The sequence below is a fragment of the Caballeronia sp. LZ028 genome (assembly GCF_031451415.1).
In the GTDB taxonomy this organism is placed as follows: Bacteria; Pseudomonadota; Gammaproteobacteria; order Burkholderiales; family Burkholderiaceae; genus Caballeronia; species Caballeronia zhejiangensis.
Window position 1 is genome coordinate 1,112,504 of sequence record NZ_JARUXN010000003.1, and the last position, 55,744, is coordinate 1,168,247.

58 protein-coding genes (2 of these 58 cut by a window edge) are annotated in these 55,744 nt (G+C 63.3%); 32 read left to right on the forward strand and 26 right to left on the reverse strand.

All coding sequences use genetic code 11. The annotated features are described in order from the left end of the window. From QCE58_RS22295 to QCE58_RS22305, 3 genes are all read right to left on the reverse strand, one after another. On the reverse strand, positions 1-601 hold the 5' portion of the coding sequence (locus tag QCE58_RS22295) for an alpha/beta fold hydrolase (RefSeq protein WP_033536494.1). Its footprint begins 485 nt before the window's first position; only the first 601 of its 1,086 coding nucleotides appear in the window; its start codon is at positions 599-601; its stop codon lies beyond the left edge, outside the window. Between the two features lie 108 nt (positions 602-709). After that, complete coding sequence (locus QCE58_RS22300) at positions 710-2,047, reverse strand: hypothetical protein (protein ID WP_250522076.1); 1,338 nt, start codon at positions 2,045-2,047, stop codon at positions 710-712. A gap of 112 nt (positions 2,048-2,159) precedes the next feature. Beyond that, a complete protein-coding gene (locus tag QCE58_RS22305) occupies positions 2,160-2,792 on the reverse strand; it encodes a TetR/AcrR family transcriptional regulator (protein ID WP_008349029.1) in 633 nt (210 codons plus the stop codon). 156 nt (positions 2,793-2,948) lie between these two features. Between QCE58_RS22305 and QCE58_RS22310 the strand changes: the two genes are divergently transcribed. Next, positions 2,949-3,221: a hypothetical protein gene (locus QCE58_RS22310; protein ID WP_175982636.1), complete on the forward strand. Its 273-nt coding sequence runs from the start codon at positions 2,949-2,951 to the stop codon at positions 3,219-3,221. Here the strand turns inward: QCE58_RS22310 and QCE58_RS22315 are convergent. The 3 genes from QCE58_RS22315 to QCE58_RS22325 are packed head-to-tail and all read right to left on the reverse strand — an operon-like array spanning position 3,214 to position 6,202. Continuing rightward, entirely contained in the window at positions 3,214-3,540 is a 327-nt protein-coding gene (locus tag QCE58_RS22315) for a hypothetical protein (RefSeq protein WP_008349032.1), read from the reverse strand. The genes QCE58_RS22310 and QCE58_RS22315 overlap by 8 nt on opposite strands. Then, the gene (locus tag QCE58_RS22320) at positions 3,527-4,885 is read right to left on the reverse strand and encodes an acyclic terpene utilization AtuA family protein (protein WP_250522077.1); all 1,359 of its coding nucleotides are present in this window, start codon (positions 4,883-4,885) and stop codon (positions 3,527-3,529) included. The genes QCE58_RS22315 and QCE58_RS22320 overlap by 14 nt, the downstream gene beginning before the upstream one ends. Before the next feature lie 12 nt (positions 4,886-4,897). Then, on the reverse strand, positions 4,898-6,202 hold the full coding sequence (locus QCE58_RS22325) for a CitMHS family transporter (protein ID WP_250529875.1): 1,305 nt from the start codon (positions 6,200-6,202) through the stop codon (positions 4,898-4,900). Between the two features lie 100 nt (positions 6,203-6,302). Here QCE58_RS22325 and QCE58_RS22330 point away from each other — a divergent pair, with 100 nt between their 5' ends. Continuing rightward, positions 6,303-7,199 carry a LysR family transcriptional regulator gene (locus QCE58_RS22330; RefSeq protein WP_250522079.1) on the forward strand — a complete coding sequence of 299 codons (897 nt, stop codon included), beginning with the start codon at positions 6,303-6,305 and terminating at the stop codon, positions 7,197-7,199. A gap of 9 nt (positions 7,200-7,208) precedes the next feature. On the opposite strand, the gene QCE58_RS22335 is transcribed toward QCE58_RS22330, so the two are convergent. Further along, a complete protein-coding gene (locus tag QCE58_RS22335) occupies positions 7,209-8,267 on the reverse strand; it encodes an NAD(P)-dependent alcohol dehydrogenase (RefSeq protein ID WP_008349042.1) in 1,059 nt (352 codons plus the stop codon). A gap of 317 nt (positions 8,268-8,584) precedes the next feature. Here QCE58_RS22335 and QCE58_RS22340 point away from each other — a divergent pair, with 317 nt between their 5' ends. Next, a complete protein-coding gene (locus tag QCE58_RS22340; RefSeq protein WP_008349044.1) occupies positions 8,585-8,905 on the forward strand; it encodes a hypothetical protein in 321 nt (106 codons plus the stop codon). Here the strand turns inward: QCE58_RS22340 and QCE58_RS22345 are convergent. After that, the gene (locus QCE58_RS22345; RefSeq protein WP_250522080.1) at positions 8,896-9,381 is read right to left on the reverse strand and encodes a hypothetical protein; all 486 of its coding nucleotides are present in this window, start codon (positions 9,379-9,381) and stop codon (positions 8,896-8,898) included. The two genes, QCE58_RS22340 and QCE58_RS22345, sit on opposite strands and share 10 nt — an antisense overlap. Positions 9,382-9,651: 270 nt before the next feature. On the opposite strand from QCE58_RS22345, the gene napE reads away from it, so the two are divergent. The 14 genes from napE to QCE58_RS22415 are packed head-to-tail and all read left to right on the forward strand — an operon-like array spanning position 9,652 to position 20,311. Then, positions 9,652-9,810: a periplasmic nitrate reductase, NapE protein gene (gene napE, locus QCE58_RS22350; protein ID WP_008349047.1), complete on the forward strand. Its 159-nt coding sequence runs from the start codon at positions 9,652-9,654 to the stop codon at positions 9,808-9,810. 25 nt (positions 9,811-9,835) lie between these two features. Continuing rightward, positions 9,836-10,183, forward strand: coding sequence for a chaperone NapD (locus tag QCE58_RS22355; RefSeq protein WP_250441245.1), 348 nt, complete (start codon positions 9,836-9,838; stop codon positions 10,181-10,183). Next, on the forward strand, positions 10,155-12,638 hold the full coding sequence (napA, locus tag QCE58_RS22360) for a periplasmic nitrate reductase subunit alpha (RefSeq protein WP_008349051.1): 2,484 nt from the start codon (positions 10,155-10,157) through the stop codon (positions 12,636-12,638). The genes QCE58_RS22355 and napA overlap by 29 nt, the downstream gene beginning before the upstream one ends. 18 nt (positions 12,639-12,656) lie before the next feature. Then, the gene (locus QCE58_RS22365) at positions 12,657-13,139 is read left to right on the forward strand and encodes a nitrate reductase cytochrome c-type subunit (RefSeq protein ID WP_008349053.1); all 483 of its coding nucleotides are present in this window, start codon (positions 12,657-12,659) and stop codon (positions 13,137-13,139) included. 20 nt (positions 13,140-13,159) lie between these two features. Beyond that, entirely contained in the window at positions 13,160-13,765 is a 606-nt protein-coding gene (locus QCE58_RS22370; protein WP_008349056.1) for a NapC/NirT family cytochrome c, read from the forward strand. A 24-nt stretch (positions 13,766-13,789) separates the two neighbouring features. After that, the gene (gene ccmA, locus QCE58_RS22375; RefSeq protein ID WP_008349058.1) at positions 13,790-14,413 is read left to right on the forward strand and encodes a cytochrome c biogenesis heme-transporting ATPase CcmA; all 624 of its coding nucleotides are present in this window, start codon (positions 13,790-13,792) and stop codon (positions 14,411-14,413) included. Then, a complete protein-coding gene (gene ccmB, locus QCE58_RS22380; RefSeq protein ID WP_008349060.1) occupies positions 14,410-15,078 on the forward strand; it encodes a heme exporter protein CcmB in 669 nt (222 codons plus the stop codon). The genes ccmA and ccmB overlap by 4 nt, the downstream gene beginning before the upstream one ends. A 5-nt stretch (positions 15,079-15,083) precedes the next feature. After that, positions 15,084-15,827 (forward strand): heme ABC transporter permease CcmC, encoded by a 744-nt coding sequence (gene ccmC, locus QCE58_RS22385; RefSeq protein ID WP_250522081.1) that lies wholly within the window; start codon positions 15,084-15,086, stop codon positions 15,825-15,827. After that, entirely contained in the window at positions 15,824-15,949 is a 126-nt protein-coding gene (locus QCE58_RS22390; protein ID WP_268811663.1) for a hypothetical protein, read from the forward strand. The genes ccmC and QCE58_RS22390 overlap by 4 nt, the downstream gene beginning before the upstream one ends. Then, positions 15,946-16,401: a cytochrome c maturation protein CcmE gene (ccmE, locus tag QCE58_RS22395; RefSeq protein WP_175982644.1), complete on the forward strand. Its 456-nt coding sequence runs from the start codon at positions 15,946-15,948 to the stop codon at positions 16,399-16,401. Before QCE58_RS22390 ends, ccmE begins: the two co-directional genes overlap by 4 nt. Beyond that, positions 16,398-18,365, forward strand: a complete 1,968-nt coding sequence (locus tag QCE58_RS22400) for a heme lyase CcmF/NrfE family subunit (RefSeq protein ID WP_250522082.1) — start codon at positions 16,398-16,400, stop codon at positions 18,363-18,365. The genes ccmE and QCE58_RS22400 overlap by 4 nt, the downstream gene beginning before the upstream one ends. Continuing rightward, on the forward strand, positions 18,362-18,901 hold the full coding sequence (locus tag QCE58_RS22405) for a DsbE family thiol:disulfide interchange protein (protein ID WP_250436892.1): 540 nt from the start codon (positions 18,362-18,364) through the stop codon (positions 18,899-18,901). The genes QCE58_RS22400 and QCE58_RS22405 overlap by 4 nt, the downstream gene beginning before the upstream one ends. After that, positions 18,894-19,286 carry a cytochrome c-type biogenesis protein gene (locus QCE58_RS22410; RefSeq protein ID WP_250522083.1) on the forward strand — a complete coding sequence of 131 codons (393 nt, stop codon included), beginning with the start codon at positions 18,894-18,896 and terminating at the stop codon, positions 19,284-19,286. The genes QCE58_RS22405 and QCE58_RS22410 overlap by 8 nt, the downstream gene beginning before the upstream one ends. After that, a complete protein-coding gene (locus QCE58_RS22415; protein WP_250458173.1) occupies positions 19,283-20,311 on the forward strand; it encodes a hypothetical protein in 1,029 nt (342 codons plus the stop codon). The genes QCE58_RS22410 and QCE58_RS22415 overlap by 4 nt, the downstream gene beginning before the upstream one ends. 9 nt (positions 20,312-20,320) lie before the next feature. On the opposite strand, the gene QCE58_RS22420 is transcribed toward QCE58_RS22415, so the two are convergent. The 11 genes from QCE58_RS22420 to QCE58_RS34135 all read right to left on the reverse strand — a co-directional run bounded on the left by QCE58_RS22420 (position 20,321) and on the right by QCE58_RS34135 (position 34,433). Next, positions 20,321-20,542, reverse strand: a complete 222-nt coding sequence (locus tag QCE58_RS22420) for a DUF3079 domain-containing protein (RefSeq protein WP_008349074.1) — start codon at positions 20,540-20,542, stop codon at positions 20,321-20,323. A gap of 127 nt (positions 20,543-20,669) precedes the next feature. After that, complete coding sequence (locus QCE58_RS22425) at positions 20,670-21,845, reverse strand: nitronate monooxygenase family protein (RefSeq protein ID WP_008349076.1); 1,176 nt, start codon at positions 21,843-21,845, stop codon at positions 20,670-20,672. Positions 21,846-21,920: 75 nt separating this feature from the next. Next, positions 21,921-22,589 carry a response regulator transcription factor gene (locus tag QCE58_RS22430; RefSeq protein WP_175982649.1) on the reverse strand — a complete coding sequence of 223 codons (669 nt, stop codon included), beginning with the start codon at positions 22,587-22,589 and terminating at the stop codon, positions 21,921-21,923. Between the two features lie 45 nt (positions 22,590-22,634). Next, positions 22,635-24,485, reverse strand: coding sequence for a type IV pili methyl-accepting chemotaxis transducer N-terminal domain-containing protein (locus tag QCE58_RS22435; protein WP_250522084.1), 1,851 nt, complete (start codon positions 24,483-24,485; stop codon positions 22,635-22,637). Between the two features lie 18 nt (positions 24,486-24,503). Beyond that, positions 24,504-25,187 (reverse strand): respiratory nitrate reductase subunit gamma, encoded by a 684-nt coding sequence (gene narI, locus QCE58_RS22440; protein WP_250522085.1) that lies wholly within the window; start codon positions 25,185-25,187, stop codon positions 24,504-24,506. After that, on the reverse strand, positions 25,184-25,861 hold the full coding sequence (gene narJ / locus QCE58_RS22445) for a nitrate reductase molybdenum cofactor assembly chaperone (RefSeq protein ID WP_250522086.1): 678 nt from the start codon (positions 25,859-25,861) through the stop codon (positions 25,184-25,186). Before narJ ends, narI begins: the two co-directional genes overlap by 4 nt. A 13-nt stretch (positions 25,862-25,874) precedes the next feature. Then, positions 25,875-27,428 (reverse strand): nitrate reductase subunit beta, encoded by a 1,554-nt coding sequence (gene narH, locus QCE58_RS22450; protein WP_250522087.1) that lies wholly within the window; start codon positions 27,426-27,428, stop codon positions 25,875-25,877. After that, the gene (locus QCE58_RS22455) at positions 27,425-31,132 is read right to left on the reverse strand and encodes a nitrate reductase subunit alpha (RefSeq protein WP_309780349.1); all 3,708 of its coding nucleotides are present in this window, start codon (positions 31,130-31,132) and stop codon (positions 27,425-27,427) included. The genes narH and QCE58_RS22455 overlap by 4 nt, the downstream gene beginning before the upstream one ends. Before the next feature lie 204 nt (positions 31,133-31,336). Then, positions 31,337-32,725, reverse strand: coding sequence for a NarK family nitrate/nitrite MFS transporter (locus QCE58_RS22460; RefSeq protein ID WP_250441233.1), 1,389 nt, complete (start codon positions 32,723-32,725; stop codon positions 31,337-31,339). 2 nt (positions 32,726-32,727) lie between these two features. After that, positions 32,728-33,978 carry a nitrate/nitrite transporter gene (locus QCE58_RS22465; protein ID WP_250522089.1) on the reverse strand — a complete coding sequence of 417 codons (1,251 nt, stop codon included), beginning with the start codon at positions 33,976-33,978 and terminating at the stop codon, positions 32,728-32,730. A 98-nt stretch (positions 33,979-34,076) separates the two neighbouring features. After that, a complete protein-coding gene (locus tag QCE58_RS34135; RefSeq protein WP_409014142.1) occupies positions 34,077-34,433 on the reverse strand; it encodes a hypothetical protein in 357 nt (118 codons plus the stop codon). Here QCE58_RS34135 and QCE58_RS34140 point away from each other — a divergent pair. The 10 genes from QCE58_RS34140 (at position 34,315) to QCE58_RS22520 (ending at position 44,258) form a co-directional block, all read left to right on the forward strand. Continuing rightward, a complete protein-coding gene (locus tag QCE58_RS34140) occupies positions 34,315-35,550 on the forward strand; it encodes a peptidoglycan DD-metalloendopeptidase family protein (RefSeq protein ID WP_409014139.1) in 1,236 nt (411 codons plus the stop codon). The genes QCE58_RS34135 and QCE58_RS34140 overlap by 119 nt on opposite strands. 54 nt (positions 35,551-35,604) lie before the next feature. After that, the gene (locus tag QCE58_RS22480; protein WP_409014140.1) at positions 35,605-36,129 is read left to right on the forward strand and encodes a septal ring lytic transglycosylase RlpA family protein; all 525 of its coding nucleotides are present in this window, start codon (positions 35,605-35,607) and stop codon (positions 36,127-36,129) included. A gap of 695 nt (positions 36,130-36,824) precedes the next feature. Continuing rightward, positions 36,825-37,709, forward strand: a complete 885-nt coding sequence (cyoA, locus tag QCE58_RS22485) for a ubiquinol oxidase subunit II (protein ID WP_250522091.1) — start codon at positions 36,825-36,827, stop codon at positions 37,707-37,709. Positions 37,710-37,712: 3 nt separating this feature from the next. Beyond that, positions 37,713-39,722, forward strand: a complete 2,010-nt coding sequence (cyoB, locus tag QCE58_RS22490) for a cytochrome o ubiquinol oxidase subunit I (protein ID WP_175982659.1) — start codon at positions 37,713-37,715, stop codon at positions 39,720-39,722. Beyond that, positions 39,722-40,330 (forward strand): cytochrome o ubiquinol oxidase subunit III, encoded by a 609-nt coding sequence (gene cyoC / locus QCE58_RS22495; protein ID WP_008349103.1) that lies wholly within the window; start codon positions 39,722-39,724, stop codon positions 40,328-40,330. Before cyoB ends, cyoC begins: the two co-directional genes overlap by 1 nt. Then, complete coding sequence (gene cyoD / locus QCE58_RS22500; protein ID WP_008349105.1) at positions 40,330-40,662, forward strand: cytochrome o ubiquinol oxidase subunit IV; 333 nt, start codon at positions 40,330-40,332, stop codon at positions 40,660-40,662. Before cyoC ends, cyoD begins: the two co-directional genes overlap by 1 nt. 181 nt (positions 40,663-40,843) lie before the next feature. Then, positions 40,844-41,371, forward strand: a complete 528-nt coding sequence (locus QCE58_RS22505) for a 2,4'-dihydroxyacetophenone dioxygenase family protein (RefSeq protein WP_008349107.1) — start codon at positions 40,844-40,846, stop codon at positions 41,369-41,371. Between the two features lie 55 nt (positions 41,372-41,426). Beyond that, complete coding sequence (locus QCE58_RS22510) at positions 41,427-42,728, forward strand: MFS transporter (RefSeq protein WP_008349109.1); 1,302 nt, start codon at positions 41,427-41,429, stop codon at positions 42,726-42,728. A gap of 11 nt (positions 42,729-42,739) precedes the next feature. Next, positions 42,740-43,450, forward strand: a complete 711-nt coding sequence (locus tag QCE58_RS22515) for an SDR family NAD(P)-dependent oxidoreductase (RefSeq protein ID WP_250522092.1) — start codon at positions 42,740-42,742, stop codon at positions 43,448-43,450. A 10-nt stretch (positions 43,451-43,460) separates the two neighbouring features. Next, on the forward strand, positions 43,461-44,258 hold the full coding sequence (locus QCE58_RS22520; RefSeq protein WP_175982662.1) for an IclR family transcriptional regulator: 798 nt from the start codon (positions 43,461-43,463) through the stop codon (positions 44,256-44,258). A 39-nt stretch (positions 44,259-44,297) separates the two neighbouring features. Here QCE58_RS22520 and QCE58_RS22525 read toward each other — a convergent pair whose 3' ends face one another. Next, the gene (locus QCE58_RS22525) at positions 44,298-45,734 is read right to left on the reverse strand and encodes an AarF/UbiB family protein (RefSeq protein ID WP_250458182.1); all 1,437 of its coding nucleotides are present in this window, start codon (positions 45,732-45,734) and stop codon (positions 44,298-44,300) included. Positions 45,735-45,885: 151 nt separating this feature from the next. On the opposite strand from QCE58_RS22525, the gene QCE58_RS22530 reads away from it, so the two are divergent. Together QCE58_RS22530 and QCE58_RS22535 are read left to right on the forward strand one after the other, a co-directional pair. Further along, a complete protein-coding gene (locus QCE58_RS22530) occupies positions 45,886-46,800 on the forward strand; it encodes a serine hydrolase (protein ID WP_250522093.1) in 915 nt (304 codons plus the stop codon). Between the two features lie 156 nt (positions 46,801-46,956). Beyond that, on the forward strand, positions 46,957-47,367 hold the full coding sequence (locus QCE58_RS22535; protein WP_008349118.1) for a hypothetical protein: 411 nt from the start codon (positions 46,957-46,959) through the stop codon (positions 47,365-47,367). Here the strand turns inward: QCE58_RS22535 and QCE58_RS22540 are convergent. Continuing rightward, positions 47,343-47,810 (reverse strand): response regulator, encoded by a 468-nt coding sequence (locus QCE58_RS22540; RefSeq protein WP_175982666.1) that lies wholly within the window; start codon positions 47,808-47,810, stop codon positions 47,343-47,345. The two genes, QCE58_RS22535 and QCE58_RS22540, sit on opposite strands and share 25 nt — an antisense overlap. 219 nt (positions 47,811-48,029) lie before the next feature. Between QCE58_RS22540 and QCE58_RS22545 the strand changes: the two genes are divergently transcribed. Beyond that, positions 48,030-48,269 (forward strand): hypothetical protein, encoded by a 240-nt coding sequence (locus QCE58_RS22545; protein WP_175982667.1) that lies wholly within the window; start codon positions 48,030-48,032, stop codon positions 48,267-48,269. Here QCE58_RS22545 and QCE58_RS22550 read toward each other — a convergent pair. The 3 genes from QCE58_RS22550 to QCE58_RS22560 are packed head-to-tail and all read right to left on the reverse strand — an operon-like array spanning position 48,266 to position 52,545. Further along, on the reverse strand, positions 48,266-49,813 hold the full coding sequence (locus QCE58_RS22550) for an efflux transporter outer membrane subunit (protein WP_250522094.1): 1,548 nt from the start codon (positions 49,811-49,813) through the stop codon (positions 48,266-48,268). The two genes, QCE58_RS22545 and QCE58_RS22550, sit on opposite strands and share 4 nt — an antisense overlap. Position 49,814: 1 nt before the next feature. Then, complete coding sequence (locus QCE58_RS22555) at positions 49,815-51,401, reverse strand: DHA2 family efflux MFS transporter permease subunit (protein ID WP_250522095.1); 1,587 nt, start codon at positions 51,399-51,401, stop codon at positions 49,815-49,817. A 4-nt stretch (positions 51,402-51,405) separates the two neighbouring features. Further along, entirely contained in the window at positions 51,406-52,545 is a 1,140-nt protein-coding gene (locus QCE58_RS22560; RefSeq protein ID WP_008349127.1) for an HlyD family secretion protein, read from the reverse strand. Between the two features lie 272 nt (positions 52,546-52,817). Here QCE58_RS22560 and QCE58_RS22565 point away from each other — a divergent pair, with 272 nt between their 5' ends. Then, positions 52,818-53,360, forward strand: coding sequence for a universal stress protein (locus QCE58_RS22565; RefSeq protein WP_250522096.1), 543 nt, complete (start codon positions 52,818-52,820; stop codon positions 53,358-53,360). On the opposite strand, the gene QCE58_RS22570 is transcribed toward QCE58_RS22565, so the two are convergent. Next, positions 53,339-54,085: an IclR family transcriptional regulator gene (locus tag QCE58_RS22570; RefSeq protein WP_008349131.1), complete on the reverse strand. Its 747-nt coding sequence runs from the start codon at positions 54,083-54,085 to the stop codon at positions 53,339-53,341. The two genes, QCE58_RS22565 and QCE58_RS22570, sit on opposite strands and share 22 nt — an antisense overlap. Before the next feature lie 101 nt (positions 54,086-54,186). Between QCE58_RS22570 and QCE58_RS22575 the strand changes: the two genes are divergently transcribed. Next, positions 54,187-55,359 (forward strand): fumarylacetoacetate hydrolase family protein, encoded by a 1,173-nt coding sequence (locus tag QCE58_RS22575; RefSeq protein WP_008349133.1) that lies wholly within the window; start codon positions 54,187-54,189, stop codon positions 55,357-55,359. 6 nt (positions 55,360-55,365) lie between these two features. Here the strand turns inward: QCE58_RS22575 and QCE58_RS22580 are convergent, their stop codons facing one another. Beyond that, positions 55,366-55,744, reverse strand: the end of a protein-coding gene (locus tag QCE58_RS22580) for a substrate-binding domain-containing protein (protein ID WP_175982671.1). It continues 605 nt past the right edge of the window; the window shows 379 of its 984 coding nt (coding positions 606-984); its start codon lies beyond the right edge, outside the window; the stop codon is at positions 55,366-55,368.

The window sequence follows — 55,744 nt, forward strand, 5'->3', positions numbered from 1 at the left end:
TGGTCGTCAGACGTTCCAGTTCGTTGAACCAGTGATGCTGCTCCGGCGTGCCGCCGGGAATGAACTGCGTCGTGAAGAACTGGCGAAACGCCGGATTCTGCTTGCCCCAACCGAGTTCGGCGAGCTTCACGAGCATTTCGGCTTCCTCGTGCAACGCCGGATCGCACGAGCGTTTCAAACGGCCGCGCGCGTAGCCGCCATGCAGCACGAGATGCGTGACGCGCTCCGGATGCGCGACCGCATACGCGATGGCAATCGACGCGCCCTGCGAAATTCCCAGCAGCGGAAAGCGTTCGAGGCCGCTCGCATCGGCGACGGTTTCGAGATCGCGCAGCCAGGCGTCGAAGGAAATTTCGCCGACGTCGCGATCGGAGAGACCGCAGCCGCGCTGATCGTAGCGAATCAGCGTGTGACGGCCGCACAGTTCGAGCATCAGATGGTTCCAGACCGGGCTCGTGAAATCGAGCTCCAGATGACTGAGCCAGTTCGCCGCCTTGATGAGCGGCGGGCCAGAGCCGCACGTCGCGTACGCGATGCGCACGCCGTCGCTCGCCGTGCAAAGGCGGATATGCTGCCGAGGCGTGGACGGGCGCGGCATCATCGGAACGATGTGTAAGTAGGGACTACCTAAAAAATCGATGCACGCGCGGCGGCTCGCGCGATCGCTCATGCTTGCGCGTAAAGCTTTGGAAAGTCAAGGAATAGACAGTCAGGGACGGCGCGCGCCGCGCATCTGGCTCGTCAGGTCGCCGTGATGCATGATGAGCGCGCGCAGCGACGGCCACATATGCATGTAATGCACCATGAAGCTGTCGCGCGACTGAAGCTGATACGGCGTGTTGATGGTCGCGCAATCGAGCAGATGGCGCGAGTCGGCAAGGCCATGCCGTGCGAGCACCTTGATGAACACGTCCTGGTCGCCGCCGCTTGCATAGGTCGACGATTTATCCGCGATCGCGCCGATGCTCTGCTCGATTTCCGTCAGCACGTCGAGATTTTGCGGCGTGTTGCGAAAACCCATGATGCCCGAGTTGAACTGCCAGCTTACGTCCGTCGCGAGCACGCGATCCCGCTTCTCGCATAGCGGTTCGAGCCGCCGGCTCTGATCGGCGACGAGCACGTCGGCATCGATCCAGAAGACCCATTCGTGTTCCGGCAAATGGCGCAGCAACACCCAGGGCTTGATCCAGTTGCCGCTCGCGCCCGCGCCCGCTTCGGCCGGCACGTCGCGATAGAGATGCAGCGCGTAGCCGTGACGCTCGCAATAGCGGCGCACGTTGCGCTCGGCGATCGCGCCGTATTCGCGGATATTCGGCGTATGAAGCATCGCGAGCGCGATGGACGCGCTTCGGTTCGACGCTTCGTAGCGTGTTTCATCGGCTTCCGGCTGCGGCAAGGCGAGATACGGCAGGCCGCGCGCCTGACACTGGTTGATGTGCTCCGCGAACAGATCGCGCAAGTCGGCGAAGACCGGCTGATTCTTCGGCGCATCGGGCATATCGGCGAGCGCAAGAGAGAACGCGGGCCATTCCGCCCATATCGGCGACACGTTCAGCGCCGCGAGCACAACGGGATGATGGCCTTCGATCGCCTCAGTGAACGGCCGAGGTCCTAGCGCACTCAGCAACTGCGCTTCGCTCGCGAGCGCCCTGCCGAACCTGGCGCCCTCGCAGATGCGTTGAACCTGCTCGCGCGCGGCCGCCGTGTTGCGCCAAAGCTGAAACGCCGCCATGACGTCGCCGGGGTCATCGTCACGATACGAGACGATCCAATCGCGGTTTTCCCCGCGCATGAGGGTCTCGCACGGAATGTCGCGTAACAGCAGGCAATCCTGCGTGATCAGCAACACGAGATCGCCCTCGGCACACGCGCGCAGCTTGCGCAACAACACCTGATACTTCAACAGCATTCGCAGATGTGCCCAGCCGATCGCGGCCGTATCGACATACTCGTGCGGATAAGCAAGACGCGCGCAATAGCGGCGATGATTTTCGAACGACGCGCGCGCGGTGTCGTCGGCAAAAAAACTGATGACGTGAGTCGTCATGGCGATGCTCCAAAATGCCGGGTGACGGGGATTTTGGTCCCGTCATCGGCGCGCGGGCAAGCGCAAGGACACTTTGTTTCGTCGTCGATTGTGACGGCTGCGAACGTTTCGCTCAGCGCTTCGCGCGCAGCGGCAGCGTCGCGATGAACTGATCGACCGCCGCGAAAAGCGCCGCACGCCGCACGCCGTCCTGCGCCTGAATCGACAGACCCGCGAACAATGTCATGCACAGCGCGGCGAGCGCCTGAACATCGGTGCGAGCGTCGAGCTCGCCATTTTCGACGCCCTGCGCGAGCCGCGCCGCGACGATCGACGCGACCTTGCGCCGGCGCTTCTGCATCTCGGCGCGCAATTGCGCGTGCTCGCCGCCGACGGACATCGCGCCCAGAAAGATCATGCAGCCACGCGGAGTCTTCCTGCCGGTGAACAATTCGACGCTCGCGCGGAACATCGCGCGCAGGCCGTCGCGCACGGATTCGTGCGCCTGCAACTGCCTGAGCGCCGCGCCGCCTTCGGCTTCCGTGTACAACTCGACCGCCTCCCGATACAGATCCTCCTTGCTGCCGAACGCGGCATAAAGGCTCGGCGAATTGATGCCCATGGCTTCGACGAGATCGGCCATCGAACAGGTGTCGTAGCCTTTCGCCCAGAACACTTCCATCGCGTTTCGCAACGCCGCTTCGCGGTCGAATGCGCGCGGCCGGCCGCGCGCCCTGTGCTGCGTCTCGTGCATTTCCGACGACATGTCTCACTCCTTTTCGATGCCGGCGATTAGTGCGTCCATCGAAATTCTGAATTATGTGTCGATCGTAACAAAATAACTGGACGCTGTCGCGCGCCGATGCTTAAATATCTGTATCGATCGTCACATAAACATCGGAACCATCTCAGGAGTGTCGCCATGAAATCGACTTTGTCCGCGCTCGCAGCCGCTTTGCTGCTGGCAAGCCCGCTGGTGTCGTTTGCGCAAGCCACGGAAACGGCTGCATCGCCTGCGCCGTATTCGGTGTTCGTCGATCAACCCACCGGCTTCACGTTCGTGAAAATGCCGTCGGGCTGGAAGTTCGTCGGCGCGGTCTCGCAGGAAGAGGCGCAGCATGTGCCGGCGAACGTGTTGACGTCGGTGTTGCCCGCGGATTCCGCGCGCAAGATCGACACGGCGTCAGTCAGATAGGCGTTGGGCTGGAAACCGCATCGATTTCGATATCGAGCAAAGCCGAGCTCATCGACTTGCCGTGCGCGTCGAGCGCGAGCGAACGCGTGACGCCGCCGCCGAGCGCATCGCGCAAAACGAAATTGAACGCGTGCAAGAGCGGCAGTTCGTAACGCACGACATCGCCCTTCACGACATCGGCGAGATGCGCTTTCACGCGCTCGGGCGTCAGTTGCGCGCGCAGATGCGCGTAGTGCTTCGCGTCGAAGCAGATCACCGACACGTTCAACGTGTTGCCTTTGTCGCCGGTGCGGCCATGCGCGAGTTCACGCAGTTTCATCGCTTGCCTCCACGAATTCGAAAACGGGCTTCACGTGTTCGCGCGCGAGCAGCACGGACTGCACCGCGATGACTTCCCGCGTCGCCTTCGTCACGCCGCCGCCGCCCGCCGGGCCGTTGGTATAGAGCGTTTCGATCTCGTTGCCGATGCGCGCCGCCGCCTTCGCGCTCGACGTGCGTCCCGCGACGCGCACGCGCACTTCATACGGCTCTTCGGCGTTCGCTGCAAGCGCGTCGCCGTAAAGCGAATTGACGCCGATGAGGTCGAAGCGCAGTTCGCTCGTATCGATGCACATGATCGACAGCCGTTCGCGCGCGATATCGAGCGCGAGCCGCGCGCGTGCGACCGCGCCCGGACCGCCGTAGGAAATCTGACCTTCGCCGATATAGCCATCGACATAAGCGACCGATGTCTTCAGCGTATCCGTGCGCGCGTGGCCGCGTCCGCCGGTCACGCGCACGCGGTCGTGCGCTTCCTGCGCGACGCGAACTTGCGTGAAATCCGCGACGACGTCCGGCTGAAAATAACGCGCCGGATCGTGAATCTCGTAGAGCAGTTGTTCCTTGCACGTCGCTTCGGTCACGCAGCCGCCTGCGTGCGGCACCTTCGTCACGATGACAGAACCATCCGCGCTCACTTCGCCGATCGGGAAGCCGAGACGCGCGAGATCGTTCACGTCCTTGTAACCGGGATCGGCGAAATAGCCGCCCGTCACCTGACCCGCGCATTCGAGCAGATGGCCGACGACGGTCGCCTGTCCGAGCGTCGTCCAGTCGTCCATCTTCCAGCCGAATTCGTGGATGAGCGGCGCGGTGAATAGCGACGGATCCGCAACGCGGCCGGTCAGCACGATGTCCGCGCCCGCCGCGAGCGCAGCGACGATCGGCGCCGCGCCGAGATACGCATTCGCCGACACGATGCGGTCCGCGTACGCGCTCACATCGTCGCCGGATTCCTCGAAGCGCAGACGCGAACGCAAAACGACATCGAGCACGTCGTCGCCGGTGACGGCTGCGATTTTCAATCCGTCAAGGCCGAGCTCGCGCGCGATCCTCGCGGTCTTCTTCGCCGCCGCACGCGGATTCGCGGCGCCCATGTTCGAGATGATCCGCACGCCATTTTTCGCCGCGACGGGCAGCACGGCGCGCATGCGCGTTTCGAGCAACGGGTCGTAACCGAGTTCGGGATCGTTGCGGCGCGACTGCTGCGCGATCGCGATCGTGCGTTCGGCAAGGCATTCGAACACGAGATAGTCGAGCGCGCCGTGCTCCGCGAGTTCGACGGCAGGCTCGATGCGATCGCCCGAATAACCCGCGCCCGCGCCGATTCTGATGATGTCTTTCATGGTGCTTTTCCTTTACAGCGGGAACACGCCCAGCACGACGCACGCGATCGTCATGACGACCGACGCGCCGAACAGCAGCGGGAACGTGAACTTCTGATGATCCGCGAGATCGATGCCGCACAAGCCGACGACGAGAAACGTCGCGGGCGTGAGCGGGCTCACGGGAAAGCCGGTCGTCATCTGCCCGAGGAGCGCCGCCTGGCCGACATGCACCGCCGGCACGCCGAGTTGCGACGCCACTTCGGCGATCACCGGCAACACGCCGAAATAGAACGAATCGGGATCGAAGAGCATCGAGAGCGGCATCGACAGCAGGCCGAGCACGACCGGAATGTGGCCGGCAAAAGCGGGCGGCACGAAACCGACCGCCGCCTGCGCCATCGCCTTCAACATGCCGCTGCCCTGCATGATGCCGGTGAACACGCCCGCCGCGAGCAGAATGCCGGCCATCATCAACGCGGCGCGAGCGTGCGCGTCGATGCGCTTTCGCTGCATGTCGACGTTCGGATAATTCACCATCAGCGCAATGCACAGCCCGACCATGAACATGATGGCGGGCGGAATCTTTTCGCCCATCGCGACCATCGTGCCGAGCACGACGACCGTCAGCACGATGTTGAACCAGAAATTCTTCGGGCGGCGCAGCGACTGTTCTTCGGGCGTCAGTTCGCGCTTCGGAAGCGGAATCGCGCCGTTCGCGCTCGAATAGCCGAGACGCTTTTCCTCGCGGCGGCCGAGCCACCACGCCATGCCGAACACGAACACGAGCCCGACGGCCTGCACCGGAATCAGCGGATTGAACAGCGATGAAATCGGCAGATGCAGCGACGCCGATGCGCGGATCATCGGCCCGGTCCACGGCAGAAAGTTGATGCCCGCCGCCATCGAAACGGCCGCGGCGAGCACGCGCTTGTCCATGTTCAGGCGATCGTAGAGCGGCAGCATCGCGGGAATCGTGACGAGAAAGCAGACGGCGCCCGAGCCGTCCAGATGAATCAGCAGCGCGAGCAGCGTCGTGCCCATCACGATGCGCGTCGGTTTCGTGCCGACCGCGCGCAGGATGCGATCGATGATCGGATCGAGCGTTCCCGCGTCCGTGATCGTGCCGAAGTAAAGGATCGCGAACACGAACATACCGACGACCGGCGCGAGGCTCTTCAATCCGTCGATGACGAACTTGCTGGTCGAAAGCCCGAAGCCGCCGATCAGCGACGCCACGATCGGCACGATGATGAGCGCGACGAGCGGCGACATCCGTTTGGAAAGGATCGCCCCGAGCAGGACGACGATGGTGGCGAGGCCGAGCATCGGCAGCATGAACGTGTCTCCGAATATTGTCTTTTGGTGCGGTCCAGAGTAAGTTCGGAGCGGCGATTACACAATTGAAATGATTTGATCGCAGCTATCACGGACCATAATGGATCTGAATCTTCGCGATATCCGCGCGCTCGTCGCCGTGGCCGAGGCGGGCAGTTTCACGCGCGCCGCCGAACGCCTGCATTTGTCGCAACCCGCGCTGACCGTGCAGATACGCCGCCTGGAGGAAGCCGTCGGCGCGCGGCTTTTCGACCGCAACAGCCGCAACGTCGCGCTGACGCCGACCGGACGCGAACTGCTGCCGCTCCTGCGCAAGTCGTTGCGCGACATGGAGAACGTGCTGCGCGATGCCCGCGCGATGGGCATCGGCGAAAGCGGCACGATCCGCATCGCGTGCCTGCCGACGTTCGCGGCGAGCGTGTTGCCTGAGTTGATCATCGGCATCAAGCGCGAGGTGCCGCGCGTCGCATTTCAGATTCGCGACGTCGTGGCGAGCACCGTGAATGCGCTCGTGCGCAGCGAGGAAGCCGATATCGGGCTGACCGGGGGCGATGTGGCCGATCCGTTGCTTGAAGTGCTGCATGCGGGCGTGGACCGGCTCGTCGCGGTGTGTCCGAAGGCGCATGCGCTCGCGAAGAAACGCCGCATCTCGCTCGACGAGCTCGCGCATTCGCCGCTCGTGCTCACCGCGCCAGGCACGAGCGTGCGCGCGGTCGTCGACGCCGCGCTCAGCGAGACGCGCGAAACGCTCGAGATAGCGTGCGAGCCGACTTACATGATGACCGCCGTCGCGATGGTGCGCGGCGGCCTCGGCGTGACGATCCTGCCGGAAACCGCGCGCGAGGTGCGCGCGGAACCGGGGCTCGTCGCGAAACCGATTGACCATCCGGCGTTCGTGCGGCCGATCGCCATCGTGAAGAAGCGCGGCAGGACGCTGCCGGCAGTGACGGAACGCTTCGTCGAAAGCATGCGCGAGGCGATGACATCGCCCCGCTGATACACAGGCTTACTTTTCCATCGTCGCCATGTCGATCACGAAGCGATACTTCACGTCGCTCTTCAACATGCGCTCGTAAGCCTTGTTGACTTCGTCCATGCGAATCATCTCGATGTCGGACGTGATGCCGTGCTTGCCGCAGAAATCGAGCATTTCCTGCGTTTCCGCGATGCCGCCGATCAGCGAGCCCGCGAGCGAGCGGCGCTTGAAGATCATGTTCATCACCGAAGGCGACGGATGCGGATGCTCCGGCGCGCCGACGAGCGTCATGGTGCCGTCACGCTTGAGCAGCGACATGAACTGATCGAGATCGTGCGACGCGGCGACCGTGTTCAAGATGAAATCGAAGCTGTTCGCGTGCGCGGCCATCTGATCCGGATCCTTCGACACGACGACTTCATGCGCGCCCAGACGCTTCGCATCCTCGATCTTGCCCGGCGACGTGGTGAAGAGCACGACATGCGCGCCCATTGCGGCGGCGATCTTCACGCCCATGTGACCGAGACCGCCGAGACCGACGATGCCCACCTTGTGCCCCTTCTGCACGTTCCAGTGGCGCAGCGGCGAGTACGTGGTGATGCCCGCGCACAGCAACGGTGCAACGGCCGCGAGTTCGAGGTTCTCGGGGATGCTCAGCACGAACGCCTCGTCGACGACGATGTTCGTCGAATAGCCGCCGAAGGTCACGCCGCCCGACTTCTTATCCGGCGAGTTGTAGGTTTGCGTAAAGCTTTCCGGGCTCTCGCAATATTGTTCGAGTCCTTCCTTGCACGCATTGCAGACGCGGCATGAATCGACCATGCAGCCGACGCCCGCCAGTTGCCCGACCTTGAACTTCGACACGTCGGAACCGACTGCCGCGACGCGACCGACGATCTCATGGCCCGGCACGACCGGATAGTTCGTGCCGCCCCATTCGTTGCGCGCCATATGCAGGTCGGAATGACAGACGCCGCAGAACAGAATGTCGATGCGGACATCGTTCGGGCCGACATCGCGGCGTTGAATTTCGAGCGGACCGAGCGGCTTGTCGGCTGCGGATGCTGCATAGGAATACGCTTTCAGCATGGTTTGCTTCCCTCTTTGATTTGCATCTGTGAACAGGACCGGCGCTTGCTCCTGCCGGAGAAGCGCGGCTATTGAATCAGACGTGCTGGATGGTCTTTGTGTGCGGCAGCGAACGTTCGCCATCATGCTCCGCCACGCGTTGCGAGCGACTTGCCGATCGCGCCGGTAGTTAGGCGGAGACGCGCAACGTCAGTACTGTATGCCTATCGGGGATTATCTGCCGAAACGACCGCGCGCCAGGCGCGCCGCCGGAGAATTTGACAATCGGCGCCGTGAGGATCGACCTCGCGGCGGAAGCATTTCGAGAGACCAGAACGATGAAAGCGAAAGCCATTACGGCCAGCATCGGCATGCCGGGCGGCGCGGTCAGCGCCGAGTTTCATATCGATACGGGGCGGCTCAGGATCTTCGAGCGCGGCATGCTGCGCGTCGAATTGTTTCCGCCGCAATCGTGGTTCACGGTGGCGTCGGTGGCGGGAAACAGCCGCTGGGGCACGCGGCCGCTGGAAGCGGATATGCGTCTCGTCGTCGAGAGCTTTATCCTGCAGCGCTTCGGCATGAAGGCGTATCGGGGCGAGACTTCCAGCGCGCAACGCGTATTCGATTCGCGATCCGAATCTTTAGCGGATCATCTCTGACTGCGCGCGGGCGGCTGATAGCCCGGAACCTGATGCAGCGCGCAATCGCACGCTGCGGAGAGCGCCGCCAGCCGCTCGATGTTCTCGCGCAAGTCGGCCTGCGTGCGCGCAATCGTTTCACGCAGCGCTTCGACCCGCGGCATGATCTGTTCCGCGATCACGCTGCTTTCTTCTTTCTTCCCGAGCCACGCTTCGGCGTCTTCGCGCGCTTCGCGCAGTTCCATCACCGAGACTTCGGTCTGTGCCTGAAGACGCGCATAGGTTTGCGCGAGTTCGCCGAGCCCCATCGATTCCATGCGTTCGACGAAATCGCGCGTCGAATGCATTGCGAGTTCACCGGCGTCGTAAGCCACGAACTGGGCATCGTCGATTGAAAGCGAGATGCGGCCTTCGGGCGTGGCGAATTCGAGCTTGATCGGCATGATGCGTGGATGTCCGTAATCGAAGAAGTGACCGGATTCTAGAAAGCCGCGCATCAAGCGACATTCGGAACAAGATGAAAGCCATATCGCGCGCGTGAAAAGGAGCATTAACGTCATTGCGATTCGTTCGAGCGCGCGAAACTATGCACGGCGATTAATTCGAATTCCGCCACATTTGGCGCGATGGAAATTTATCGACAGTTGCAAAACCCGCCCTCGACGCCGTGCGATTTTCAACTTGAAAAGATGCATTTCTTAAACCAACAATGGATCCATCTTTCGCGCTGGCCACCCCACTTCGCCAACCGAGATCTGACGCGCCCCATGGATGAGAAAGACGAAATACGCAAATCCGAAGAGTTGCGCAGCTTTCTGTTTCTGACCGTCGTCATGGTTCCCGTGCTCACGGTCATGATCATCGCCACTTACGGATTCGCGGTCTGGTTCTATCAGATGCTGATCGGCGGACCGCCACATCATTAACGAGCGTCGCGACTATTTGAATTAAATGGAGCTCAAACTCGTCGATATCAACGATCGTTACGCCGACAAGACCGACGAGTCTTGCGAGTTTCACATAGCCGGCGTCGTTGTATTCGGCCGTATAGAAGCGCTGCAACGAATTACGCGCGCGCTCGCGGCTTTGCCTGGCGCGCAAGTTCACGGATCGAGCGCCGACGGCAAGATCGTTCTCACGCTCGAAAGCGATCGCTCCGCTTGCGTCGCCGAACAATTGCAGGCGGTGCAATCCATTCCCGATGTCATCAGCACCGCGCTCGTCTATCAGCATCACGAAGCCGCCGATCCGCTCACCGAGGACATCGACGATGAAACTGACTCGTCGCGCGTTCATTAAGCAGACGGCCGCCACCACGGCGGCCGCATCCGCGGGCATCACGCTGCCCGACATGCACGCCGTCGCGCAGAGCGACGACATCGCCTGGTCGAAAGCGCCCTGCCGCTTCTGCGGAACGGGATGCGGCGTGCTCGTCGGCGTGAAGGGCAATCAGGTCGTCGCGACACAGGCCGACCCGCAGGCGGAAGTCAACCGCGGACTCAACTGCGTGAAGGGCTACTTCCTCTCGAAGATCATGTACGGCCAGGACCGTCTGACGACGCCGCTCATGCGGATGAAAGACGGCAAATACGACAAGAACGGCGAATTCCTGCCCGTGTCGTGGGATGTCGCGTTCAACGTGATGGCCGAGCAGTTCAAGCGCGTGCTGAAGGAGAAAGGGCCGACGGCCGTCGGCATGTTCGGTTCGGGGCAATGGACCGTCTGGGAAGGCTACGCAGGCGTCAAGCTGATGAAGGCGGGATTTCGCAGCAACAATATCGATCCGAACGCGCGGCATTGCATGGCATCGGCCGTGACGGGCTTCATGCGGACCTTCGGCATGGACGAGCCGATGGGCTGCTACGACGACATCGAAGCCACCGACGCCTTCGTGCTGTGGGGCTCCAATATGGCCGAGATGCATCCGGTGCTGTGGTCGCGCGTGACGGCGCGGCGGCTTTCGAATCAGGACGTGCGCGTCGTCACGCTGTCGACGTTCGAGCATCGTTCGTTCGATCTCGCCGATCAAACCATCGTCTTCACGCCGCAATCCGATCTCGCGATCATGAATTACATCGCGAACTACATCATCAAGAACGGCAAGGTGAACCGCGATTTCGTCGACAAGCACACGAACTTCAAGAAGGGCAACGCGGACATCGGTTACGGGCTGCGGCCCGACCATCCGCTGCAAAAGGCGGCGAAGAACGCGGGCGATCCGAACGGCTCGCAGCCGATCACCTTCGACGAATTCGCGCAGTTCGTCTCGCGCTACGACGCTGCCTACGTGACGAAAATTTCCGGCGTGCCGAAGAACAAGCTCGACCAGCTCGCGCAGTTGTACGCGGACCCGAAGACGAAAGTCGTGTCCTTCTGGACGATGGGCTTCAATCAGCACACGCGCGGAACCTGGGCCAACAACATGGTCTACAACCTGCATCTGCTGACGGGAAAGATATCGACGCCGGGCAACAGCCCGTTCTCGCTGACGGGCCAGCCGTCCGCGTGCGGCACGGCGCGCGAAGTCGGCACGTTTTCGCATCGGCTGCCCGCCGATATGGTCGTGACCAACCCGAAGCATCGCGAGGAAGCGGAGCATATCTGGAAGCTGCCCGCGGGCACCATCCCCGACAAGCCGGGCTTTCATGCCGTGCTGCAAAACCGCATGCTCAAGGACGGCAAGATCAACGCTTATTGGGTGATGGTCAACAACAACATGCAGGCTGCCGCGAATATCAACAACGAAGCGCTGCCGGGGTATCGCAAGGATTCGAATTTCGTCGTCGTGTCGGATGTGTATCCGACGGTCACGGCCGTCGCCGCCGATCTGATCCTGCCATCCGCGATGTGGGTCGAGAAGGAAGGCGCCTACGGCAACGCGGAACGGCGCACGCAGTTCTGGCATCAGCTCGTACAGGCGCCAGGCGGCGCGCATTCGGATCTCTGGCAGATCGTGGAATTCTCCAAGCGCTTCAAGGTCGAGGAAGTCTGGCCCGCCGAACTGCTCGCGAAAAAGCCCGAATACAAGGGCAAGACGCTCTACGACATCCTGTATCGCAACGGCCAGGTCGACAAGTTTCCCGCTTCGCAAGTCGATCCGAAATATCGCAACAACGAGGCTGCGGCGTTCGGCTTCTATATCCAGAAAGGTTTGTTCGAGGAATACGCGAGCTTCGGACGCGGCCACGGCCACGATCTCGCGCCGTTCGACATGTATCACCAGGCGCGCGGCATCCGCTGGCCGGTCGTCGATGGCAAGGAAACACGCTGGCGTTACAAGGAAGGCTCCGATCCGTATGTGAAGGCCGGCGCCGACTGGCAGTTCTACGGCAATCCGGACGGCCGCGCGGTGATCTACGCGCTGCCTTACGAGCCGCCCGCCGAATCGCCGGACAAGGACTATCCGTTCTGGCTCGCGACGGGCCGCGTGTTGGAGCACTGGCATTCGGGATCGATGACGCGCCGCGTGCCCGAGCTGTATCGCGCGTTTCCGAACGCGGTGTGCTTCATGCATCCCGACGACGCGAAAGCGCTTGGCCTGCGACGCGGCGTCGAGGTGCGCGTGATATCGCGGCGCGGCGAGATGCGTACGCGCGTCGAGACGCGCGGCCGCGACAAGCCGCCGCGCGGGCTCGTCTTCGTGCCGTGGTTCGATTCAAGCCAGCTCATCAACAAGGTGACGCTCGACGCCACCGATCCGATCTCGTTTCAGACCGACTACAAGAAGTGCGCGGTCAAGATCGTGCGGGTCTAGGGTCCGGGAGCCGACGCCATGCGTACGTTGACAGCCATCGTCATTGCATCGCTTCTTGCGCTGGCCGTGCTCGCGATCGCGCAGCCCACGGTGCCCAGTCTGCCGTTCCACGATTCGCTGCGCGGCACGGCGCCGCTCGATGAGGAACCGAAAGCCCCGCTCATCGCGCCGACCGAAAACAAGGACGTGATACGCGGACTCAACTACGCACAGCAGCCGCCGACGATCCCGCACAAGATCGACAACTATCAGCTCGACAAGAACGCCAACCGCTGTCTCGGGTGTCACGCGCGCAGCCGCGCCGAGGAAAGCGGCGCGGTGCCGGTGGCGGTGTCGCATTACATGGATCGCGAGGGCGGCGTGTCCGGGCATTTGTCGCCGCGACGCTACTTCTGCACGCAATGCCACGTCCCGCAGGCCGATACGAAACCGCTCGTCGGCAATACGTTCGTCGCCGTCGAAGACGTCAGGCAGCAGCCGGACAAAACCAAGAAGCGATAGACCATAAACAAGCGACCATCATGTGGGCACTGATCAAGCGCTACTGGATCACCATTCGCCGGCCGAGCCTCTATTACAGCCTCGGCTTTCTGACGCTGGGCGGCTTCGTCGCCGGCGTGGTGTTCTGGGGCGCCTTCAACACGGCGATGGAGCTGACCAACACCGAAGTCTTCTGCACCGGCTGTCACGAAATGCGCGACAACACCTACGCCGAACTGAAGAACACGATCCACTTCAGCAACCGCACGGGCGTGCACGCGAAGTGCTCGGACTGCCATGTTCCCCACAACTGGACCGACAAGATCGCCCGAAAGATGCAGGCGTCGAAGGAAGTGTGGGCGAAGATTTTCGGCGCGGTGAACACGCGCGAAAAGTTCCTCGACAAGCGGCTCGAACTGGCCGAGCACGAATGGGCGCGCTTCAAGGCGAACGACTCGCTCGAATGCCGCAATTGCCACTCGTTCCAGTACATGGACTTCACGCGGCAAAGCCCGCGCGCGCAGCAGGCGCATCAGCGCTTTCTGGAGACTGGCGAGAAGACGTGCATCGATTGCCACAAGGGCATCGCGCATGAACTGCCGAACATGGCGAAGGCGCAGGAAATCGACGACAGAAAGAAGCAGTAAACAACGCCAAGAGAGGAAACATTCATGCTCAGCGCCCGGCAACTCGACGTGATGCGCGGCAGCCGCACGATCGTCGCCGGCGTGAATCTGTGCGTCGATGGCGGCGCGGCGTTGCTCATCCACGGCGCGAACGGCAGCGGCAAGAGCTCGTTGATCGCCGCGCTCGCGGGTCTGTTGCCGCCCGCCGCGGGGAAGGTGTCGTGGCGCGGCGTGAACGTGCGCGACGATCCGGCGCGCTTCAGACGCGACCTCGCGTATCTCGGCCACGCCGACGGCTTCAACGGCGAACTGACGGTCGCGGAAAACCTGCGCTTCGCGGCGTTGCTCGGCGCGAACGCCTTGCACGCGAACGAGCGCGACGTGCTCGAGCGCGCCGGTTTGCAGCCGCTGATGCACGCGCGCCTGAACCGGCTGTCGGAAGGTCAGCGGCGGCGCGTGGCGCTCGCGCGGCTCGTGCTCGCGGCCAAGCCGCTGTGGCTGCTCGACGAACCCACCGAAGCCGTCGATGACGCGGGCGCGCTCTGGTTCGCCGCATGCATCGACGATCATCTGCGCGAAGGCGGCGCGCTCGTCGCGACGACGCATCGCCCGCTTGCCGTCGATGCCGCGCGCGCACGTCATCTGCATCTCGAACGGAGCGCGGCATGATCGCGCTGACGCTTCGGGTGATCCGGCGCGAGCTGCTCTTGAACTGGCGCTCGCGCACCGTGACGCTTTCCGTGCTGCTCTTCTTCGTGCTGGCGTCGAGTCTGTTTCCGCTCGGCGTCGGTCCCGATCCGAAGCTGCTGCACGCAATCGCGCCGGGCGTGCTGTGGGTCACGGCGCTGTTCGCGGCGCTGCTTTCGGCTGGCCAGCTCTTCAGCAACGATTTCGCGAGCGGCGCGCTCGAACAGATGCTGCTTTCGCCGCAGCCGCTCGCGGGCATCGTGCTCGGCAAGATCGCCGCGCACTGGATCACGACCGGTCTCGCGCTCGTCGTGCTCGCGCCCGTCGTCGCGCTCGAATACGGGCTCGATGCGCGCACGATCCTCATGCTGATGGCGTCGCTCCTCATCGGCACGCCGCTGCTTTCGCTGATCGGTTCGATGGGCGCGGCGCTCACGCTCGGCGTGCGCGGCGGCAGCGTCGTGCTCGCATTGCTGATTCTTCCGCTCTACGTGCCGGTGCTCGTATTCGGCGTCGGCGCGGCCGATCCCGCCGCGAGCGCCGCATGGGCGAACGCGAATTTCTCGCTGCTCGCGGCGGCGTTGTGCATCGCGCTATGGCTGTGTCCGTTCGCGAGCGCGGCGGCCCTGCGCATATCGATGGAATAGCGCCTATGAACTGGTTCCGCTACGCGTCCGCCCGCAACTTCGAACGCTTCGCCGCGCGCGCGACGCCGTGGTTCGCGTTCGCGTCGGTCGTGTTCATCGCGATGGGACTCGTGATCGGCCTCGGCGTCGCGCCCGCCGATGCGCTGCAACGCGACATCTACCGCATCATGTTCGTGCATGTGCCCGCCGCGTGGATGTCGATGCTCATCTACCTCGTGATGGCCGCGTACAGCGCGCTGCATCTCGCGATGAACGCGCGCCTTTCCGCGATGATGGCCCGCGCGCTCGCCCCGACCGGCGCGTCGTTCACGGCGATCGCGCTGATTTCGGGCGCGTTGTGGGGCAAGCCGACGTGGGGCACATGGTGGGTCTGGGACGCGCGGCTCACGTCGGAGCTGATCCTGTTCTTCCTGTACGTCGGCTATCTCGCGCTGCACGCGGCCATCGACGGCACCCGCCGCGCCGATCGCGCGTGCTCGGTGCTCGCGCTGATCGGCGTCGTGAATGTCCCGATCATCTATTTTTCCGTGCAATGGTGGTACACGCTGCATCAAGGACCGTCGCTCGGATTCGGCAGCGGCGTCGCGATGGAAACGTCGATGGCTTGGGGCATCGTCGTGACGACGGCGGGATTCTGGTCGTATGCGATCGCCGTGGCGTTGGCGCGCGCGCGCGTCATCCTGCGCGCGGCCGAACGCGTGCGCGCGAGCGACGAGCGTCCGTCGCGAATCGAGGAGCGTGCCGCATGAACACGCTCGCATCCGTCCCGACGATGCTCGCCGCAAATCCGCTGCTTTGCGCCGCGTTCGCGATCACTTTTCTGCTGATGGGCGCGGAAGCATGGCTCGTCCACCGCGCGCTGCGCCGATGAAAGCGCGCCATCGCCGCTTCGCGTTCATCGCGCTCGGCCTCGCGAGCGCCGCGCTCGCGTGCGCGTTCGTGCTCAACGCGTTCCGCGCCAACGTGATGTTCTTCGTCAGCCCGAGCGAGATCGCGTCGCACGAGGAAACGCGCACGCAGCGCTTCCGGCTCGGCGGACTCGTCGAACGCGGATCGCTCTTGAAGCACGCCGACAGCCGCACGGTGAGCTTCGTCGTCACGGACGGGCGCGCGTCGATTCCTGTCGTCTACACGGGCGCGCTGCCCGATCTCTTTCGCGAAGGCAGCGGCGTCGTCGCGCAAGGCACGCTCGGCGCCGACGGACGTTTTCACGCCGACGAAGTCCTGGCCAAGCACGACGAAAAGTACACGCCGCCGCCACTCGAACGCGCGCTGCGTGAAGCGCGCGCATCGGCGGACGGGAACGCGGGAGCGCGCCGATGATCCCCGAGATCGGCCATTTCGCGCTCATCCTCGCGATGCTGCTCGCGCTCGTCGCGGGCATCGTGCCGATGCTCGGCGCGCGACTTGCCATCGAAGGATGGATGCGCGTCGCCGCGCCCGCCACGTGCGGGCAATTCGGCTTCGTCGCGATCGCGTTCGGCTGTCTCGCGACGTCGTTTCTCGACGACGATTTTTCCGTGATCTACGTCGTCGGCAATTCGAACTCGGCGCTGCCGGCCATTTACCGGTTCACCGCGGTCTGGGGCGGTCACGAAGGCTCGCTGCTGCTGTGGGCGCTGCTGCTCACGCTCTGGATGAGCGCGGTCGTGTGCTTCGGCAAGCGCCTGCCGTTGCCGTTCGCGGCGCGCGTGCTCGGCGTGATGAGCTGGATCGACGCGGGCTTTCTGCTTTTCATGCTGCTGACGTCGAATCCGTTCACGCGCATCATGCCGCCCGCGATGAACGGCCGCGATCTCAATCCGCTGTTGCAGGATCCCGGCATGGTGATTCATCCGCCGCTGCTGTACATGGGCTACGTCGGCTTTTCGGTGGCGTTCGCGTTCGCCATCACCGCGTTGCTCGATGGCAAGCTCGACGCCGCCTGGGCGCGCGCCTCGCGCGCGTGGACGCTCGCCGCGTGGACGTTCCTGACGCTCGGCATCATGCTCGGCAGCGCGTGGGCATACTACGAACTCGGCTGGGGCGGATGGTGGTTCTGGGATCCGGTCGAAAACGCGTCGTTCATGCCGTGGCTCGTCGGCACCGCGCTGATCCATTCGCTCGCCGCGACCGCCAAGCGCGGCGCGTTCCGCGCGTGGAGCGCGCTGCTCGCGATCTGCGCGTTCTCGCTCTCGTTGCTCGGCACGTTTCTCGTGCGCTCGGGCGTCGTGACATCGGTGCACGGCTTCGCGTCCGATCCGGCGCGCGGCGTGTTCATCCTCGCGTTGCTCGCGCTGTTTTCGGGCGGCGGTCTCGCGCTGTTCGCGTGGCGCGCGCCGCGAGCCGTGTCGGCGGTCGGTTTCGAGCCCGTATCCCGCGAGGCGTTGCTGCTGTCGAACAATCTGCTGATGCTCGTCGCCGCTGCATCGGTGATGCTCGGCACGCTCTATCCGATGGTCCTCGACGCGCTCGATCTCGACAAGATTTCCGTCGGCGCGCCGTACTTCGACAGCGTGTTCGTCCCGCTGATGACACCCGCGATCTTTCTGATGGGCGTCGGGCCGCTCGCGCGCTGGAAGGCCGCGCGTCTGCCGCAGCTTGCCGTGCGGCTGCGCTGGGCCGCGCTCGTGAGCGTGGCGAGCGCGTTCGTGCCCGGCGTGTCGCGTCCGTTCGTGAGCCTCGGCTTGCTGCTCGCCGCGTGGACGTTCGCGACGATCGCGACGAGCGTGATCGAGCGCATCATCAAGGGACGGCAGCGCGTGCGGCTCGCGACCGTCGGCATGTGGCTCGCACACGCGGGCGTCGGCGTGTTCGTCGTCGGCGTGACGATGGTGAAGGGCTTTCCCGTCGAACGCGACGCGCGGCTCGCGCCCGGCGAGAGCGTCGATGCGGGCGGATATCGCTTCCGGCTCGACGACGTTCGCGCGATCGACGGACCGAACTATCGCGCGACGCGTGCGACGATCGCGGTGACGCGCGACGGCAAAGCTATCGCGACACTGCATCCGGAGAAACGCGAATTCCTCGTCTCCAACACGCCGACGACCGAAGCCGCCATCGATCGCGGCGTGCTGCGCGATCTGTACGTCGCGCTCGATCAGCCGGCGGGCGGCGGCGCGTGGACCGTGCGTATCCAGATCAAGCCGTTCGTGCGCTGGATCTGGGGCGGCTGCGTGTTGATGGCGCTCGGCGGCCTGCTCGCGGCGGCGGATCGGCGTTACGCAAAGCTGCGCGCGCCGCAACGGGCCGCCGCCGTTGCGATTGCCGTGGAACCGCCGCGAAGCATCGGCGAGACAGGACGATGAAGCGCTTTCTGATTCCGCTCGCCGTGTTCGGTCTGCTCGTCGCGGTGCTCGCGGCCGGTTTGCGCCACGATCCGCGTCGCCTGCCTTCCGCGCTCATCGGCAAACCCGCGCCGGAGTTCGATCTGCCGCGTCTCGATGCCGCGAACCGGACGATGTCGTCGCACGCGCTGCGCGGACAGGTGTGGATTCTGAACGTGTGGGCGTCGTGGTGCGAAGCGTGCCGCGATGAGCATGCTGTCCTGATGGATTTCGCGGCGAGTGGCGCGGCGCCGGTTTACGGCCTGAACTACCGCGACGAACGTGCGCCCGCGCTGCAATGGCTCGAGACGGCGGGCAATCCGTACGTGACGTCGTTCGTCGATCGCGACGGGCTCACCGGCATCGACTATGGCGTGTACGGCGTGCCGGAGACGTTCGTGATCGATCGCGCGGGCGTCGTGCGCTATCGGCAGGCGGGACCGCTCACGCGCGCGTCGATCGATGGCGTGATTGGTCCGCTCGTCGGCAAGCTGCAAAAGGAGAACGCGCGTGATTAGGCGGCTCGCGTGGATGATCGCTGCGTGCATCGGGTGCGCTCAGGCGCAGCAATCGCCCGATGACGAACGCGCGCGCCATCTCGCGGAGCATTTCCGCTGCGTCGTGTGCCAGAACCAGAGCCTCGCCGATTCGACCGCCGATCTCGCCGCCGATCTGCGCGCGCGCATTCGCGAGCAAGTCGGGCAAGGCGCGACCGACGAGCAGATTCAGGCGTACATGGTGCGCCGATACGGCGACTTCGTGCTGTATCGGCCGCCCGTGAAGCCCGTCACGTGGGCGCTGTGGTTCGGGCCGTTCGCCGTGCTCGCGGCGGGCGCGGTTGCGATGGCGCTGCATATCCGGCGCGCGCATCAGACCCGAAGAAAAAGGAGCATGAGCCGATGATCCCGTTCTGGCTGATCGTTGCCGCGATGCTCTTCGCCGCGCTCGCATGCGTCGTGCCGCCGCTGTTGCGCGCGCGCGTCGCGAATCAGCGAACGACGCACGCCGCGCTCGCCGGCTTGCTGATCGCGCTCGTGCCGGCGTCCGCGCTGACGCTTTACATGCGTGTCGGCGATCCGGCGGCGCTCGCGATTCAAGCGGCGGCGGGTTCATCGGCGAGCGAACACGCGGACACGCCCCGGTCGATGGAAGCGGCCGTCAGTCTTCTGGCCGCGCGGTTGCGGCGCAATCCCGACGACGCCCAAGGCTGGACGATGCTCGCGCGTTCGTACATGGTGCTGACGCGCGCCGACGATGCCGCGCAGGCGTATCGGCGGGCGGTTGCGCTGAATCCGCGCGATGCCGAATTGCTTGCCGATTACGCCGATGCCATCGCGAGCGCGACCGGCGGCGATCTCAACGACGCGGCGCTGAAGGTCATCCACTCGGCGCTCGCGCTCGACGCGACGCAGCCGAAGGCGCTGGCGCTGGCTGCATCGGCGGCATTCGACCGGCGCGAATACACGCAAGCCATCGGATACTGGGAGCGTTTGAGGCAGGTGCCGGATCTCGCGCCGCAGGTCGCGCAGCAGGCGCAGAAGAATATCGACGAAGTGCGGGCGATCGCGGACGGCACCGGTTCGGCGTCGATCGAAGTCCGCGTGCAGTTGAGCCCTGAGTTCGCGTCGCGCGTCCGTCCAACGGATACGGTCTTCGTCTACGCGCTCGCCGACGATGGCTCACGCATGCCGATCGCGGTCCAGCGCCTGAGCGCGAACCAGCTTCCTGCGACGGTTTATCTCAACGATTCAATGTCGATGACGCCGAACCGCCGCCTCTCGGATTTCGAGCGCATCGACATCGCTGCGCGCGTGTCGGCGTCCGGGAAAGCGCGGCCATCGCCCGGCGATCTGAGCGGATCGAGCGGACGGGTATCGACGAAAGATGCGGGCGTGATTGAAGTGACGATCGGCGAAATCGTGCGCTGAAGTCGCGATTCAGCGCGCTTTGGCGACGGACGGTTGAATCGACTTGGCGTTGTCGGCGATTTCGAGGCCCCAATCGCCTTGCTCGTACCAGTCTTCGCCAAGCAACTCGGCCGGATGCTGCGTCCGGCTCGAACCGTTTCCGCAACGCATGGCGTCCGTCGCGCAATAGTGATCGCAGCCCCAGCAATTGCGCTCGGGATGCTTTGGGTTCAGGGGAAAGCGCTTCGACATCGTGCGGTACTCCGTGGATTGCGGCGTGCGAGCCAATCGGCATCAAGCCTAAGATCGGCCCCGTTCCGAGCCAATAGGAACGGGACGATCGGTCACGGCTCGCAGCGAAACACGATGTTTCCGCTTCTCAGCACGCCGCCGGGGACGATTTCGTCGCGCCCGTCAACAGGAGTTCGATCAGATCGCGCACGTTGCGGATCGCTGCGCCGAACGGCAGTTTTTCGCGCCCGCGGAAGAACAGTCCATTGCCGACGTCGCCCCGCAATGCCGCGGCAAGCCGCGTATCGATGCAGAAATGCCCGAATTTCTCGATGCCATCGCGCAAGCCGCACGCGCTCAGGCATTCGAGCGCCGACGGACACGTCTGTTTGCGCGCGCCGATTTTCGTTCGAATGCGTTCTTCGTTGCGCAGATAGCGCATGAGCCACGGCGTCTTGACGGCGCGCGCGGGCAGGCCGGTCACGCTGATGAACTCGACGATATCGTCGGGCTCCGCCTCGACCAGCACGCGCTTGAACTCCGGATGCGCGTCGCCTTCCTCGGTGACGGCGAACGGCGTGCCGACCTGCACGCCGTTGGCGCCGGCCGTGAGCCACTTGCGCACGGCTTCATGGCTGTTGATGCCGCCCGCGACGATCACCGGCACGTCTTCGCGCTTGAGTCCGAGCGCCGCAAACGATGCATCGAGTTCCTTCAGAACGCGCTCGAAGCCGAAGCGCTCGTCGTTCATATCGGCGACGTCCGCGACGCCGAGATGGCCACCCGCGTGTCCGGGATGCTCGATCACGATGGCGTCGGGCAAGCGGCCTTTCTTCATCCATTTCTTGAGGACGAGCGTGACGCCGCGGCTATCGGAGAGAATCGGAATGAGCGCGATATCGCAACCTTGCGTGAGATCGGGCAAGTCGAGCGGCAGGCCCGCGCCCATCACGATGGCATCGGCGCCCTCTTCGCACGCCACGCGCACGTAATCGGCGTGCGCGCTCACGGCTTTCATCACGTTCACGGCGATCATGCCGCGTCCTTGCGACAACTCGCGCGCCGACTTGATCTCGCGCGCGAGCGCGATGAGGTTGGCGCGCTCGAGCGTCGGCCGCGAGTGGTCTTCGCGGCACATGGCGAGCAAGTCTTCGTGATGATGACGCAAGTCGATGCTCGCGATGGTGCCGACCGCGCCTTCTCGCGCGACGCTGCCCGCGAGCCGATGCGCGGAAATGCCGACGCCCATGCCGCCCTGCACGATCGGCAGCAGATTGCGGCCGCGAATCGTGAGCGGCGCGAAAGAATGATCGTGAGAGGTCATGGGCAAATCAGTTTGATGTGAATTCATGGTGTACAGCTTGATGTGATCCGAGCTTCGATGCAGCGCGACGACCGTTCAAACGGCTTCCGTTGCCTGCACCGCATCGTGCCCGACCGCGTAGATCGCGACCTGCACGCGGCTCGTGAGATTGAGCTTGCGCAAAATGTTGCGCACGTGGATCTTCACCGTGCTTTCCGCGAGCATCAGCGAGCGCGCGATTTCCTTGTTGCTTGCACCGTGCGACAGTTCGCGCATGATGTCGCGCTCGCGCGTAGTGAGTGGATCGGCGGCGACCGCTGGAGCGGGAACCGGCGCTGCCTTCGGTGCACGCATGCTTGCGATGAGCTTCGCCGTCATGTCGTCCGCGATGACGGGCTGGCCCCCCGCCGCCTTGCGGATCGCGCTTGCGAGCGTCTCCGTTTCGATGCTCTTGAGCAGATAGCCGCACGCGCCATCGCGCAATGCCAATGAAAGTTCGTCGAGATCTTCGGATACGGTCAGCATGACGACCGCCGTTTCCGGTACGTCCTGCACGAGCAACTTGAGCGTTTCGAGGCCGGATAGTCCGGGCATGTTGAGATCGAGCAAAATCACGTCCGGGCGAAATTGCTTGGCGCGCTTGAGACCTTCGAGCCCGTCGGACGCTTCGCCGACGACTTCGAAGTCTGACTGCCGTTGCAGGAGCGCGTGAACGCCTGAGCGAAATAACGCGTGGTCGTCGATCAACAGAATGCGGATGGTCATGACACAACTCGAAGCAGCTCTCGAAGCGAGCGCGCGTGACCATATTCAGACAGCCTGACGCGCCGGGGCGGGCAAGACGAGTTCGACGCGCGCCCCGCATGCTGGCGCTCCGGTCAGCCGCAGAATTGCGCCGAGCCTTTGCGCGCGCTCGCGCATGATATGAAAGCCGACATGCGTCTCGCCAAGGCCGGCCATCTCCTTTGGATCGTAGCCCTGACCATCATCTTCGACAAGGAGGCTAAAGTCACGACCATTGACGATCGTCACGAAAACGCGCTGAGCTTCCGCGTGTTTGCGAATGTTCGACAGCGCCTCCTGCAAAATGAAAAGCACTTGCAACTGCTGATCCGGCGGCAAAGGCAAGCCGCCTTCCTCCCGATAATCGAGCGATGGCGCAATGCCCGTTTGCATGCCAAAGCGTTCGACGGATTCGTTTACCGCCCGCCTCAGATCGCCGGTGCCGAGCCTAGTGCGGAAATTCATCAGGAGTTCCCGAACGTCGTCGTAGCTTTCCGCCAATCCGCCCGTAAGCATAGGCACGATTTCGCGGATTTCGTCCATGCGTTCTTCGCGCGTGGCCGCATCCAGAAGATGTACCTGCATCTTCATGAAGTTCAGGCTTTGCGCGATGCTGTCATGCAAGCCCTGCGCAACGAGATTTCGCTCCTCCGACACCGCAAGCTGCCGCGCCAATGCCGCAAGCCGTCGGTTCTTGAGCGCTGTGCCGAAGTGCGTGCCGAGTGTTTCGAGCAAGTGCGCTTCGGTTGCGGGAATAGTCCGCTCGCCGCCGAAGTGCAGCGAGAACGCGCCGAGCTTCTCGCCTTGCGAAACGATGCTGAACGCCGCGACGCTCGCGAAACCCGCGCGTTGGCATGAACGCTGCGCGCATGCGCAGGCGTCTGCGGCGAAGCAACTTTCATCCTGAAGCAGCGCGGCCGGCAATCCTTCCGAGCCGATCAGACGCACTTGACCATCTTCGGTGAAGAGACGAACCGCCGCGCCGTCGGCGTCGAATTGACGCATGAGGCGTGCAAGAAAGCCTCGGCACAGCGCATCGACGTCATTCGGCTGATTCACGAACGCCGCCATTTCATAAAGGGCCGTCAGTTCGCGGTTCTGCGCGGCCAGCTCGGCGGTCTTCGCTTCGACCCGGCCCGCAAGGTCGCGATAGAGCGTCTGCAATTCCGCGGCCATGCGATTGAAGCCCGCGGCAAGATGTCCGAACTCGTCCTGCGTTTCGACGGGCAGACGCGCATCGAACTCGCGTGCCTCGATGCGCGCAAGCCCGTCCTGCAAGCGCTGAACGGGCACGACGATCCACAAGAAGAGCAAATAGACGATCGCCGCGGTGCCGATACACGCCATCGCCGCAAGCGCCATCTGCGACGTGCGCAGCCACGCGGTCTTGCGCGCGTTCTCCCGCTCGATCAAGCCGACGAGGTCGTCGGCGCCAGTGACGAAAGTGCGCAGTTGCAGCAGATAGCGCGCCACCGCCTGTGGGTCTGCGCTCGCCATGCCCTCGCGAACATCGGGTTCGAGTCGCGAATGCCACGCGTTCGCGACGTGATCGAACTGTCGGCGCACATCGACATCGTCTGGAAGGAAGAGCGGGCGCGCTGGATCGCCTTTACGCAGGCGGTCGAGCGTTGCGTTCATCTGCTCGATCTGCAGTTGCAGCAACGGCGATGGCGCCTTTTCACCCTTCAATAGCGCAATCGCGACTGCGTTCGCGCGCATGCGCAGGCTGCCTGCGTCGTTGATCGCGGCGCCTGCACCCTGCAGTTGCCATGAGAGCCAGAGTGTCCCGCCGATCATCGCGAGCACGAGAACCAGCGACACCATCGACAGCGTGACGATGCGTGTGGTCAGACGTTCGCGAAACGACGACAGGAACATGCTTCTCGATCAAGGGAATCAGCGGCTGCGGACCAATTGCCAGGCCCGCCCAAGATAGCCGAGCGAAGCGAAGCCGCTCCACACATGCACGAGACGCGTGAACGGGAATATCACGAAGAGACTCATGCCCATGAACAAATGTACACGGAAGAGCAGCGGCGCATCTGCGACATAGTGCGCGGCATCGGCTCTGAACGTGAAGATGTGCTGGGCCCAGGTCATGAGCCGCACCATCATCGAGCCGTCCATGTGACCGGCCGATACGCCAATCGTCGATAGACCCAGGAGAAGCGTGATCAAGATCCACAGCAACAACACGCAGTCGCCGACTTTCGTCACGGCGGACAGGCGCGCGCTCGTCAAGCGTCGATGCAGCAGGATCAGCAAGCCTGCGAGGCATAACGTGCCCATTACACCCCCAGCGATCATTGCGAATACCTGCTTGACGCTATGCTCGACGCCGAGCGCGTCCCATACGGCGACCGGCGTGAGCAGGCCGACGAGATGCCCGAAGAACAGCCCGAGAATCCCGACGTGAAACAAGATGTTGCCAAGTCTGAGATTGCCGCGATCGACGAGTTGGGTGCTATCCGCCTTCCACGAATATTGCTCGCGTTCGAAACGCACGAAGCTGCCGAAGAGAAAGATGCTGGCGGCGATATACGGATAGATACCGAAAAAGAAGGAGTTGAGCATGTTCATCGTGCGTCCTTTGCGGCAAGAGCGGCCGCGCCGGCAGTCATTGCGCCGCGCGGATGAAAGCGAATGGTCTGCGTATCCTGGCGCATGTGCGGTGCGAGCAGCGGCTCGACGCCGTCCGCGCCCGGACCGAAGGTTTCGAGCATTTCGTCCATGTCGCGCACGGGCGGCTGCGCGAGCGGAAGCGGGTCGACCGTCGCGAGCTCGCGCAACACCGCGAAAACCGTGGCATACGGGCTCTCATTGCGCGCGAGACGTTCACCGATGGCATCGAGCACATGAATGGCGTCATTGAGCAGCGACTGCGCGCGGGCCGGCTCGATCGCGCCCAGCGCTTCGAGAAAAAGCGGCACGTAGTCGGGCAATTCGTTCGTTTCGATATCGAGGCCGAGACCGCGATACTCGTCGAGCAGATCGACCATCGCCTGACCGCGATCGCGGCTTTCGCCATGAACGTGTTCGAACAGATGCAGCGAATGCGACGGATTGCGGTCGAACGTGGCCACGTATGTAACTTGCACTTCGATCAGCGGACGCTTCAGCGACGCGATGAGCGGTGCAAGGCGCGTTTGGGCCTGCGGCCAGTCGTGCAACGCGGCTTCGATTTCTGGCAGCGCGTCAAGAAGCGCGGGCTCGGGATAATCGAGCAGCGCGGAAAGTATGGAATATAGCGACATGTGTGATCCTCGGTCAGCCTTCCTGCAGTGCCTTCTTGCGCGACTTCGGCAACGCCGCGTAACTTACTTCGCCGTGCGTTCGCGATCCGAAAAGCGATCCGTCCGAAACCCCCGATGATCCGCAATTGCCGAACGAGAAACCGCAACTGCCCTTTTCGTCAAAGCTGTCCTGCGCCATTTCCTTGTGCGACGACGGCACGACGAAACGGTCTTCGTAGTTGGCGATCGCCATCAATTGATACATCTCTTCCACTTGCGACGCGGTGAGGCCGACATCGTTCAGCACGGCGTCATCGTTCACGTTGTTCACGTTCTGCGCACGCTTGAACGCGCGCATCGCGAGCATGCGGTTCAGCGCGGAGACGATCGGCGCCTCATCGCCGGCGGTGAGCAGGTTCGCGAGATAGCGCATGGGAATGCGCAAGCTCTTCACGTCCGGAATCACGCCGTTCATGCCCATGTGACCGGCATCCGCGGCCGACTGGATCGGCGAGAGCGGCGGCACGTACCAGACCATAGGCAGCGTGCGGTATTCCGGATGCAACGGGAACGCGACCTTCCACTCGCACGCCATGCGATACACCGGCGAGCGCTTCGCCGCGTCGAGCCAGCTTTGCGCGATGCCCTGACGGAGCGCTTCCGCCTGAACTTGCGGGTCGTGCGGATCGAGGAACAGATCGAGTTGCGACTGATAGAGATCCGTCGTCGCTTCGACCGACGCAGCCTCGGCAATGCGGTCCGCGTCGTACAGCATCACGCCGAGATAGCGGATACGGCCTACGCAGGTTTCCGAGCACACCGTCGGCTCACCCGCTTCGATACGCGGATAACAGAACACGCACTTCTCGGCCTTGCCCGACTTCCAGTTGAAATACATCTTCTTGTACGGGCAACCGGACACGCACATGCGCCAGCCGCGGCACTTGTCCTGATCGACGAGCACGATGCCATCGTCTTCTCGCTTGTACACCGAGCCCGACGGGCACGACGCCACGCATGCCGGATTCAGGCAGTGCTCGCACAGTCGCGGCAGATACATCATGAAGGTGTTCTCGAATGTCGAGTACATCTCCTTCTGCACGTTTTCGAAGAGCGCGTCGCGTCCGCGCGAATCGAATTCGCCGCCGAGATCGTCTTCCCAGTTCGGACCCCAATGGATCTTATCCATCTTCCTGCCCGTGATCGCGGACACCGGGCGCGCCGTGGGCGGCGTTTCCGAAAGCGGCGCGTTCTGCAGGCGCTCGTAGTCGTATGTGAACGGCTCGTAGTAGTCGTCGATGGCAGGCAGATTCGGATTCGCGAAAAGGTTCGCGAGCACTTTCAGCTTGGGCCCTTGGCGCGGCTCGATGCGTCCGTCGCTTTTGCGAATCCAGCCGCCGTTCCACTTCTCCTGGTTCTCCCACTGCTTCGGATAGCCGATGCCCGGCTTCGTCTCGACGTTGTTGAACCACGCGTACTCGACGCCATCGCGCGATGTCCACACGTTCTTGCACGTCACCGAACACGTATGGCAGCCGATGCACTTGTCCAGATTCAGGACCATCGCCACCTGGGCGCGGATCTTCATGATGCTGCTCCTTCCTTCAGCGGGCCTTCGAGCCAGTCGACTTTCTTCATCTTGCGCACGATCACGTATTCGTCGCGGTTGCTGCCCACGGTGCCGTAATAGTTGAAGCCGTAAGCCTGTTGCGCATATCCGCCGATCATGTGCGTCGGCTTGAGCACTGTGCGCGTGACCGAGTTATGGATACCGCCGCGCATGCCGCTCGTCTCCGCGCCCGGCACATTGATGATCTTTTCCTGCGCGTGATACATGAGGCACATTCCGCGCGGCACCCGCTGACTGACGACGACGCGCGCCGTCAGCGTGCCGTTCACGTTGAACACTTCGACCCAGTCGTTGTCCCTGAGACCGGCTTCCTTTGCTTCCGCTTCCGAGACCCACACATGCGGGCCACCGCGCGACAGCGTGAGCATGCGCAGGTTGTCCGTGTACGTCGAGTGAATGCCCCATTTCTGGTGCGGCGTGATCCAGTTCAGCACCAGTTCGTGCTCGCCGTTAGGCTTTGCACCGAGCATCGGCGCAATGGTTTTCGTGTCGATCGCGGGCTTGTAGACGCACGAGCCCTCGCCGAAATCGAGCATCCAGCGGTGATCCTGATAGAACTGCTGACGCCCCGTGAGCGTGCGCCATGGAATCAGTTCGTGAACGTTCGTGTAGCCCGCGTTGTAGCTGACTTCTTCCGACTCGAGCCCGGACCATGTGGGCGCGGAAATGATCTTGCGCGGTTGCGCCTGAACGTCGCGGAAACGGATCTTGTCGTGCTCGCGACCGAGCGCGAGGTGCGAATGATCGCGTCCCGTGATCTTCGAGAGCGCTTCCCACGCCTTCACCGCGACGTGGCCGTTCGTTTCAGGCGCAAACGTGAGAATCATCTCGGCGGCGTCGATGGCCGTCTCAAGACGCGGACGTCCCTTGCTCTGACCGGATAGATTCCCGAGCTCTTCGACTTCGTACGCCGTATTCCAGTTGATGCCCTTGCCGCCGTTCCCTAGTTTCTCCAGCAGCGGACCGACCGACGTGAACTTCTCGTAGATCGCGGTGTAGTCGCGCTCGACGACCGTCATCGAGGGCGCGGTCTTGCCCGGGATCAGGTCACATTCGCCGCGACGCCAGTCCTTCGGCTCGAACGCCTGGCCAAGTTCGCCCGGCGTGTCGTGCATGAGCGGCGTGCAGACGAGGTCCGTGCGCGTGCCGAGATGCTTTCCGCCGATTTCCGCAAACTTCTTCGCGATGGTCTTATAAATTTCCCAGTCGCTCTTGCTTTGCCATAACGGTTGCACCGCTTCTGACAACGGATGGATGAACGGATGCATGTCCGACGTGTTGAGGTCGTTCTTCTCATAGAACGTCGCGCTCGGCAGCACGATGTCGCCATAGAGGCAAGTCGTGCTCATACGGAAATCGAGCACGGTCAGCAGATCGAGTTTGCCTTCCGCCGCGTCGCGCACGTTCACTTCGCCGGGTTTGATCGCGTCGGCCTCATCGCCGAAGAGCGCGTTCTGCGTGCCGAGAAGATACTTCAGGAAGTATTCGTGTCCCTTGCCGGAGCTGCCCAGAATATTCGAGCGCCACACGAACATGTTGCGCGGGAAGTTCGCCGGATTGTCGGGGTCGTCGCATGCGAAATCGAGCTTGCCCGACTTGAGTTGCTCCACCGTGTATTCAATCGGATCGCGACCCGCGCGCTTCGCGGCGTCGACGATATCGAGCGGATTCGCACCGAGTTGCGGCGCCGAGGGCAACCAGCCCATGCGCTCGGACTTCGCGTTCATGTCAAGCATCGAGAGATTCTCGTAACGCGACTTGTCGGCGGTCGGCCCGAGAATTTCGTCGACGGCGACTTTCTCGTGACGCCATTGGCTCGTATGGTTATAGAAGAACGACGTGCCGTTCATCTGGCGCGGCGGACGCGACCAGTCGAGTGCGAACGCGAGCGGCGCCCAGCCGAATTGCGGACGGAGCTTTTCCTGGCCGACGTAATGCGCCCAGCCGCCACCGCTCTTGCCGACACAGCCGCACATCATCAGAAGGTTGATGATGCCGCGATAAATCATGTCGTTGTGATACCAGTGATTCAGCGCTGCGCCGACGATCACCATGCTCTTGCCTTGCGTACGGTCCGCATTGTCGGCGAACTCACGCGCCACCTGGATCACGAGATGGCGTGGCACGGTCGTGTGCTTTTCCTGCCATGCGGGCGTGTACGGGGTGTCGTCGTCATAGGACGTCGCAACGTTCGCGCCACCGAGGCCCTGATCCACGCCGTAGTTCGCCATCTGCAAGTCGTACACGGTCGCAACGCGCGCGCCCGTGCCGTCTGCGAGCGTGATGCGCTTCACCGGCACGCGACGCGCGAGCAGTGCGTCATGCTCCGCGCCGAAGTATGGGAAGCTCACCTCTGCAATCTCGTCATGAGCGTCGATCAGCGACAGGCACGGATCGATGTCGCGACCCGAACCGCCGTCCTTCTGTTCGAGGTTCCAACGGCCGACTTTCGCGCCGTCGTTGTGATTCGCCTCGCCCCAGCGGAACCCGATCGTGCCGTTCGGCGCGACGATCTTGCCGCTCGTCTCGTCGATGACGAGCGTCTTCCATTGCGGATTGTTCGCTTCGTCGAGATCGTTCTGCAGTTGCGATGCGCGCAGGAAATGATCGGGCACGAGCGTGCCTTCGTGTTCGCGCAGCACGACGAGCATCGGCATGTCGGTATAGCGCTTCACGTAGTCACGAAAGTACGCTGACTTGCCGCTCGCGTGGAATTCCTTCAGCACGACGTGGCCCATCGCCATGGCGAGCGCGGCGTCCGTGCCCTGCTTCGGCGCGAGCCAGATGTCGCCGAACTTCACCATTTCGCCGTAATCCGACGACACCGCGACCGTCTTCGTGCCCTTGTAGCGCACTTCGGTGTAGAAGTGCGCGTCGGGCGTGCGCGTCTGCGGCACGTTCGAACCCCAAACCATCAGGTACGTGGAGTTGTACCAGTCGGCGGATTCGGGCACGTCGGTCTGCTCGCCCCAGATTTGCGGCGATGCGGGCGGCAGATCACAGTACCAGTCGTAGAACGACAGGCATGCGCCGCCGATCAGGCTCAGATAGCGCGCGCCGGCCGCATAGGAAACCATCGACATCGCTGGAATCGGCGAGAAACCGATCACGCGGTCAGGCCCGTACTTGCCAATGGTGTACGCATTCGCCGCCGCGATGATCTCGCTCGCGATGTCCCAGTCGGCGCGCACGAAACCGCCGAGGCCGCGCACGCTCTTGTAGCGATTTGCCTTCACGGGGTCTTCGCAAATGGACGCCCACGCCGCGACCGGATCGAGCGTCTTGCGCGCTTCGCGCCACATTTCGATGAGACGGCCGCGAACCATCGGATGCTTCACGCGCTGCGCGGAATACACGTACCAGCTATACGACGCGCCGCGCGGACACCCGCGCGGTTCGTGATTCGGCAAATCGGGGCGCGTGCGCGGATAATCCGTCTGCTGCGTTTCCCACGTGATCAGGCCGTTCTTCACGTAGACCTTCCACGAGCACGAGCCCGTGCAGTTCACGCCATGCGTGGAGCGCACGATCTTGTCGTGCTGCCAGCGGCTGCGATAGCCGTTTTCCCATTTGCGGTCTTCGTTCACGACCGCGCCATGTCCATTCGAGAACGTGGACTTGATGCGCGACATGAACTTCAGCCGATCCAGAAAGTGACTCATCCGTTTCTCCGGGCGTGGCGGCCATGCGCCGCCATGAATACGTTGATTCGAGTGTAGGGACGCGATCGCCGCGCGCCCATTCCCCGAAAGGAGGCGTCGACGCGCATCAGACGGACTAGTGCGCGTACTCCTTTCGGACTAGGTCTATCTCCGCGCACGCGGACGAACTTGAGGCCCGACTACGCGCCCCGCGTGCCGGAGGGTTCAGCAAGGCATGTCCGCATTGCGGCGTGCGTAGCAGAACCACGTCACCGCCGCGCACAGCGCATAGAAGGCGATGAAGCACCAGAGCGCGGTGTCGGGCGAGCCGGTCATGCTCATCGACGTGCCAAAGCTGCGCGGAATGAAGAAGCCGCCGTACGCGCCGATTGCACCGGCAAAGCCGAGCACCGCCGCCGATTCTTTTCCCGCTTCGTGCAGCGCCTGCTTTTTCGCCGAGTCGGAGTCGCCTTCGGCTTCGCGCTGCTTCTGCGTCAGGAAGATCACCGGGATCATGCGGAAGGTCGAGCCGTTGCCGATGCCCGTCAGCGCGAACAGTGCGATGAACATCGCGAGGAAGCCGGCGAAGTTGCCGCTCGCGCCGTCGTGCGGCAGAAACGCCATCACGCCGAACACCGCCGCGATCATCGCGATGAAGGTCCACAGCGTCACGCGCGCGCCGCCGAGGCGATCCGAGATCCAGCCGCCGACCGGCCGCGTGAGCGCGCCAGCGAGCGGCCCGAGGAACGCGTAAGCAGTGGGATTGACCGATGGGAACTCAGCCTTCGTCAGCAACGCGAGGCCCGCCGAAAAGCCGATGAACGAACCGAACGTGCCGATGTACAACAGGCACATGAGCCAGTTGTGCTTGCGCCGGAATATGACGGCCTGTTCGGCGAACGAGGCTTTTGCATCGGCGATGTCGTTCATCCCGAACCAGGCCGCGAGCGCCGAGATGACGATGAACGGCACCCAGATGAAGCCCGCATTCTGCAGCCAGATGCTGTGCTCGACGCCGTTCACGTCGTAGGACTGGCCTGCGCCCGCGAATGCGCCGAACACGCTCGCCGAGATCACGAGCGGCGTCACGAACTGAACGATCGACACGCCCAGATTGCCGATGCCTGCGTTCATGCCCGTCGCGAAACCCTTCTTCGCCTTCGGGAAAAAGAAGCTGATGTTCGCCATCGACGAACTGAAATTCGCGCCGCCGAGGCCGCACAGCAACGCCAGAACGAGCAGCGTCGGATAGCCCGTCGACGGATCGCGCAGCGCCAAGCCCATGCCGAGCGCTGGAATCAGAAGACTCGCGGTGGAGAACGCTGTAAAGCGGCGTCCGCCGAATATCGGCACGAGAAACGAGTAGAAGATGCGCAGCGTCGCGCCAGAAAGCGGAGGCAACGCGGTGAGCCAGAACAACTGGTCCTTCGTGAAGTGAAAACCACCCTTATCGAGATTGACGACGACGACGCTCCATAGCGACCACACGGCGAACGCCAGCGCGAGCGCGGGAATCGAGATCCAGAGGTTGCGGCGAGCGACCGATTCGCCCGTTGCGCGCCAGAAGGCGGCGTTCTCGGGATCCCAGCGAGTGAGCAGATAGCGTGAAGACATGGTTAGTGCTTGGGTTGAAACGTGAAGTGCATGCAGATGAGACTGACCGCGGTCGCGCCGAACATCAGCATGAAACAGGTGGTACGCACGCCGGTGAGGTCGACGAGCAAACCAAAGAGAATCGGCAACAGGAAGCCGGCAAGTCCGCCCGCGAGGCCGACGATGCCCGACACGGCGCCGATGTTCGTCGAGAACTCGTCCGACACGAACTTGAACACCGACGCCTTGCCGACCGCCATCGCAACGCCGACGACAAACATGAGCACCGTATAGGCGACCGGTCCCATTTCGATGTGGAACGTGCGCGGGCCGTCTTTCGCGTGGACGACGAAATCCGTCACCGGATAGCTCAGCAGGAAGAAGCACGCGAGCGCGACCCACATGACGATCCAGGTCGTGCGGTACGCGCCGAAGCGGTCCGACATCCAGCCGCCGAGCGCGCGCAGCACGCCGCCCGGCAACGAGAAGCAAGCGGCGAGAAACGCGGCCTGTTCGATGCCGAAGCCGTACTGATTCACGTAGTACTGCGGCATCCACAATGCGAGGCCGACGTAGCCGCCGAACACGACCGAGTAGTACTGCGCGTAACGGAGCACGCGCCGGTCTTTCAGCACGGTCATCTGCGCGGCGAAACTCTGCGTGCTGGCGCTGCGATGCGCGGGATTGGACGCCGACACGAACCAGAAGACGATCGCGGTGAAGAGCATCGCGACGGAATAGACCTTCGGCACGATCGTCCATGTGCCCGCCGCGAGAATCAGCACGGGCGCGACGAACTTGGTCAGCGCCGCACCCGAATTGCCCGCGCCGAAGATGCCCATCGCGAGGCCTTGACGCGACTTCGGGAACCAGCGCGCGACATACGGCGTGCCGACTGAAAACGACGCGCCCGCGACGCCGACGAACAAGCCGAGCACGAGGAATTGCCACAGTTCCGTGGCATAGCCGATCAGCCAGATTGGCACGATAGTGACTGCCATCGTGCAGAAAAGGACGATGCGGCCGCCGAAACGGTCGGTCCAGATGCCGAGCGGCACGCGCAGCAACGAACCCGTGAGCACCGGCGTCGCGGCGATGAGGCCGAACTCGGTATCGGTGAGATGAAGCTGCTTTTTGAGAGGGATGCCGAGAATGGCGAAGACCATCCAGATGGCGAAGCAGATCGTGAATGCGAAGGTGCTTGCGCCGAGCACGCGCCAGGCGCGCGTGTCGGTCGATGCTTTTGTAGCGAGGGTTGAGTCGACGACGCTCATCGTCCTTTCCTTGTCGTTGTAACTTTCCCGACAAGGGTAAGGAGCGTCGCGCGAGACGCCTATCCGCCGTGCGGATGCGGCGGCGCTGTGCCGCTAGCTCATGCGGCGTAGTCCGGACGGAGTAGTGCCTGTCGCGTCACGCGTTCTGCGATGCCAGCGCGATGCAACTCGCCGGATCGATCGAAAAATGGATGGTCTCCCGGACCGGCGTTTTGTGCGATGGATGCACACGCGCGAGCACGATCTCTCCGCCGATCATGAAATCGGTCGTGCCGAAGCTCGAAACGCATCCTGTCGCGTAGCTTTGCGTCGAGGTTCGAGAGCGGTTCGAACACCATGCCGGACTTGCGGCGATTCGGCGGTACGAAGGTCTCGTCGCGCGCCGAGAAAACGGTCACGCTGTTCACCGAAATCGATCCGCCGACCGGACGTTCCAGCCCGGCAATGGAGCGCAGCGTCGTCTTGCCGCATCCGCTCGGGCCGAGCCGCGTGGAACGCGATATGGCTGCTTTCATCGCGTCGAATGTCAGTTCCAAGCGTGGCGCCCGGCGAGCGCGCCTTTTTTTAACCACCGCATCGTCAAAGAGTGTCAACCGACGGTGTAACGGTCAACGCCGGACGCAAAACACCGTTATCCGCAATGACGAATTGCCGCTTCGCCTCGTGCAATTTGAGATAGAGCGATGTTCAGCAGATTCGAACTCGCTGCTTCCGCCGCCGCTGGCTTTTGCCGGCGTCGCATCCGCCAAACAATCCGATCAACACCACCAGCGCGGCATGGCAAAAGTGCGCCACTTCGCCTCTTTGCCGGCACCGAAGCTCAAAGAAGTCCAAATGATTAGCTCTGTCCAATCGCGCCGCCTGTCGTGCGCAGCATGTCTTGCCGTCGTCTTCAGCTTCGTTCTTGGCGGATGCGCCAGTCGAACGCTCGAGCAGACCGCGACCAAGCCAGCTTCGCAAGCCGACGCTGCCGCTGCCCCGGCGGCACCTGCCGGCTTCTACCGCGTCACAGGCGCGGACACCCTCGCTTCGATCGCAGCCGCCTACGGTCGCGACCCGAACGCGATTGCCGCCTGGAACGGGCTTTCCGCCAGCACTCCACTGACGAACGGCCAACTGCTGCGGGTCGGTCCGCCATCGGCATCGGTTGCCGGCTCGGACGATTCCACGCAGCGGAGTGTGAACGCAACACGCTGCCGATCCGATTCCTTGTCCTGGCCGATAAAGGGCCCAATCCTGAAGCGCTTCGGCGTGGACGGGGTCCGGGGCGTTGTCATCGGTGGCGCAGCGGGAGACACGATCCGTGCGGCGAAAGGAGGACGCGTGGTGTATGCGGGTAACGAGATCGCGGGCTACGGCAGCCTCGTAATACTGAAACATGACAGTCGCTACCTGACTGCCTATGGCCATATCCAAAACGTTCTGACCAAGGAAGGGGCCGACGTAACGAAGGGGCAAGCCATCGCGACGATGGGCGCTCAAACGAATGGTCAGCCATCGCTGCTTTTCGAGGTGAGACGGGATCGTCAGCCAGTCGATCCCCTGCCCTACCTTTCCGACTGCGCTTCGTGATCCGTCGAACGTCAGGTCAGGTTACTTGCTCTCGAACAAAGCGATATGCACCGAATGAACATGCTTCAGCCGCGCATCCTCAGCGCCTTCGCCTGCATCCTGTTGATCGCCGGATGTGCAGCCTCTCTGTCGGAGCTAGGCAATGAGGGCGCTTCGACAAACCAACCGGCGAGCGCGTCGAGCCTTCCGGTTCAATCCGCAAACGACGATTGCGTTTCGACCGAAATCACTTTATCCGACCGGCCGGACGAGACACCGACCGCGCGCGCGTACCATCAAGCCGGGATTGCATCCTGGTACGGGCGAACGTTTCACGGTCGACGCACCGCCAGCGGCGAGCGCTTCGACATGTATGCCATGACAGCGGCACATCGCACGCTACCGCTCGGATCGTGGATCCGCGTCACGCTTCCGGGAGGGAGCCCGTCCGTCCTCGTCCGAATCAACGATCGCGGTCCGGTTTCACGCAACAGAATCATTGATCTGTCATACGGGGCAGCCGCTGCGCTGGGCATTGTCCGGCGTGGTTCGGCCCAAGTCGAACTATCGACCGATTCTGGTTTCCATACTCCGTCGTAGACTGCCGCTCCCATGTCTCGACTCTCACACAAGCGGGTAGCGTCCCCCCGCCTCCCGCTCACCAAGGCAATGCTCCTGCCATTGCCGCCTATGCACCGCAACTCATGACGCGCCGGTCTTGCATCTTCCTGTTCGTGCTGACCTACCTTCTGGGTTGCGTCCTGGCTGCGATCGACACCAAGGGGAGTCCGATCGACGTGATGCAGGCGACCATGTCCGCATGGAGCGCTTCGAACCGCGAAGCCGTTGCCGATGCGAGCCAGCGACGGCGCGATGAAATCGAGCGATCGAATGCCATTCGGGAATCCCGGCCTCTCGCCGGGCTTTAGCGAGAAGAACCGGAGAAGGCTCCTGAGCCGTGGCTTCACCTAGGCACGCGGCTCGGCTCCACCACGTGAGACGATCGAACCCGGCGAAGTTATCGCGGCGATCCATCGCGCGGCTCGAACACGCTTTGACGTCGCTTTATCACACTCGCAATTCCATCCCTTCGTTGTAGACTCGCCTGCTCCTTTCGGAGTAGGCAAAAAGTTCCGCCTTCGCGCGACACTCCGTCGCATCAACTTGATCTGAAACAAAATTTCAACCATTCGCGTCATCGCGAAAAATCGCGCGTGGCATGATCTTGACGCGGCGCAAAGCCGTGCAACGGCGTTCTTCCCGGGACGCTTCGATCATCGAAACCAGCGAATGCAATGAATGAAAATACCCAACGTTTAGTAGTGCCATTGTTATCGGGGTTGATAGCCAGTCTTTGTCTTTCGGGATGCAAGCTGGAGGTGTTGGACTCGAAAGGCGTGATTGGCGCAGCGGAATCGTCGCTGATCGCCACCGCGACTTACGCCATGCTTCTCGTCGTAGTCCCGGTGATCCTGCTCACCCTGTTCATCGCATGGCGCTATCGCGCGTCCAACACGAAGGCCACGTATGCGCCGAAATGGGCGCATTCCACGGCCATCGAAGTCGTGGTCTGGGCGATTCCCGCAGCCATCATCCTGTACCTCGGCATCCTCACGTGGAAAACCACGCACGAGCTCGATCCGTACAAGCCGCTGCAATCCGAAGTCAAGCCGATCAACGTCGAAGTCGTGGCGCTCGACTGGAAGTGGCTGTTCATCTATCCGGATCTTGGCGTCGCGTCGGTGAACCAGCTCGCGTTCCCGGTCGGCACGCCGGTGAACTTCCGCATCACGTCCGATTCGGTGATGAATTCTTTCTTCATCCCGCAACTCGGCAGCCAGATCTACGCGATGGCGGGCATGCAGACGAAGCTGCACCTGATGGCCGATCACGCAGGCGACTACGCAGGCATCTCGGCGAACTACAGCGGCAAGGGCTTCTCCGACATGAAGTTCCGTGCACTGGCCATGTCCAACAAAGACTTCGACGCGTGGCTGAAGCAGGTCAAGAACGCGCCCGAGAATCTGAGCATGGACGTCTACGCCGGCGTCGCGCGTCCGAGCGAAAAGGTCGCGGTGCGCTACTTCTCGACCGTCGATCCGAAGCTCTTCAACAACATCGTCGCGAAGTACAACTACGGCAACTCGGTCGTAGGCGCAAATTGTGTAACCAAGGGGTAAGCCATGTTCGGCAAACTAACGCTTGAGGCGATCCCGTACCACGAGCCAATCATCATGGGGGCGACCGTCTTCATGGCGGTCCTCGCGCTCGGTACGGTCGGCCTTATCACTAAACTCGGCAAATGGGGCTGGCTCTGGCGCGAGTATCTGACTTCGGTCGATCACAAGCGCATCGGCGTCATGTATCTGGTCGTCGCCGGGCTGATGCTCGTGCGCGGCTTCGCCGACGCCGTCATGATGCGCGTGCAACAGGCCATCGCGCTCGATGGGCCCGGCTATCTGCCGCCGCATCACTTCGACCAGATCTTCACGGCCCACGGCACGATCATGATCTTCTTCATGGCCATGGCGCTGCTGGTCGCGTTCTTCAACCTCGTCGTGCCCCTGCAGATCGGCGCGCGTGACGTGGCGTTCCCGTTCATCAACTCGCTGTCGTTCTGGATGACGGCCGTCGCCGCCATTCTGATCAACCTGTCGCTGTTCATCGGCGAGTTCTCGACGACGGGCTGGCTCGCGTATCCGCCGCTCTCCGAGACGCAGTTCAATCCGGGCGTCGGGGTCGACTACTACATCTGGGCGTTGCAGTTGTCCGGCGTCGGCACGCTGCTCACCGCGGTGAACTTCTTCGTGACGATCGTGAAGATGCGCGCGCCCGGCATGACGTGGATGAAGATGCCGGTCTTCACGTGGACGGCGTTCTGCTCGAACGTGCTGATCATGGCGACGTTCCCGATCCTGACCGTCGCGCTCGCGCTGCTGGCGCTGGACCGTTACCTCGGCATGCACTTCTTCACGAACGACGGCGGCGGCAACCCGATGGTCTACCTGAACCTGATCTGGGCCTGGGGTCATCCTGAGGTCTACATCCTGGTTCTGCCCGCCTTCGGCATTTACTCGGAAGTGGTCGCGACGTTCTCGAAGAAGCCGTTGTTCGGCTACAAGACGATGGTCTGGGCCACGTGCTGCATCATGGTGCTGTCGTTCCTCGTGTGGCTGCACCACTTCTTCACGATGGGCTCGGGCGCTAACGTCAATGCCTTCTTCGGCATTATGACGATGGTCATTTCCATCCCGACCGGCGTGAAGATCTTCAACTGGCTCTTCACGATGTACCGAGGCCGCGTGCAGATGACTTCGCAAATCCTCTGGACCATCGGCTTCGTCATCACCTTCACGCTAGGCGGCATGACGGGCGTGATGCTCGCGATTCCCGGCGCGGACTTCGTGCTCCACAACAGCCTGTTCCTGATCGCGCACTTCCATAACGCGATCATCGGCGGCGTGGTGTTCGGTTACTTCGCCGGCATTTCGTACTGGTGGCCGAAGGTGTTCGGCTTCAAGCTCGACGAAAAGCTCGGCAAGAGTGCGTTCGTGTGCTGGTTCGTCGGCTTCTTCGTCGCGTTCGTGCCGATCTACATCCTCGGCTTCATGGGTGCGACGCGCCGCCTGAATCACTACGACGACCCGTCGTGGCAGCCGTTCTTCATCGCCGCTGCCGTGGGCGTGGGCATCATCGCGCTGGGTGTCGTGTTCCAGGTCGCGCAGATCGTGGTCAGTATCATCCGCCGCAATCAGCCTGCGTATCGCGATGTCACCGGCGATCCGTGGGGTGCGCGCACGCTCGAGTGGTCCATCAGCTCGCCGCCGCCGGTCTATAACTTCGCGAATATTCCCGCTGTGCGCGAACTCGACGACTTCGCCGATGCCAAGGAACACGGCCGCATCGATACGCGTCCGTACCGCGACATCCACATGCCGTCGAATACGAGCGCGGGTCTGGTCATCGGCCTGTTCGCGCTGGCCTTCGGTTTCGCGGCTATCTGGCACATCTGGTGGCTCGCTGCTGCAAGCATGGTCGGCATCTTCGCGACGGCTATCGGTTACAGCTTCCGCGATAACGCCGGCTTCATCATCCCGGCCGCGACCGTGAAGTCGACCGAAGAGCGCAACCGTCCGCCGAAGACGCCTGCGAAGGCCGGCTCGGCTCGCGAACTCGAACTGGAGGCAATGTAATGTCGCAATCGACGCTATCCGCGCAACACGCGCATGGCCATGAGCACGAGCACCAGTCGCATTCGGTGTTCGGCTTCTGGGCCTATCTGATGACCGACTGCGTGCTGTTCGCGTCGCTCTTTGCAACCTTCGCGATGTTCGCGATGCAGACCGCAGGCGGCCCGACGCCCAAGGATCTCTTCAACCTGAAGGACGTCGCGTACGAAACGGGCCTGCTTCTCACGAGCAGCCTGACCTTCGGTCTCGCGATGATCTCGGCGACGCGCCGCAAGTCGGGCGCTGTGCTCGCGTGGCTGTTCGTCACGTTCCTGCTGGGTGCGGGCTTCCTGTTTCTGGAAATGCAGGAGTTCGCGCATCTGATCGCTGAAGGCGCGGGTCCGCAACGCAGCGCGTTCTGGTCGGCGTTCTTCACGCTCGTCGGCACGCACGGTTTGCACGTGTCCATCGGCATGATCTGGCTGGTCGTGTTGGCCGTGCAGATCGCACGCAATCCGCAAATGAACGAACGGGAATTGCGCCGTCTCGCTTGCCTGAGCCTCTTCTGGCACTTCCTCGACATCGTCTGGATTTGCGTGTTTTCCTTCGTCTACCTTGGGAGCGTCGTCTGATGGCACATGCTCATACCGAAACAAGCGATTTCCCGCACGTCACCGTGCGCGGTTATCTCATCGGCTTCGTGCTGGCTGTCGTGCTAACTGTGGCGTCGTTCTGGGCCGCGACCTCGGGCGCGTTCAAGGGCGAAAGCGCGATCGTCGCGCTCGCCGTGCTGGCCGCGGTGCAGGTGATCGTGCATGTGGTGTTCTTCCTGCACGTCAACTCGTCGAAGGGACAGCGCTGGCATGCGATCTCGTTTGCCTACACCATTCTCATGTCGCTGATTCTTATCGTCGGCACGGTTTGGGTGATGCATAACGTGCACATGCTGATGATGGCGCGCTAATCGCTCGGCTTCATCGCGTGATCTAAGGCGGACCTGCCGGTCCGCCTTTTTTTCGTCCGTCGAAAAGGCGGTATCTGCACGAATTCATCATTCGTTGAAGAATCTTGACAATTCGCGGAACGAGGAAGAATATCTGTCCATAATTTGATTCACGAATCCACAATATGGACAAGGAGACGCGATGACCGCGCCAAAACCCGCGGCGGATGCCATGACGCCGTATCAACTTCCCTTCCCTAAAGAAGCGCAAAAGGAAATCGTCGTGCCGAGCGCGATTCCCGCCGACGAGCGCGAATGGGTGCCGCAGGCCGAAAACGTCTGGTTCCGTCCACTGTGTCTGAACGTGTCGACCGGCTACTGGATGAACCTCCTGCGCGTGCGCAAATCCGGCGTGCTGTCGCGTCATCGTCATCCGCAGGCGGTCCACGGCATGGTGCTCAAAGGCCGCTGGCGCTATCTCGAACATGACTGGGAAGCGACCGAAGGCAGCTATGTCTTCGAGCCGCCCGGCGAAACGCACACGCTCTATGTTCCCGAAGACGTCGAGGAAATGATCACGTACTTCCAGGTGAACGGCGTGATGTTCTATTGCGACCCGTACGGCAACTACACCGGCTACGAAGACGTCTTCACCAAAGTCGACATGTGCCGCAAGCATTACGAATCGGTCGGACTCGGTGCCGACTTCGTCGATCAATTCATTCGCTAGCATCCACCCAAACTCAACCCTCTAACAGACTCGAAGAGCATTCGGAGGAGACAACATGCTGGAAAAATCACCGCGCCTGAAGCGCATTCAGTGGGTCGCGCTCACTTTTCTGACGCTCGCGGGCATCGTGAATTATCTCGATCGCAGCACGCTCTCGATCGCGAATCACTCCGTCACGCAGGAGCTCGGCCTCTCCGCCTCGCAGATGGGCCTGCTGCTCTCCGCGTTCTCGTTCGCGTACGCGTTCTCGCAGTTGCCCATCGGCGTGATGCTCGACCGCTTTGGCGCGCGCATCATGCTCGGCCTCGGCATGTTCGTGTGGTCGGTCGCGCAGTTGTTCGGCGGGCTCGTCACGAATCTGCATCAGTTTCTCGCGGCGCGCATCGCGCTCGGCATCGGCGAGGCGCCGCAATTTCCGGCGGGCGCAAAGGTCGTGTCCGAATGGTTCGCGCAACGCGAACGCGGCAAGCCGACGGGCATCTTCGTCACGTCATCGACCATCGGACCCGCGCTCGCGCCGCCCATCCTCACCGTGCTCCTGCTGTCCTTCGGCTGGCGCAACATGTTCATCATCATGGGCGCGCTCGGGATTGCGGTGTCGATCGGCTGGTACATCGTCTATCGCAACCGGAAGGACGTGAAGCTCGAATCGCAAGAACTCGCGCATCTGACCGAGGGCGAACCGGCGCAGCGCAAGGAACGCAACATGACGTTCGCGGAATGGCGCGGCCTTTTCGGCAAGGCGACGACGTGGGGCATGATCTTCGGCTTCATGGGCGTGATCTACATGGTGTGGCTGTATCTCACGTGGCTGCCCGCGTATCTCGAACACGAGCGTCATCTGACGATCGCGAAGACCGGCTGGGTCGTGACGATTCCGTATCTCGCGGGTACGCTCGGCATGCTCTCGTCGGGCTTCATCGCCGATGGTTTGATGGCGCGCGGCGTCGCCCCGATCCGCAGCCGCAAGTGGCCGATCTGCTCGGGACTCATCGGCGCGGCGCTGTTCACCGTGCCCGCCGCGTTCACGCCGAACCTGACGCTCGCGATCGCCTATCTGTCGGCCGCGATGTTCTTCGTCAACATGGCGAGCGGCGCCGCGTGGGCGCTCGTTTCCGTTGCCGCGCCGCGCCACATGGTCGCGTCGCTCGGCAGTATCCAGAACTTCGGCGGCTACTTCGGCGGCTCGTTTGCGCCGTTCATCACGGGCCTCGTCGTCGACAAGACGCATTCGTTCGTGAACGCGTTTCTGATCAGCGCGGGCGTCGCGTTCGCTGCTGCGCTCGTCTACATGTTCGTCGTGCGCGCGCCGATCGAGGACGCGGAGCGCCAGACCGAACCCGTTCCCGCCGTATGAATCGCACCGATATGACTTTTCAAGCTGATCTCTTCAAGGGCAAGACCGTCGTCGTGACCGGCGGCACGCAGGGCATCGGCGCGGGCATCGCGCAGCAATTCGCGGCGCTCGGCGCGCGCGTGATCGCCGCCGGCCTAGCGCCGACCGACGCGCCCGGCATCGAAGTCGTCGAACTCGATGTCGCCGATGCCGCCAGCGTCGCCGCGCTCTTTGCGCGTCTCGATTCGCTCGACGTGCTCGTCAACTGCGCGGGCATGATCCGGCGCGGCGACGAGCACGACATCGAAACATTCGAGCGCGTGATCGCGGTGAATCTCAACGGCACGATGCGCATGTGCGCCGCCGCGCGTCCACTGCTCGCGCGCAGCAAGGGTTCGATCATCAACACGGCGTCGATGCTGACGTTCTTCGGCGGCGGACTCGTGCCCGCGTACAGCGCGAGCAAGGGCGGCGTCGCGCAACTGACGAAATCGCTGGCGATCGCCTATGCCGCCGAGGGCATCCGCGTGAATGCCGTTGCGCCCGGCTGGATTGCGACGCCGCTCACGCAAGCGCTGCAGAACGACGACGGCCGCTCGCAAGCGATCCTCGACCGCACGCCGATGAAGCGCTGGGGCTTGCCGGAAGACGTCGCGCGCGTGACGGCGTTTCTCGCGTCACCGGCGGCGTCGTTCATGACGGGCGCGATCGTACCCGTCGATGGCGGCTATCTCGTGGCATGATTCCCGCATCATGCCCTCAGACACCGCTTCCCTCGACGCCGCCAAGGCCACCGGCACCGCCGCCTTCTCGAAGTTCATGGCGGTGCTGCAACTCATTGCCGATGCCGGCGAACCGCCGACCATCGCGCGTCTCACCACGGCGAGCGGTTATCCGCGTCCGACGGTCTATCGCATCGTCGGCGCGCTAATCGCGGAAGGCCTGGTCGTCGAAAGCGTGCGCGGCGGATGTTACGCGCCCGGCCCGCGGCTGATGTCGCTCGCGAGCCGCAGTTGGGAGCGCTCCGATTTGCGCATCGCGGCCACCGACGCGTTGCAGGCGCTGCGCGACGCGACGCAGGAGACGGTGCATCTGGCAGTGCGCAGCGGCTCGGAGATGGTGTACATCGAGAAGCTCGAAAGCCCGCATGCGGTTCGCATGGCGTCGCGCATCGGCACGCGCGTGACGCTGTATTCGAGTTCCGTCGGCAAGGCGTATCTGTCGACGCAATCGCCCGCCGAACGCGATGCATTGCTGCATGGCCTGAAGTTCGAACGCTTCACACCGAACACGATCACCGATCGCGCCGCGCTCGACGCCGAACTCGATGCAACTCACGCGCGCGGCTATTCGGAAGACCGCGAGGAAAACGAGGCGCAGATTTTCTGCTACGGCAGCGCGATCGTCGGCGCGAATGGCGTGACGCTCGGCTGCGTGAGCATCAGCATTCCGCTGTTCAGAAAGAGCGCGACGCCGCTCGAAACCTACGTCGAGCCGCTGAAGGACGCGTCGCGCGCGATCGCGGAGCGTATGTCGCCGGGTACGCGTTGACGCGCTAATGCCCGCGCCTTGGCTCGGAACCAGCGCCCCTCAGTCCCGCCGAAACGCGCCCGCCGCATCCGCCCGCTGTGCGATGAGCCGCGGCAGACGCGGCAGTGTGTGCGGCCAGTGCGTCGCTTCGTGCGCAAAGCGCGCCGCCATGCTTCTGAAGCCGATCTGATCCGCCGCGAGCCGCACGATGACCCTGCGCGCGATCTTCCATACGTCGACGTCCGGCGCGATGTCCTCCGCAAGGCGCTCGATGCGTTCCGCCGAACGCGCGAGCAGCACCGCGCGCGACGCGATGCGCCCGTGCGACGCGCTGAACATATGTTCGGCGGGCGCCTTGCCGATCGCGCCGAACAGATGCGCGACACCGACCTTGCTGCGTGCGTGCGGCGAAGCAAAGCGCTCGGCTTCGCGCCGATACGTCGCTTCGACGCGCACTTCGTGATGCGTCGCATGCGTCTCGGGCCGGCCGTGCTCGAGATGTGCGCGCGCGGCCGCCTTGTGATCGCCCTCCATCAGCGCATGCGATACGCCGACGATGAAGTCGCGCTCGTGCGCCGCGAAGAACATCATCGGATTGTCGGCTTCCAGCACGATTTGCCCGCGCGTCTCGCCTTCGATGCCCACGCGCGCGCCCGCCGCGTCCAGTCCCGCGTGATACAGCCCGACGCCCAGCGCCATTTCGAAGAACGCTTCGATGAGCGTCGCGAGGACATCGGCCTGATCGAGCCCGCATGACGCGAGCGCTTGCGCATCCGACAGTGCGGCCGTTTCGATCGCGCGTGTCGTCAGCACCGAGTCGTTGCAATAGTCCCAGAGCACTTCTGGCACGGCGAGACGCGCGTCGTCGCGCAGGCGAAAGCGCAAGTAGCTCTGATCGGCGGCGCGCTGGCGCAAGTCGATCATCGCATCGACGCTCTCGCGTGAACGGCGCACCCATTCCACCGGATGCATCTCGCGCGCCTTCGCCGAACGGCGTTCCGCGAAACGCGCAGCCGCGAGCGCGAGGTCGAGATCGTCAGCGAGTTCGGCATGCGCGTCGGCGCGCAATAGCGTGACGCGCACCGCCATATCGCGGAGGCGCGCACGATGCGTCTGCTCCGCGATGCCCGAGCGCAACGGCACCGCGCTCAGCTCGGTGAGCTCGAAGGAAAGCGCGGGCGGGAATGCGGCTCTGCAAGCGTCGCGAAAGCGCGTTGCGTCGTACGGCGTGAAGAGCCCGTCGAGTTCGGACAGCGCGACGCGCACCGCCGTTTCGGCAAGCGCCGGATGACTCGCGAGCGCGCCGGACGCGTTCTCCAGCACGCGCGAAAGTTGCGAGAGCGCGGGCACGCCGGCTGCCAGCGGCGCGGCGCGCGCGCCATGCGTGGCGAAGAAGCGCGCGACGCGCGTCATCGCTGCGCCGTCGCCGGTCAGATGGCTTTCGCGGACGAACGCCCGGCCAAGACGCCAGAGCGTCGCGAGTCGTCGGACTGACAAATTCGGGCTCGCTGAAAGTGAGTTGAAACCGCTGAAAGGCTGCGATGCCGCCGTGTGTGGCATCCGGATTGCTGACTGTGTAACACGATTCGTTCCTGCATGCACGCGGACGAAACGAAGCCCTCCTCATTTACTTCGCGATCCTTTTTAAATGACGACTTCTTCCTTACGCGAAGCGCTGACGAACGAATCCGGCGTGCGAAGCTTCATCGTCGCGCACGACGATGCGATCGCGTTCGAAGATTATCGTGAGGACGTGACGCCGGAATCGCTCGAAAACATCAACTCGGTCACGAAGACCATCGTCGCGCTTGCCGTCGGCGCGGCGCTTCGCGAAGGCGCGCTTCCGCCGCTCGATACCCCCGCCGCGCGCCTTGTGCCGCCCATGTGCGACACGGCGCTCGATCATCGCGTGCAGCGCATCACGCTCAGGCATCTGCTCATGATGACATCGGGATTCGAATGGGACCAGCGCACCATCGACGACTGCGTGCTCGGCAGTTGCGAGCGCTTCTCGGACGATGAAAGCCGGCTGCGCTTCATTCTCTCGCGGCCCTTCGCGAGCGAGCCGGGCACGCGCTTTCAATACGATTCGCACGCGGTCCAGTTGCTGTCGCTGGCGCTCGAATCCGCGACGGGGCGCACGCTCGCCGATTACGCGCGCGACACGCTGTTCGCGCCGCTCGGCATCGAAGCGAGCGAATGGATCAGCGACGAGGACGGTCACACGTTCGGCGGGCGCGGTCTCCTGCTGCGCGCACGCGACATGATTTCGCTCGGCCTTCTGATGATGCATCGCGGCGCATGGCGTGGCGCGCGCATCGTCGAGGAAGCGTTCATCGACGATGCCATGTCGGTGCAAAGCGACGGCGGCCCGCCGATGGACGCGCAATACGGCTATCTCAGCTGGATCGATCCGCGTTATGTCTTCGCGGCGGGACACGGCGGCCAGTTCATCTTCATCGCGCAACGAGAGCGGATCGTCGCGGCCACGACGTGCGACAGCGGCGATGCACATCGCAACATGCGCGACCTGTTCGAGCGCCATGTGCTCGACATGGCGTGAAAGAGACGGCGCGACTGTATCTTTTTGTCGACGCACATTTCGGATTAATCTCAATACGGTATCTTATAAATGCGTCGCCTGGACGCATTCACATCAAGATCGAGAAAACTTCGAGCGCCGTGCACGAAGACTCATAACGATAAAAAGAGAGGCGCCATGCAACACCATTCCGAACCGCCGATGGCGAAAGCGATGTACATCCTTGGGCAGATCGGCGCGATCATCTGTCACGAACGCGGGCCGCGCCCGCAGACCGCGGTGCTGACGAAAATGGCATCGCGCCCCGCCGAGGGTTTCTCGATAGCTGTTGCGAGCATGAACGAAATGTGCCCGCCGCGGCGCGGAGAGCGCCGCGCGCTGCTGCAGTGGAAGCACAAGGAGATCGGGCGCCTGCGCCGCATGCTGCCGGATCCGCTGCCGACGGCTGCATCCGCGCATACGCAGATGCCGTTCTGGGCCGGCTATTGTCAGTACTGGGAAGACATGTTGAAAGCGGACGCAGAGCGCGATGTCGAACCATTCGCGCCGAAGCTCGAACTCGTTCAGCGCAAGCGCACCGATGCATGATCGCCCTCGCCTTGACGCGCCGAGAAATAATCGCGCAGCACCGCGATCATGCCGTCGAGTTCCGTCGGCTTGACAAAGTAGCCGTTGAAGCCGGTGCGCTGCGCGCGCGACAGATCCTGCGGATCCGTGCAACTCGTATGCGCGAGCAGCAACATCGACAGATCGATGGCGCGGATCGCTTCGGCCGCTTCCCAGCCATCGCCGAGCGGCATCATCAGATCGAGCAGTACGACGCCCGGCCGCCACTTGCGCGCGAGCGACACGGCGTCGAGGCCCGTGTGCACCGCGCGCACGGTGAAGTCGGCGTCTTCGAGCGCGAGACAGATCGCGCGCGTCGCGTCCATGTCGTCATCGGCGATGAGCACGCGCGGCTCGTCGCAGCACGTCGCGCGCGGCGGAATCTGCCACAGCGCTCGCGTGGAAACACGTTCGTGTCGTTGCATCGTTCGGGCCTCGGAATGAACGGAGATGAGAGCAACGATCATTCCCTCGCGGGCCCGCAAAAGCGTGGCGTCAGGCGGCATGCGGCGCGCCGACGTTACACTTCGGGATTACCCGGTGGCTGTCGCGGCGCGTCGATGCACGCGCGCCGTGCAGGATTTGCATCGTCGTCGCATGAGCGTCGACGATGGTGCATTCATCTCCAAACGAGAGGCTAATCGATGTTCGTCGTGTATTGGCTTGGCGACAACCCTGACGCCGAAGGCGCGGCACGCTACAAGCGCTTCGATGCGAACGCGCTCGCCGATGCGCTGCGCTTCGCCGAAGACCTGCGCCGCCGTCAAGCCGCTGGCGAGAACATCGGCTTCGTCACGCTATGCAGTGAAAACCCGCATTCGGTCGGCAAGCCCGGCGTCGCCGATCCGCCCGCCGACTACGACTGGAAAAAGCGCAGACGTTAGTTTTGCGCGGTCGCGGATGCGTCGTCCTGCCATCCGCCGCCGAGCGACTTGTACACGGCGATGAGATCGGTCGTCACGTTGACGGTCGATTGCGCGAGCTGCTCGCGCGTCTGCGCAAGCTGACGTTCGGCATCGAGCACGGTCACGAAAGGCGTGAGTCCTTTGCGATAACTGTCCGTCGCGAGTTGCAGGCTGACGCGATTCGCCTCGACCGTGCGCGTGAGCGCCGCGCGCCGGTCCTGTTCGGTCCGATACGAAACCAGCGCGTTATCCACTTCCTGCAACGCGTTGAGCACCGTCTGCCGATACTGCAACGCCGCTTGCCCCGCCTGCGCCTTCGCCACGCGCACGTTCGCGCGCAACGCGCCGCCTTCGAAAATCGGCAGCGAAATGCTCGGCCCGACCGACCAGAACAGGCTCGACCAATGCGCGAGATAGCGCGCCTTCGTTGCACGCGTGCCGACCTGCCCAGTTAGTGAGATATCCGGATACATCTGCGCCACCGCGACGCCGACTTCAGCGGTCGCGGAATGCAGTTGCGCCTCCGCGCGGCGAATGTCTGGACGACGGCGCGCGAGCGTCGACGGCAAGCCGATCGGCACGACCGGCGGCACCGGCGGCAACGCGCGCGCATCGGACAGTTCCGCGTCGAGCGTGCCCGGCGCGTTGCCGGTCAGCACGGCGAGACCGTTCATCGCCTGCGCGATTTGCGCATCGAGCGTCGGCAGTTGCGCCTGCAACGATCCGACTTGCGCGCTCGCGCTCTGCACGTCCTGCTGGCTCGTCAGGCCGACGCGTGCCTGTTCGCGCGTGAGATCGAGAATCTGCTCTTCGGCGTCGATCTCGGCGAGTGTGATCTGCTTGATCGCCTGCGCGCCGCGCAATTGCGCATACGTGCGTGCGACTTCCGATTCGAGCGAAACGAGCGCGTCGTTGCGACTTTCGATTTCAGCCTGCGTCTGCGCATTCGCCGATTCCACCGAACGCCGCACGCGGCCAAAAAGATCGAGTTCCCACGATGCGTCGAAGCCGTCCTGAAACAGCGTGACCGGACCGGTCGCGGAATCGAGTCCCTGACGGATCTGCGCGCCGTTCGCGCCGAGACCGTCGAGCTTGTCGTACACGCCTTGCGATTCGAGCAGGCCTTTCAAGCCGAGTTGCTGACGCTTCACGCTCGCATTCGCGCTCAACTGCGGCAAGCCCTGCGCCGCCGCCGACACGCTCTCTTCCCGCGCCGCCGCGATGCGCAGCACCGCGCTCTGCAAATCGAAATTGCCCGCGATGGCGCGTTCGATCAGCGCATCGAGCGTCGCATCGTTGAACTGCTTCCACCAGCGCGGATCGGGATCGGCGGAAATCTGCGCCGTCGATGGCGCGTCGGCATGGGGCACGCGCGGATCGTCCGGCGCGTTCTGCGCGCGCTGCGTGTCGCGCCAGTTATCGGGAACATCGGCTTTCGGCGGCGTGAAATCCGGGCCGACCGCGCACGCGCTCAATGCGAGCGCGAACATCGGAATGAACGGAATGATTGGACGCAGCTTCATCTCAATGCCCTCCCGCCTGGCCCGAAGCCTTCACGGGCGAAAAGAAAAACGTGAGCGGTATGAACATGAACGCGAAGATCGCGCATGCGGCGAACACGTCGAGATACGCGAGGATGGTCGCCTGCGAGACGAGCGTCTTGTACATCTGCCCGGTCGCGGCGGACATCGCTTGCGACATCGTCTGGCCGCTGTCCATCAGCGTGCGCGCGATGCGTTGCACCGACTCGTTGTACGGCTGATTGAGCGGCGTCAGATGCTCGACCATATGCGCCATGTTCGCCTGCGTGCGCTCGCGGATCATCGCGGTCGCAAGCGAGATGCCGATCGATCCCGCGACGTTGCGAAACATCGTGAAGAGCGCGGAGGCATCGTTGTTGAGCGACTTCGGCAGTGACAGATACGCGAGCGTCGTGACCGGCACGAACAGAAAGCCGATGCCGATGGATTGCGCGCTGCGCATCTTCGTCAGCGTCACGTAATCGACGTTCGGCACGAGATGATGCGAATACAAGAGCGCGCATCCCATCAGAAAGAAGCCGAACGCGACGAGAAAGCGCGTCTGGATCACGTTCATCAGCTTGCTGACGACGGGAATCAGGAACACGATGCAGATCGCGCCCGGCGAGAGCACGAGGCCCGCGAGCGTCGCCGTGTAGCCGAGCTGCTGTTGCGCGAGCTGCGGTATCAGCACGGCGCTGCCGTACAGCACCGATGCGAATCCGACGATAGCCGCCGAACCGAGCGCGAAGTTGCGATCTTTCATCACGCGAAGATCGACGACGGGCCGCTTCGCGTACAGCAGCCAGAATGTCGCGCCGACGATGCCTACCGCCGCGAGCACCGCGAACGTCAAGATGAAGTTCGACGCGAACCAGTCGTCGTCCTCGCCGCGATCGAGAAATACTTGCAGACAGCCGAGCCCGAGCGCGATGAGACTGATGCCGACCACATCGATGCCGATCTTCTTCGGGTCTTGCCGTTTTTCCCACGGCGGATCTTCGACGAACTGCATCACCGCGATGGTCGTCAGCACGCCCACCGGCACGTTGATGAGAAAGACCCAGCGCCAGGTGAAGTTATCGGTGATCCAGCCGCCGAGCGTCGGTCCGAGCACCGGCGCGACGACGATCGCGACCGCCGAGATCGAGAACGCGCGGCCGCGCTGCTCGGGCGGAAAGGTATCGAGAATGATCGATTGCTGGCTCGGTTGCAGGCCGCCGCCGAAGAAGCCCTGCAGAATCCGGAAGACGATCAGTTCACCGAGATTCGACGCGATGCCGCACATGAACGAGCAGACCGTGAACGCCCCGATGCAGATGAGAAAGTAGCGCTTGCGCCCGAGTATCTTCGAGAAGTACGCCGAAAGCGGCAGCACGATGCCGTTCGCGACGAGATAGGACGTGAGTGTCCACGTCGCTTCGTCGTAGCTCGCGGACATCGTGCCGGAAATGTGCGGCAGCGCGACGTTCACGATGGTCGTGTCGAGCACTTCCATGAACGCCGCGAGCGTGACGACCACGGCGATGAGCCACGGATTCTCGCTCGGCTTCCAGCCGCTGTGGTCGTGTTCCGCGGTGCTGTCGCTCATGATGTCAATGGCGCAGCATGACGGTCGGCACGACCGAAAGCCCGAGCGGCAGCGATGTGCCCGGCTTCAATCCGTCGTCGATGACGATCTTCACCGGCACGCGCTGCACGATCTTCACGAAGTTGCCCGTCGCGTTTTCGGCGGGGAACGCGGAGAAGCGCGAGCCGCTGCCGAGCTGCACGCTGTCGACGTGGCCGTGCAGCTTCATGTCGGGATACGCATCGACGTCGATATCGACCTTGTCGCCCGGCTGCATCCGATCCAGTTGCGACTCCTTGAAGTTCGCGCTGATCCAGACGCGCGTCGTGACGAGCGAAAGTATCGACGTGCCCGCCTGCAGGAACGTGCCGTATTGCACGTTGCGCTTCGTGATCCAGCCATCGGCGGGCGCGCGCAGTTCCGTGTACGAGAGATTCAGTTGCGCCGATTCGACTTGCGCCTGCGCCTGCCGCACTTGCTGACGCCGCTCCTCGACGGTCGCCACGACTTGCGCGATCTGCTGCGGCACGAGGCTCGCGGTGCGGACCTGCGCACGCGCCTGCGCGACGTTCGCCTGCGCGCTCTTTTGCTGCGCGTCCGCGGTGTCGATGTTTTGTTGCGACGTCGCGCGGATATCGACGGAATGCTGCCGCTCGTACGCCGCGCTCGCCTGCGCGAGATTGGCGCGCGCGTTGAGCTCCTGCGCCTGGGCCTCTGCGAGCTGCGCTGGATACTGCACGCGCGCCACTTCGAGCTGCGTTTGCGCCGCGTGCAGTTGCGCCTGCGCGAGACCGAGCTGCGCGTTGGCCTGATCGAGTTGCGCCTGATAATCGCGCGGATCGATCCTGATGAGCAGATCGCCTTTGTGCACGAAGCGGTTGTCGTCGATGTTCATCGTCACGACATAGCCCGATACCTTCGGCGCGATCGTGACGGCATCGCCGTCGGTGTAGGCGTCGTCGGTGCTGACCTGATTGCGCGTCAGGAACCACCAGACGAACGCGCCGATCGCCAGCACCACGACGACGACGCCCAGAATGATCAGCGGCTTTTTGCCGGGCTTCTTGCGCGCTTTGTCTTTCGCTTTGTCGCCGTCGTCTTTCGCGTCCTTGCGCTCATTCTCGCGCGCTTCGTCTTGAGTATCGGAGTCGTCTCGGTCTGACATCGCCGCTCGCTATCGGGTAATCGGGTGAGACCCGGACGAACGCCGGGCGAAGTTGCGCGAATGCCGGAGCGCTCGGACGCTCGATGGAGGCATTCGGAAGGCACACGATCAGCAAACGGTATTCCCTTACGGTTTCGATACGCGAAGGCGCAGCGGCGCGGGCGCAATGGCCAGCGATCCAGTCGCTTTGTAAAAGATGCAATTGCGCGCTCATTTCCCGCTAACTTTGCGAGCCGATCATCCGCTCTGAACCAAACAGACGGAGACTCATCATGTACAAGCACATTCTCGTCGCGGTCGGCACGAGCCTCAGCGAAAGCGCCCTGACCACCGCCATCACGCGCGCCCGCGACTGCAACGCGCGGCTGACCGCGCTGCACATCGTCGATCAGGCGCCGTGGTGGGCCATCGTCACCGCCGACAGCAATCCGGGCGAAACGCTCGATGTCATCGAGGATCACGCGCGTGCCGTCACGCGCTATGCGGCGCGATTGATCGATAGCGCGGGCATCGACGGCATTGCGCGCAGCGTCACGCAGCCGCTCGACGGCACGAGCGTCGGCGAACTGATCGCGCGCGAGGCGAAAGCGGCGGGCGCGGATCTGATCGTGCTCGGCGGCGAGGCGGAAACCGGCTGGCGGCACGGCGAAGCGCGTCTGCGCGATGTAGTGTGCTCGCACGCAACATGCGACGTGCTGATCGCGGCGCACGCGAGCGCACCGCTTTCCGCAGGAACCGATCACGCGCGCGTCGCCGCTTCGTCGGCCTGCGCTGGCACGCGCGTATCACATCGTCAGAGCGCGCCGCGCAAGTGAGCTGCAAGCTGCACGATACCGATCGAAATCTGCTTCTCACGTTTCGGATCGAGCCGGCCGACCGGCACGCTCGTCGATACCGCGACGCGCTTGCCCGCCGGCGTCATCCCGACGTAAGCCGCGAAACACGCGAGGCCTTCCGCGACTTCCTCGCGCTCGACCGCGAGACCGCTCGCGCGAATCGACGCGAGTTCGCGCAGTAGCGCCGCGCGCCGCGTGATGGTGCGCGGCGTCACCGCTTCGAGACGGTCGGGCAGGCGCTCGATCACGGCTTCATCGGTCATTCCGGAAAGCAGCGCCTTGCCGAGCGCGCAGCAATGCGCGGGCAGACGCGAGCCGAGATCCGACACGAGCCGCACCGGACGATGCGCGTCCTCGCGCGCGATGTAGACAACCTGCACGCCGTCGAGCACGGCGAGCTGCACGACCTCGTTGTGCTTGTTGATGAACGCGCCGGCGCCTTCGCGAAACGCGGCTTGCAGCTTGTCGTGCCGCACATAGGCGTTGCCGAGCTCGAAGAGACCGACGCCGATCATGTAGCCGTCGTCGCGCTTTTCGATCCATTGCATGCGCGCGAGCGTTTCCAGCATCAGATAAAGCGTGCTGCGCGAGAGGCCGGTTTGTTCCGCGAGCGCGGCCGCACGCACCGGTTTCGCGGCGGCGGCGAGCGCTTCGAGAATGTCGCTGGCGCGGCGCAGCGCGGGAACGTCGTAAGTTTTTTCCATGACCGCATTATTCCAACGGGTTGGACATTTAATCAACCCAATGGACACTCTTCGACACGCGGGCTACGATCGGCATTCCTTTCCCGCCTGTCATCGCATTCATGCAAACCGTCAACGTCTCCTCCTGTCTGCCCGAAGATTTCGCCGACGCCGTGCTGATCGGCCGTGTCTGGCGCCCTGCGCCCGTGAACGGTCCCGCCGTCGTCGCGGTGCGCAAGGGCGAAGTGTTCGACATCACGCGCGCCGCGCCGACCACCGCCGACCTCTTCGATCACGCCGATGCGCTCGACATCGCCCGCAACGCCGAAGGCGAGCATCTCGGCAACGTTCAGGATCTGCTGCAAGCGACGCTCGATGCATCGGCCGGCGGCCTGCGCCTGCTCGCACCCTGCGACGTGCAGGCGGTGAAGGCGTGCGGCGTCACGTTCGCGGTGAGTTTGCTGGAGCGCGTCATCGAAGAGCAGGCGGGCGGCGACGCAAGCCGCGCGCAGGAAGTGCGCGACACGATCAACAAGCTGATCGGCGCGGATCTGTCGAAGATCGAGCCCGGCTCGGACGCCGCGATGAAGCTGAAGGCCGAACTGGAGCGTCGCGGCGCGTGGTCGCAATACATGGAAGTGGGAATCGGGCCGGACGCGGAAGTGTTTTCGAAGTCGCAGCCGATGTCCTCGGTCGGGTTCGGCGCGGATGTCGGCCTGTATCCGACGTCGAAATGGAACAACCCGGAGCCGGAGATCGTGCTGGCGGTGAATGCGCGTGGCGAGATCGTCGGCGCGACGCTCGGCAACGACGTGAATCTGCGCGATATCGAAGGCCGCAGCGCACTGTTGCTGGGCAAGGCGAAGGACAACAACGCGTCGTGCGCGATCGGCCCGTTCGTGCGTCTTTTCGACGAGCGCTTCACGCTGGATTCGGTGCGCGCGACGAGCGTGTCGCTGCGCATCGAAGGCGCGGACGATGGCTTCGTGCTCGAAGGCGTGAGCCACATGAGCGAGATCAGCCGCGATCCGGCGGATCTCGTCACGCAGACGCACGGCGCGCATCATCAGTATCCGGATGGATTCATGCTGTTCCTCGGCACGATGTTCTCGCCGATCAAGGACCGCGACACCGAAGGCGGCGGCTTCACGCATCATCTCGGCGATGTCGTGACGATCTCGACGCCCAGTCTCGGCGCGCTCGTCAATACGGTGAAGCTGTCGACGGAAATCGAGCCGTGGACGTTCGGGGTGCGGGCGCTGTATCGGAGTCTTGCGGCGCGGGGGCTGGTTTAACGCGCTCTAAGAAGCCCCGAACCGAAACCCCTTCGCTGCCCCTCTCGTCACCAGTTGCACCGGCGTTTCCATATACGGCGACAAGTCTCTCTGCCGCCGCTTCTCCACGAGCGCCTTCACCGCGACATCCAGACCGAACACCGCCTGCCGCGCGCCGAATTGCTCGACGGTCGCAAGCAGGCGGCCGTCGTCGAGCATCGGCTGCACGGTTTCGATGTTGTTGTAGCCCGTCACCAGCACGCGGCCCCTTTTTCCGGCGATGCGGATCGCGTCGATCGCGCCCATCGCGATGTTGTCGTTCGCGCAGAGCAAGCCGCGCAAGTCCGGATGCGCATAGAGCATCTCCAGCGCACTCGCCTTGCCGCTCACGAGGGTCCAGTCGCCG

Bases quoted from the DNA above. Each gene is read 5' to 3' on its own strand.
- QCE58_RS22300 (WP_250522076.1), bottom strand. From the start codon at position 2,047: ATGACGACTCACGTCATCAGTTTTTTTGCCGACGACACCGCGCGCGCG.
- QCE58_RS22305 (WP_008349029.1), bottom strand. From the start codon at position 2,792: ATGTCGTCGGAAATGCACGAGACGCAGCACAGGGCGCGCGGCCGGCCG.
- QCE58_RS22310 (WP_175982636.1), top strand. From the start codon at position 2,949: ATGAAATCGACTTTGTCCGCGCTCGCAGCCGCTTTGCTGCTGGCAAGC.
- QCE58_RS22315 (WP_008349032.1), bottom strand. From the start codon at position 3,540: ATGAAACTGCGTGAACTCGCGCATGGCCGCACCGGCGACAAAGGCAAC.
- QCE58_RS22320 (WP_250522077.1), bottom strand. From the start codon at position 4,885: ATGAAAGACATCATCAGAATCGGCGCGGGCGCGGGTTATTCGGGCGAT.
- QCE58_RS22325 (WP_250529875.1), bottom strand. From the start codon at position 6,202: ATGCTGCCGATGCTCGGCCTCGCCACCATCGTCGTCCTGCTCGGGGCG.
- QCE58_RS22330 (WP_250522079.1), top strand. From the start codon at position 6,303: ATGGATCTGAATCTTCGCGATATCCGCGCGCTCGTCGCCGTGGCCGAG.
- QCE58_RS22335 (WP_008349042.1), bottom strand. From the start codon at position 8,267: ATGCTGAAAGCGTATTCCTATGCAGCATCCGCAGCCGACAAGCCGCTC.
- QCE58_RS22340 (WP_008349044.1), top strand. From the start codon at position 8,585: ATGAAAGCGAAAGCCATTACGGCCAGCATCGGCATGCCGGGCGGCGCG.
- QCE58_RS22345 (WP_250522080.1), bottom strand. From the start codon at position 9,381: ATGCGCGGCTTTCTAGAATCCGGTCACTTCTTCGATTACGGACATCCA.
- napE (WP_008349047.1), top strand. From the start codon at position 9,652: ATGGATGAGAAAGACGAAATACGCAAATCCGAAGAGTTGCGCAGCTTT.
- QCE58_RS22355 (WP_250441245.1), top strand. From the start codon at position 9,836: ATGGAGCTCAAACTCGTCGATATCAACGATCGTTACGCCGACAAGACC.
- napA (WP_008349051.1), top strand. From the start codon at position 10,155: ATGAAACTGACTCGTCGCGCGTTCATTAAGCAGACGGCCGCCACCACG.
- QCE58_RS22365 (WP_008349053.1), top strand. From the start codon at position 12,657: ATGCGTACGTTGACAGCCATCGTCATTGCATCGCTTCTTGCGCTGGCC.
- QCE58_RS22370 (WP_008349056.1), top strand. From the start codon at position 13,160: ATGTGGGCACTGATCAAGCGCTACTGGATCACCATTCGCCGGCCGAGC.
- ccmA (WP_008349058.1), top strand. From the start codon at position 13,790: ATGCTCAGCGCCCGGCAACTCGACGTGATGCGCGGCAGCCGCACGATC.
- ccmB (WP_008349060.1), top strand. From the start codon at position 14,410: ATGATCGCGCTGACGCTTCGGGTGATCCGGCGCGAGCTGCTCTTGAAC.
- ccmC (WP_250522081.1), top strand. From the start codon at position 15,084: ATGAACTGGTTCCGCTACGCGTCCGCCCGCAACTTCGAACGCTTCGCC.
- QCE58_RS22390 (WP_268811663.1), top strand. From the start codon at position 15,824: ATGAACACGCTCGCATCCGTCCCGACGATGCTCGCCGCAAATCCGCTG.
- ccmE (WP_175982644.1), top strand. From the start codon at position 15,946: ATGAAAGCGCGCCATCGCCGCTTCGCGTTCATCGCGCTCGGCCTCGCG.
- QCE58_RS22400 (WP_250522082.1), top strand. From the start codon at position 16,398: ATGATCCCCGAGATCGGCCATTTCGCGCTCATCCTCGCGATGCTGCTC.
- QCE58_RS22405 (WP_250436892.1), top strand. From the start codon at position 18,362: ATGAAGCGCTTTCTGATTCCGCTCGCCGTGTTCGGTCTGCTCGTCGCG.
- QCE58_RS22415 (WP_250458173.1), top strand. From the start codon at position 19,283: ATGATCCCGTTCTGGCTGATCGTTGCCGCGATGCTCTTCGCCGCGCTC.
- QCE58_RS22420 (WP_008349074.1), bottom strand. From the start codon at position 20,542: ATGTCGAAGCGCTTTCCCCTGAACCCAAAGCATCCCGAGCGCAATTGC.
- QCE58_RS22425 (WP_008349076.1), bottom strand. From the start codon at position 21,845: ATGACCTCTCACGATCATTCTTTCGCGCCGCTCACGATTCGCGGCCGC.
- QCE58_RS22430 (WP_175982649.1), bottom strand. From the start codon at position 22,589: ATGACCATCCGCATTCTGTTGATCGACGACCACGCGTTATTTCGCTCA.
- QCE58_RS22435 (WP_250522084.1), bottom strand. From the start codon at position 24,485: ATGTTCCTGTCGTCGTTTCGCGAACGTCTGACCACACGCATCGTCACG.
- narI (WP_250522085.1), bottom strand. From the start codon at position 25,187: ATGAACATGCTCAACTCCTTCTTTTTCGGTATCTATCCGTATATCGCC.
- narJ (WP_250522086.1), bottom strand. From the start codon at position 25,861: ATGTCGCTATATTCCATACTTTCCGCGCTGCTCGATTATCCCGAGCCC.
- narH (WP_250522087.1), bottom strand. From the start codon at position 27,428: ATGAAGATCCGCGCCCAGGTGGCGATGGTCCTGAATCTGGACAAGTGC.
- QCE58_RS22455 (WP_309780349.1), bottom strand. From the start codon at position 31,132: ATGAGTCACTTTCTGGATCGGCTGAAGTTCATGTCGCGCATCAAGTCC.
- QCE58_RS22460 (WP_250441233.1), bottom strand. From the start codon at position 32,725: ATGTCTTCACGCTATCTGCTCACTCGCTGGGATCCCGAGAACGCCGCC.
- QCE58_RS22465 (WP_250522089.1), bottom strand. From the start codon at position 33,978: ATGAGCGTCGTCGACTCAACCCTCGCTACAAAAGCATCGACCGACACG.
- QCE58_RS34140 (WP_409014139.1), top strand. From the start codon at position 34,315: ATGCCGGACTTGCGGCGATTCGGCGGTACGAAGGTCTCGTCGCGCGCC.
- QCE58_RS22480 (WP_409014140.1), top strand. From the start codon at position 35,605: ATGAACATGCTTCAGCCGCGCATCCTCAGCGCCTTCGCCTGCATCCTG.
- cyoA (WP_250522091.1), top strand. From the start codon at position 36,825: ATGAATGAAAATACCCAACGTTTAGTAGTGCCATTGTTATCGGGGTTG.
- cyoB (WP_175982659.1), top strand. From the start codon at position 37,713: ATGTTCGGCAAACTAACGCTTGAGGCGATCCCGTACCACGAGCCAATC.
- cyoC (WP_008349103.1), top strand. From the start codon at position 39,722: ATGTCGCAATCGACGCTATCCGCGCAACACGCGCATGGCCATGAGCAC.
- cyoD (WP_008349105.1), top strand. From the start codon at position 40,330: ATGGCACATGCTCATACCGAAACAAGCGATTTCCCGCACGTCACCGTG.
- QCE58_RS22505 (WP_008349107.1), top strand. From the start codon at position 40,844: ATGACCGCGCCAAAACCCGCGGCGGATGCCATGACGCCGTATCAACTT.
- QCE58_RS22510 (WP_008349109.1), top strand. From the start codon at position 41,427: ATGCTGGAAAAATCACCGCGCCTGAAGCGCATTCAGTGGGTCGCGCTC.
- QCE58_RS22515 (WP_250522092.1), top strand. From the start codon at position 42,740: ATGACTTTTCAAGCTGATCTCTTCAAGGGCAAGACCGTCGTCGTGACC.
- QCE58_RS22520 (WP_175982662.1), top strand. From the start codon at position 43,461: ATGCCCTCAGACACCGCTTCCCTCGACGCCGCCAAGGCCACCGGCACC.
- QCE58_RS22530 (WP_250522093.1), top strand. From the start codon at position 45,886: ATGACGACTTCTTCCTTACGCGAAGCGCTGACGAACGAATCCGGCGTG.
- QCE58_RS22535 (WP_008349118.1), top strand. From the start codon at position 46,957: ATGCAACACCATTCCGAACCGCCGATGGCGAAAGCGATGTACATCCTT.
- QCE58_RS22540 (WP_175982666.1), bottom strand. From the start codon at position 47,810: ATGCAACGACACGAACGTGTTTCCACGCGAGCGCTGTGGCAGATTCCG.
- QCE58_RS22545 (WP_175982667.1), top strand. From the start codon at position 48,030: ATGTTCGTCGTGTATTGGCTTGGCGACAACCCTGACGCCGAAGGCGCG.
- QCE58_RS22550 (WP_250522094.1), bottom strand. From the start codon at position 49,813: ATGAAGCTGCGTCCAATCATTCCGTTCATTCCGATGTTCGCGCTCGCA.
- QCE58_RS22555 (WP_250522095.1), bottom strand. From the start codon at position 51,401: ATGAGCGACAGCACCGCGGAACACGACCACAGCGGCTGGAAGCCGAGC.
- QCE58_RS22560 (WP_008349127.1), bottom strand. From the start codon at position 52,545: ATGTCAGACCGAGACGACTCCGATACTCAAGACGAAGCGCGCGAGAAT.
- QCE58_RS22565 (WP_250522096.1), top strand. From the start codon at position 52,818: ATGTACAAGCACATTCTCGTCGCGGTCGGCACGAGCCTCAGCGAAAGC.
- QCE58_RS22570 (WP_008349131.1), bottom strand. From the start codon at position 54,085: ATGGAAAAAACTTACGACGTTCCCGCGCTGCGCCGCGCCAGCGACATT.
- QCE58_RS22575 (WP_008349133.1), top strand. From the start codon at position 54,187: ATGCAAACCGTCAACGTCTCCTCCTGTCTGCCCGAAGATTTCGCCGAC.